This is a genomic window from Streptomyces sp. CLV115 (assembly GCF_038448545.1).
GTDB lineage: Bacteria > Actinomycetota > Actinomycetes > Streptomycetales > Streptomycetaceae > Streptomyces > Streptomyces sanglieri.
In genome coordinates this window covers 1-56,059 of record NZ_JBCEWQ010000040.1, presented here as the reverse complement: position 1 = coordinate 56,059, position 56,059 = coordinate 1, and the positions used below count along the sequence as shown (strand labels likewise).

At 70.9% G+C, this 56,059-nt stretch carries 52 protein-coding genes, 1 tRNA gene, 2 pseudogenes and 1 riboswitch; of the genes and pseudogenes, 20 read left to right on the top strand and 35 right to left on the bottom strand.

Annotated elements, in window-relative coordinates:
* The 7 genes and pseudogenes from AADR41_RS16575 to AADR41_RS16545 form a co-directional block, all read left to right on the top strand.
* Nucleotides 1-438: pseudogene (locus AADR41_RS16575) on the top strand (helix-turn-helix domain-containing protein); the annotation flags it as partial.
* 33 nt (nucleotides 439-471) lie between these two features.
* Nucleotides 472-1,344, top strand: a complete 873-nt coding sequence (locus AADR41_RS16570; RefSeq protein ID WP_342282159.1) for a hypothetical protein — start codon at nucleotides 472-474, stop codon at nucleotides 1,342-1,344.
* Between the two features lie 181 nt (nucleotides 1,345-1,525).
* Nucleotides 1,526-1,717: a hypothetical protein gene (locus AADR41_RS16565; protein ID WP_342282158.1), complete on the top strand. Its 192-nt coding sequence runs from the start codon at nucleotides 1,526-1,528 to the stop codon at nucleotides 1,715-1,717.
* A complete protein-coding gene (locus AADR41_RS16560; protein WP_342282157.1) occupies nucleotides 1,701-2,225 on the top strand; it encodes a DUF6879 family protein in 525 nt (174 codons plus the stop codon). Before AADR41_RS16565 ends, AADR41_RS16560 begins: the two co-directional genes overlap by 17 nt.
* On the top strand, nucleotides 2,222-3,052 hold the full coding sequence (locus AADR41_RS16555; RefSeq protein ID WP_342282156.1) for a helix-turn-helix domain-containing protein: 831 nt from the start codon (nucleotides 2,222-2,224) through the stop codon (nucleotides 3,050-3,052). The genes AADR41_RS16560 and AADR41_RS16555 overlap by 4 nt, the downstream gene beginning before the upstream one ends.
* Before the next feature lie 452 nt (nucleotides 3,053-3,504).
* Entirely contained in the window at nucleotides 3,505-3,729 is a 225-nt protein-coding gene (locus AADR41_RS16550; RefSeq protein ID WP_342282155.1) for a DUF397 domain-containing protein, read from the top strand.
* A 90-nt stretch (nucleotides 3,730-3,819) separates the two neighbouring features.
* Nucleotides 3,820-4,287: a hypothetical protein gene (locus AADR41_RS16545; RefSeq protein WP_342282154.1), complete on the top strand. Its 468-nt coding sequence runs from the start codon at nucleotides 3,820-3,822 to the stop codon at nucleotides 4,285-4,287.
* A 196-nt stretch (nucleotides 4,288-4,483) separates the two neighbouring features.
* Here the strand turns inward: AADR41_RS16545 and AADR41_RS16540 are convergent, their stop codons facing one another.
* Nucleotides 4,484-5,641 (bottom strand): acyl-CoA dehydrogenase, encoded by a 1,158-nt coding sequence (locus AADR41_RS16540; RefSeq protein WP_342282166.1) that lies wholly within the window; start codon nucleotides 5,639-5,641, stop codon nucleotides 4,484-4,486.
* A gap of 209 nt (nucleotides 5,642-5,850) precedes the next feature.
* On the opposite strand from AADR41_RS16540, the gene AADR41_RS16535 reads away from it, so the two are divergent.
* Nucleotides 5,851-7,194, top strand: a complete 1,344-nt coding sequence (locus tag AADR41_RS16535) for a UDP-glucose dehydrogenase family protein (RefSeq protein WP_342282153.1) — start codon at nucleotides 5,851-5,853, stop codon at nucleotides 7,192-7,194.
* Between the two features lie 109 nt (nucleotides 7,195-7,303).
* Here the strand turns inward: AADR41_RS16535 and AADR41_RS16530 are convergent, their stop codons facing one another.
* On the bottom strand, nucleotides 7,304-7,813 hold the full coding sequence (locus AADR41_RS16530; RefSeq protein WP_342282152.1) for a CGNR zinc finger domain-containing protein: 510 nt from the start codon (nucleotides 7,811-7,813) through the stop codon (nucleotides 7,304-7,306).
* A gap of 116 nt (nucleotides 7,814-7,929) precedes the next feature.
* On the opposite strand from AADR41_RS16530, the pseudogene AADR41_RS16525 reads away from it, so the two are divergent.
* Nucleotides 7,930-8,274 (top strand): annotated as a pseudogene (locus AADR41_RS16525) (VOC family protein); the annotation flags it as partial.
* 8 nt (nucleotides 8,275-8,282) lie between these two features.
* Here the strand turns inward: AADR41_RS16525 and AADR41_RS16520 are convergent.
* Genes AADR41_RS16520 through AADR41_RS16510 form a run of 3 tightly spaced genes read right to left on the bottom strand, consistent with a single transcriptional unit; the run spans nucleotide 8,283 to nucleotide 11,188 of the window.
* Nucleotides 8,283-9,494 (bottom strand): dipeptidase, encoded by a 1,212-nt coding sequence (locus tag AADR41_RS16520; protein ID WP_342282151.1) that lies wholly within the window; start codon nucleotides 9,492-9,494, stop codon nucleotides 8,283-8,285.
* A 6-nt stretch (nucleotides 9,495-9,500) separates the two neighbouring features.
* On the bottom strand, nucleotides 9,501-10,040 hold the full coding sequence (gene purE / locus AADR41_RS16515) for a 5-(carboxyamino)imidazole ribonucleotide mutase (protein ID WP_342282150.1): 540 nt from the start codon (nucleotides 10,038-10,040) through the stop codon (nucleotides 9,501-9,503).
* Nucleotides 10,037-11,188, bottom strand: coding sequence for a 5-(carboxyamino)imidazole ribonucleotide synthase (locus tag AADR41_RS16510; RefSeq protein ID WP_342282149.1), 1,152 nt, complete (start codon nucleotides 11,186-11,188; stop codon nucleotides 10,037-10,039). Before AADR41_RS16510 ends, purE begins: the two co-directional genes overlap by 4 nt.
* Before the next feature lie 220 nt (nucleotides 11,189-11,408).
* Here AADR41_RS16510 and AADR41_RS16505 point away from each other — a divergent pair, with 220 nt between their 5' ends.
* Entirely contained in the window at nucleotides 11,409-11,942 is a 534-nt protein-coding gene (locus AADR41_RS16505) for a GtrA family protein (protein WP_342282148.1), read from the top strand.
* A gap of 36 nt (nucleotides 11,943-11,978) precedes the next feature.
* On the opposite strand, the gene AADR41_RS16500 is transcribed toward AADR41_RS16505, so the two are convergent.
* Together AADR41_RS16500 and AADR41_RS16495 are read right to left on the bottom strand one after the other, a co-directional pair.
* Complete coding sequence (locus AADR41_RS16500; protein WP_342282147.1) at nucleotides 11,979-13,244, bottom strand: ATP-binding protein; 1,266 nt, start codon at nucleotides 13,242-13,244, stop codon at nucleotides 11,979-11,981.
* A 51-nt stretch (nucleotides 13,245-13,295) separates the two neighbouring features.
* Nucleotides 13,296-13,973: a response regulator transcription factor gene (locus tag AADR41_RS16495; RefSeq protein WP_072488330.1), complete on the bottom strand. Its 678-nt coding sequence runs from the start codon at nucleotides 13,971-13,973 to the stop codon at nucleotides 13,296-13,298.
* 490 nt (nucleotides 13,974-14,463) lie between these two features.
* Here AADR41_RS16495 and AADR41_RS16490 point away from each other — a divergent pair, with 490 nt between their 5' ends.
* The gene (locus AADR41_RS16490) at nucleotides 14,464-15,954 is read left to right on the top strand and encodes a peptide MFS transporter (protein ID WP_342282146.1); all 1,491 of its coding nucleotides are present in this window, start codon (nucleotides 14,464-14,466) and stop codon (nucleotides 15,952-15,954) included.
* Between the two features lie 86 nt (nucleotides 15,955-16,040).
* On the opposite strand, the gene AADR41_RS16485 is transcribed toward AADR41_RS16490, so the two are convergent.
* The 6 genes from AADR41_RS16485 to AADR41_RS16460 form a co-directional block, all read right to left on the bottom strand.
* On the bottom strand, nucleotides 16,041-17,399 hold the full coding sequence (locus tag AADR41_RS16485) for a hypothetical protein (RefSeq protein ID WP_342282165.1): 1,359 nt from the start codon (nucleotides 17,397-17,399) through the stop codon (nucleotides 16,041-16,043).
* Between the two features lie 38 nt (nucleotides 17,400-17,437).
* Nucleotides 17,438-18,592, bottom strand: coding sequence for a hypothetical protein (locus tag AADR41_RS16480; RefSeq protein WP_446751057.1), 1,155 nt, complete (start codon nucleotides 18,590-18,592; stop codon nucleotides 17,438-17,440).
* Entirely contained in the window at nucleotides 18,589-19,638 is a 1,050-nt protein-coding gene (locus AADR41_RS16475; RefSeq protein WP_342282145.1) for a hypothetical protein, read from the bottom strand. The genes AADR41_RS16480 and AADR41_RS16475 overlap by 4 nt, the downstream gene beginning before the upstream one ends.
* 82 nt (nucleotides 19,639-19,720) lie before the next feature.
* Nucleotides 19,721-20,398: a peptidase gene (locus AADR41_RS16470; RefSeq protein WP_342282163.1), complete on the bottom strand. Its 678-nt coding sequence runs from the start codon at nucleotides 20,396-20,398 to the stop codon at nucleotides 19,721-19,723.
* A gap of 203 nt (nucleotides 20,399-20,601) precedes the next feature.
* Nucleotides 20,602-21,123: an ATP-binding protein gene (locus AADR41_RS16465; RefSeq protein WP_342282144.1), complete on the bottom strand. Its 522-nt coding sequence runs from the start codon at nucleotides 21,121-21,123 to the stop codon at nucleotides 20,602-20,604.
* A gap of 192 nt (nucleotides 21,124-21,315) precedes the next feature.
* Entirely contained in the window at nucleotides 21,316-21,684 is a 369-nt protein-coding gene (locus tag AADR41_RS16460; protein WP_342282143.1) for an STAS domain-containing protein, read from the bottom strand.
* A gap of 283 nt (nucleotides 21,685-21,967) precedes the next feature.
* Between AADR41_RS16460 and AADR41_RS16455 the strand changes: the two genes are divergently transcribed.
* The gene (locus AADR41_RS16455) at nucleotides 21,968-22,975 is read left to right on the top strand and encodes an RNA polymerase sigma factor SigF (RefSeq protein ID WP_342282162.1); all 1,008 of its coding nucleotides are present in this window, start codon (nucleotides 21,968-21,970) and stop codon (nucleotides 22,973-22,975) included.
* Between the two features lie 131 nt (nucleotides 22,976-23,106).
* On the opposite strand, the gene hutI is transcribed toward AADR41_RS16455, so the two are convergent.
* From hutI to hutU, 4 genes are all read right to left on the bottom strand, one after another.
* Nucleotides 23,107-24,279 carry an imidazolonepropionase gene (hutI, locus tag AADR41_RS16450; RefSeq protein ID WP_342282142.1) on the bottom strand — a complete coding sequence of 391 codons (1,173 nt, stop codon included), beginning with the start codon at nucleotides 24,277-24,279 and terminating at the stop codon, nucleotides 23,107-23,109.
* 32 nt (nucleotides 24,280-24,311) lie between these two features.
* Nucleotides 24,312-25,697, bottom strand: a complete 1,386-nt coding sequence (locus tag AADR41_RS16445; RefSeq protein ID WP_342282141.1) for a formimidoylglutamate deiminase — start codon at nucleotides 25,695-25,697, stop codon at nucleotides 24,312-24,314.
* A complete protein-coding gene (locus AADR41_RS16440) occupies nucleotides 25,688-26,896 on the bottom strand; it encodes an allantoate amidohydrolase (protein ID WP_342282161.1) in 1,209 nt (402 codons plus the stop codon). Before AADR41_RS16440 ends, AADR41_RS16445 begins: the two co-directional genes overlap by 10 nt.
* Before the next feature lie 80 nt (nucleotides 26,897-26,976).
* Complete coding sequence (gene hutU / locus AADR41_RS16435; protein ID WP_342282140.1) at nucleotides 26,977-28,638, bottom strand: urocanate hydratase; 1,662 nt, start codon at nucleotides 28,636-28,638, stop codon at nucleotides 26,977-26,979.
* Nucleotides 28,639-29,001: 363 nt separating this feature from the next.
* On the opposite strand from hutU, the gene AADR41_RS16430 reads away from it, so the two are divergent.
* On the top strand, nucleotides 29,002-29,583 hold the full coding sequence (locus AADR41_RS16430) for a roadblock/LC7 domain-containing protein (RefSeq protein ID WP_342282139.1): 582 nt from the start codon (nucleotides 29,002-29,004) through the stop codon (nucleotides 29,581-29,583).
* Between the two features lie 23 nt (nucleotides 29,584-29,606).
* Here AADR41_RS16430 and AADR41_RS16425 read toward each other — a convergent pair whose 3' ends face one another.
* From AADR41_RS16425 to AADR41_RS16405, 5 genes are all read right to left on the bottom strand, one after another.
* On the bottom strand, nucleotides 29,607-30,173 hold the full coding sequence (locus AADR41_RS16425) for a hypothetical protein (protein WP_342282138.1): 567 nt from the start codon (nucleotides 30,171-30,173) through the stop codon (nucleotides 29,607-29,609).
* Nucleotides 30,174-30,341: 168 nt separating this feature from the next.
* Nucleotides 30,342-30,899, bottom strand: coding sequence for a hypothetical protein (locus tag AADR41_RS16420; protein ID WP_342282137.1), 558 nt, complete (start codon nucleotides 30,897-30,899; stop codon nucleotides 30,342-30,344).
* Between the two features lie 105 nt (nucleotides 30,900-31,004).
* On the bottom strand, nucleotides 31,005-31,856 hold the full coding sequence (locus AADR41_RS16415; RefSeq protein ID WP_342282136.1) for a MurR/RpiR family transcriptional regulator: 852 nt from the start codon (nucleotides 31,854-31,856) through the stop codon (nucleotides 31,005-31,007).
* A gap of 168 nt (nucleotides 31,857-32,024) precedes the next feature.
* On the bottom strand, nucleotides 32,025-32,723 hold the full coding sequence (locus AADR41_RS16410) for a hypothetical protein (protein WP_342282135.1): 699 nt from the start codon (nucleotides 32,721-32,723) through the stop codon (nucleotides 32,025-32,027).
* A complete protein-coding gene (locus AADR41_RS16405; RefSeq protein WP_342282134.1) occupies nucleotides 32,716-33,252 on the bottom strand; it encodes a SigE family RNA polymerase sigma factor in 537 nt (178 codons plus the stop codon). The genes AADR41_RS16410 and AADR41_RS16405 overlap by 8 nt, the downstream gene beginning before the upstream one ends.
* A 187-nt stretch (nucleotides 33,253-33,439) precedes the next feature.
* Between AADR41_RS16405 and AADR41_RS16400 the strand changes: the two genes are divergently transcribed.
* Nucleotides 33,440-33,859, top strand: a complete 420-nt coding sequence (locus AADR41_RS16400; RefSeq protein WP_342282133.1) for a hypothetical protein — start codon at nucleotides 33,440-33,442, stop codon at nucleotides 33,857-33,859.
* Nucleotides 33,860-34,016: 157 nt separating this feature from the next.
* Here AADR41_RS16400 and AADR41_RS16395 read toward each other — a convergent pair whose 3' ends face one another.
* Nucleotides 34,017-34,778 (bottom strand): SDR family oxidoreductase, encoded by a 762-nt coding sequence (locus AADR41_RS16395; protein ID WP_342282132.1) that lies wholly within the window; start codon nucleotides 34,776-34,778, stop codon nucleotides 34,017-34,019.
* Nucleotides 34,779-34,927: 149 nt separating this feature from the next.
* On the opposite strand from AADR41_RS16395, the gene AADR41_RS16390 reads away from it, so the two are divergent.
* Nucleotides 34,928-35,764 carry a helix-turn-helix transcriptional regulator gene (locus tag AADR41_RS16390; RefSeq protein WP_342282131.1) on the top strand — a complete coding sequence of 279 codons (837 nt, stop codon included), beginning with the start codon at nucleotides 34,928-34,930 and terminating at the stop codon, nucleotides 35,762-35,764.
* A gap of 302 nt (nucleotides 35,765-36,066) precedes the next feature.
* Here AADR41_RS16390 and AADR41_RS16385 read toward each other — a convergent pair whose 3' ends face one another.
* Entirely contained in the window at nucleotides 36,067-37,473 is a 1,407-nt protein-coding gene (locus AADR41_RS16385) for a cystathionine beta-synthase (protein ID WP_342282130.1), read from the bottom strand.
* Between the two features lie 155 nt (nucleotides 37,474-37,628).
* Between AADR41_RS16385 and AADR41_RS16380 the strand changes: the two genes are divergently transcribed.
* The 3 genes from AADR41_RS16380 (at nucleotide 37,629) to AADR41_RS16370 (ending at nucleotide 41,398) form a co-directional block, all read left to right on the top strand.
* On the top strand, nucleotides 37,629-38,639 hold the full coding sequence (locus AADR41_RS16380; protein WP_342282160.1) for an SGNH/GDSL hydrolase family protein: 1,011 nt from the start codon (nucleotides 37,629-37,631) through the stop codon (nucleotides 38,637-38,639).
* A gap of 177 nt (nucleotides 38,640-38,816) precedes the next feature.
* Nucleotides 38,817-40,037, top strand: a complete 1,221-nt coding sequence (locus tag AADR41_RS16375) for an acetyl-CoA C-acetyltransferase (protein ID WP_342282129.1) — start codon at nucleotides 38,817-38,819, stop codon at nucleotides 40,035-40,037.
* A 530-nt stretch (nucleotides 40,038-40,567) separates the two neighbouring features.
* Entirely contained in the window at nucleotides 40,568-41,398 is an 831-nt protein-coding gene (locus AADR41_RS16370) for a hypothetical protein (protein WP_446751058.1), read from the top strand.
* Nucleotides 41,399-41,472: 74 nt separating this feature from the next.
* On the opposite strand, the gene AADR41_RS16365 is transcribed toward AADR41_RS16370, so the two are convergent.
* The 3 genes from AADR41_RS16365 to AADR41_RS16355 form a co-directional block, all read right to left on the bottom strand.
* Entirely contained in the window at nucleotides 41,473-41,790 is a 318-nt protein-coding gene (locus AADR41_RS16365; protein WP_342282127.1) for a hypothetical protein, read from the bottom strand.
* A 257-nt stretch (nucleotides 41,791-42,047) separates the two neighbouring features.
* Entirely contained in the window at nucleotides 42,048-42,935 is an 888-nt protein-coding gene (locus tag AADR41_RS16360) for a Bax inhibitor-1/YccA family protein (RefSeq protein WP_342282126.1), read from the bottom strand.
* Between the two features lie 186 nt (nucleotides 42,936-43,121).
* Nucleotides 43,122-43,207 (bottom strand) — tRNA-Leu (locus AADR41_RS16355).
* A gap of 491 nt (nucleotides 43,208-43,698) precedes the next feature.
* On the opposite strand from AADR41_RS16355, the gene AADR41_RS16350 reads away from it, so the two are divergent.
* Together AADR41_RS16350 and AADR41_RS16345 are read left to right on the top strand one after the other, a co-directional pair.
* Nucleotides 43,699-44,469: an ABC transporter ATP-binding protein gene (locus AADR41_RS16350; protein ID WP_342282125.1), complete on the top strand. Its 771-nt coding sequence runs from the start codon at nucleotides 43,699-43,701 to the stop codon at nucleotides 44,467-44,469.
* 58 nt (nucleotides 44,470-44,527) lie between these two features.
* Nucleotides 44,528-47,056, top strand: coding sequence for an ABC transporter permease (locus tag AADR41_RS16345; protein WP_342282124.1), 2,529 nt, complete (start codon nucleotides 44,528-44,530; stop codon nucleotides 47,054-47,056).
* A 110-nt stretch (nucleotides 47,057-47,166) separates the two neighbouring features.
* On the opposite strand, the gene AADR41_RS16340 is transcribed toward AADR41_RS16345, so the two are convergent.
* From AADR41_RS16340 to AADR41_RS16305, 8 genes are all read right to left on the bottom strand, one after another.
* A complete protein-coding gene (locus tag AADR41_RS16340) occupies nucleotides 47,167-48,471 on the bottom strand; it encodes a cyclopropane-fatty-acyl-phospholipid synthase family protein (RefSeq protein ID WP_342282123.1) in 1,305 nt (434 codons plus the stop codon).
* A 289-nt stretch (nucleotides 48,472-48,760) separates the two neighbouring features.
* Complete coding sequence (locus tag AADR41_RS16335) at nucleotides 48,761-50,146, bottom strand: NAD(P)/FAD-dependent oxidoreductase (protein WP_342282122.1); 1,386 nt, start codon at nucleotides 50,144-50,146, stop codon at nucleotides 48,761-48,763.
* A 438-nt stretch (nucleotides 50,147-50,584) separates the two neighbouring features.
* The gene (locus tag AADR41_RS16330; RefSeq protein ID WP_342282121.1) at nucleotides 50,585-51,526 is read right to left on the bottom strand and encodes a Ppx/GppA phosphatase family protein; all 942 of its coding nucleotides are present in this window, start codon (nucleotides 51,524-51,526) and stop codon (nucleotides 50,585-50,587) included.
* Nucleotides 51,527-51,704: 178 nt separating this feature from the next.
* Nucleotides 51,705-52,238 (bottom strand): DUF501 domain-containing protein, encoded by a 534-nt coding sequence (locus tag AADR41_RS16325; protein ID WP_342282120.1) that lies wholly within the window; start codon nucleotides 52,236-52,238, stop codon nucleotides 51,705-51,707.
* Between the two features lie 59 nt (nucleotides 52,239-52,297).
* Nucleotides 52,298-52,768 carry an FtsB family cell division protein gene (locus AADR41_RS16320; RefSeq protein ID WP_342282119.1) on the bottom strand — a complete coding sequence of 157 codons (471 nt, stop codon included), beginning with the start codon at nucleotides 52,766-52,768 and terminating at the stop codon, nucleotides 52,298-52,300.
* A gap of 108 nt (nucleotides 52,769-52,876) precedes the next feature.
* Nucleotides 52,877-54,157: a phosphopyruvate hydratase gene (gene eno, locus AADR41_RS16315; RefSeq protein ID WP_342282118.1), complete on the bottom strand. Its 1,281-nt coding sequence runs from the start codon at nucleotides 54,155-54,157 to the stop codon at nucleotides 52,877-52,879.
* A gap of 289 nt (nucleotides 54,158-54,446) precedes the next feature.
* Nucleotides 54,447-55,211 carry a transglycosylase family protein gene (locus AADR41_RS16310; RefSeq protein ID WP_342282117.1) on the bottom strand — a complete coding sequence of 255 codons (765 nt, stop codon included), beginning with the start codon at nucleotides 55,209-55,211 and terminating at the stop codon, nucleotides 54,447-54,449.
* A gap of 3 nt (nucleotides 55,212-55,214) precedes the next feature.
* A riboswitch (cyclic di-AMP (ydaO/yuaA leader) is annotated at nucleotides 55,215-55,386 on the bottom strand.
* A 300-nt stretch (nucleotides 55,387-55,686) separates the two neighbouring features.
* Nucleotides 55,687-56,059 (bottom strand): LysM peptidoglycan-binding domain-containing protein (locus tag AADR41_RS16305; RefSeq protein WP_342282116.1); only part of this gene is annotated, 373 nt, incomplete at its 5' end.

Here is a 56,059-nt window from a genome sequence, read left to right as displayed (position 1 = left end):
CAGACCGCGCGCACAACGCCGCCACCACCGCTCCCCCAGCCCCAGGAACTCACGCCGGAGCTCCAGCGCGTGGCCGCCGCGCTCCTCGCCGACCTGCGCCGCCACGCACCTCAACTGGTCCTCTCCGAGCACGACATCCACGCCCTCGCTCCCGGCGTCGCCACCTGGCTCGAACGCGACGCACACCCCGACACCGTCCGCCACACCCTCACCACCGACCTCCCGAGCCCCCTGAAACACCCCGCCAAGCTCCTGCGCCACCGCATCACCACGCTCCTGCCACCACCGCTCCCGGGAGCGCAGGACGTCGCCGCACTCGCACGCCCCGGCGTCATCGTCATCCCGCTCCAGAACTGCGACGGCTGCGACCGCGCCTTCCGCTCCCGCCACCCCGGCCACTGCCGCGACTGCCTGACAGACCTCCACACAGCCGCCTGACCGGAACATCACCCACGACCCGAACGGACCTCCATGGTCAGCTCGCCACATGAGGCAATGCACCGCATCTTCCAGGAGTACCCGGGGCTCTTCTCCCGCGTATCCGAAGTACTCGGTGTCGACATCCCACCACCCACCTCGGCCACCGCCCTGCCCACCGACCTCACCGAGGCCCGTCCCGTCGAACGCCGGGTGGACACCCTCCTGCGCATCGAGACGGAGCACGACGGACCCTTCGTTCTCGCCATTGAGGCCCAGGGCAAGAAGGACCCGCGCAAGACAGCCAGCTGGCCGTACTACGTCAGCTACCTCCACAACAGGTACGGGTTACCCGTCCTGCTGCTGGTCGTCTGCCAGGATCAGGCCACCGCCGAATGGGCCGCGCGGCCCATCTCCATCGGGGTCCGTCAATGGCAGACACTCACCCTGAACCCCCTCGTCGCGGGGCCGCACAACATGCCGGTCATCACCGACGTGGCCGAGGCCCGCAAGGACCTCGCGCTCGCCACCCTGGCCGCCATCACACACGCTGACAATCCGGACGTCGGTGCCATACTGAAAACCCTGTCCGCCGCACTGCGGGACACACCGGAAGCAATCGCCGACCCCATCGTCGAACTCACCGCACAGGGCCTGGGCAACCGCCCGGCCGCACAACAGTGGAGGAACCTGGTGGCCGTGGATCTCTCTTTCTACAAGTCCCCCCTCTCGGAAGAAATCCGGGACGAAGGCCGGGCGGAGGGCCGGGCAGAAGGACTCTTGCTGGTCCTCGAAGCACGCGGCATCGCCCTTGACGAAGAGACCCGCGAGAAGATCACCGGCTGCGACGACCCCCAGCTCCTGCGCCAGTGGCTCAACCGCGCCGCCACCGCCACCACCGTCGAGGACGTCTTCACCGGGGAGTGACCCAGCCCGGTCTCCCCGCCCCGGGCAGGCGGCGTGCGAGTCGGCTTGGCTCAGGTCGCGCGGTTTCCCGTTCCGTCAACCGCGATTGCTTGACCGATGCTCCCGGCCATCGGGAGCATCAACCCAGATGCCGGGTACCGGCAGCGGCAGCGGCACAGAAGAGGAGAGGAGATCTCAGACCATGAAGGTCACCAAGCTGGTCAGCACGTGTGACATCAAGGACTGCCCGACGATCTACGCGACAGATCGCGGCACCCTCTTGGTGCAGGGCGAGACCCCGGCCGATCACGGACTTCGGCTTCCCGCTCACGAAACCCTCGTCGAGATCCCGATCGAACTGATCCGGAAGGCCATCCGTGACAACCTCGTCTAGGACTCTCGGCGACCTCTTCGACACGTTCAAGCACGAGTCGTTCCGGCTGGAAACCCTGGACGACTACAGCAGGTCGGGAAGCGTCGACGCCTATCACGCGTTCCTGGCCGGGGAGCCGCAGCCGGACAACTACAACGCCGACTGGGTCGAAGAGCTCCGCTCCCACACCGGGAAGGGAAAGCGGGTATACCGGGTGCACATTCTCTCCCGCCCACTCACGGACTATCTCAGGTTCGAACTCGGCTGGGGCTACCAAAAGAATGTGACCGGGGGCGAAGAATTCTTCATCCTCGACATCACCGACAGACCCAACCCCTTGGAGAGCGTTCCGGACTTTTGGCTCTTCGACTCTGAATCCGTGGCCGTCATGAACTACGACGGAAGCGGGGGGTACCTGGGATCCGAATCTCTGCCGCCGGAACGAACGGCAGAATTCACACGCTACCGCGACGCGGCACTCGCGCACGCTGAACCATTCGCCGAATGGTGGGCCAAGCACAGGGCGTGAACAGAGCACAGCTTGGAGCCGCGCTGCGGGCGCTGCGAGTGGCATCCGGGAAGGAAGCCAAAGCAGTGGCACGCAGCGCCCTCATGTCTCCGTCCAAACTGTCCAAGATCGAGAATGCGAAGCTCGCGGCCGGCGCGACGGATGTGGAGCGCATCCTGACAGCCATCGGCGTCTCGGACGAGGTCAAGGCGGAGTACGCAGAGGCCGCCCGCACCTCGGCGACGGAAGCGACGGCATGGCGACTCCTGAAGCGCATCGGAGTCCACAAAGGCCAGCAGGCCGCCAAGGCTCTGGAAGCCCAGATGTCGATGCTGCGGCTGTTCCAACCGGCACTGGTTCCCGGCCTGCTCCAGACGCCGGAGTACATCCGAGCTGTTCTGCGACGTCATCGGCTGAGCGAGGAAGCGCTGGCACGGACGATCAGCGGGAGGCTCGAACGCCAGGCAGTCCTATACGACAGCACGAAGGCACTGCGGTTCGTCATCACGGAACCTGTCCTTCGGTGGCAAATCGTCCCGCCACAGATGATGGCTGCACAGCTCGACCGCATCGTTTCCATTTCACGACTCCCCCATGTGGACATCCGCATAGTTCCCCTGCGGGTTCGGCAGCACGACATCGCAAATCACGCATTCGTCATCCGCGACGGCAGAATGGTCACGATAGAAACCGTCCACGCAGAGGTGGTCGTCACGGACCCCAGAGATGTGGAGCTCTACGTCGATAAGTTTGAAGCATTCGAGCAGGCGGCACTGTCCGGCGGCGAAATGTGGAGCTTGGTCGAGGATATCCGCGACGGATTTTTGCGGGAACAGGAAACAGGCTAGAGCCGCACCTGCGAGCCACCGAAAATGGCTCCATGGAGAGCGAAGAGAGAAATCCCGGCCCTCAGCTTCGGGCAACAGCAGGAACGTACCTGGGCGAACTCCCAAGTGAGCCCCCAGCGGTACCCGGCTGCCCTGACTGCCTGCCTCTGTCCGTTGCCCGCAAGAACGCGCGGTCCACGGGGGACCACAGTGCCGCGTCCGACTGCAACGTCAAGCTGCGTCGGCACCAAGCGGAAGCGCACTGACGGATATGCAGACATGGCGTGGTAGCGGACAGCCCAGGCGCTTCGCATCGCGGCCGAGGCGCGAAGTCTGACGGCCGCCGCCGAGGAATCCGGGTCGTAGCTCCGAGAGCATCGCGCGCTCGCCTCCCTATCTCCCTTGAGCTCCCGTCCGACATGGGCGGCGGCGGCCAGCCGTGGCCGTGATCAGTTGGGCAGGAAGGTGCAGTGATGCTGGACGGAACCGATCTGTACGCACTCGATATCAACGGGGCCTCGTTCGTGAAGGCCTGTGGCGGCCCCTGCACCGAAGGATGCGTGACCCTGGCCCGCATCGGCGACGACGCTTGGGCCGTCGGTGACAGCAAGCGGCCGGACGCGCAGCCGCTGCGCTTCACCACGGAGGAATTGGACGCGGCCGGAATCGACCCGGCGCGGTTCGGCCTGAACGTCTGATTCTCCGCCCTCTCCAACCGGCTCCGGCCACTCTCCGTAAGACCGGAGCCGGTTGGTCCTGCGACCTCCACCCCTGGACGGGAACAACTGGTGCACCATCACGGCTACCTGTGGACCGGCCCCAAAGAGCGCTTTGATCAGGAGGCACTACGACGGCCCCCGTATCCTGAGCCGCCCCCTGCGGAGAGCGGACCAGAACTGATTCAGCGGCACCGCGAGGTAGCCGCAGAGTTTCCTATTTCTGATCTGCCACCGCTGGAAACGGTGTACTGGCTGGTCAAGCCGCGTTCCTTGGTTCGTGGCACGTGGGATGAGGCGAAGGAAGCAGCCTCATGGCTCGGTGAGCGGTTGGCGGAGTACGCCTCTCGGTGCGCGTCGGAGAGGGACCAGGACGCCACGCGTCTGGCCCAGCTGGTGAACGCTGCTGCCGAACAACTGCACTCGGGTGGTGACGTGTCGTACGGCTGCTACCTCGAACGCCCCTCGTATCTGTCCCTGGCAGTAGTGACGTGTTCCCCTAATCGTGCGATTCCTGAACTGGCCTGTCCGATCATGTAGTCGAAGCAACGCAGAGATCGCGGCAGGACTGTCATCGCGACGGCGCCGAAGCCCGGCGTGGACGGCCCCACGCAGGCATCAGAGTTCGCTTGATCGACGTACGAGAACAGCCCCCGGCTCCGTGCCGGGGGCTGCATGGTTCGTCAAAGGTGCCCCTCGAACCTTCGGAACAGCCTCTGAACTGCGAAAGCAACCGCTACGGCAGGTTCCTCGCCATGACGATCCGCTGGACCTGGTTCGTGCCCTCGTAGATCTGGGTGATCTTCGCGTCCCGCATCATCCGCTCCACCGGGTAGTCCCGCGTGTAGCCGTAGCCGCCGAGCAGCTGGACCGCGTCCGTGGTGATCTCCATCGCCACGTCGGAGGCGAAGCACTTGGCCGCTGCGCCGAAGAAGGTGAGGTCGCCGTCGAGGCGTTCGGACTTGGCGGCGGCGGAGTAGGTGAGCTGGCGGGCCGCCTCCAACTTCATGGCCATGTCGGCGAGCATGAACTGGATGCCCTGGAAGTCGGCGATCGGCTTGCCGAACTGCTTGCGCTCCTGGACGTAGCCCTTGGCGTAGTCGAGGGCGCCCTGCGCGATGCCGAGGGCCTGGGCCGCGATGGTGATGCGGGTGTGGTCCAGGGTCTTCATCGCGGTGGCGAAGCCGGTGCCCTCCTCGCCGATCATGCGGTCGGCGGGGATGCGGACGTTGTCGAAGTAGACCTCGCGGGTCGGCGAGCCCTTGATGCCGAGCTTCTTCTCCGGGGCGCCGAAGGAGACGCCCTCGTCCGACTTCTCGACGACGAAGGCCGAGATGCCCTTGGAGCGCTTGGTCGGGTCGGTGACGGCCATGACCGTGTAGTACTCGGAGACGCCCGCGTTGGTGATCCAGCGCTTCACGCCGTTGAGCACCCAGAAGTCGCCGTCACGGACGGCCTTGGTCTTCATGCCGGCCGCGTCGGAACCCGCGTCGGGCTCGGAGAGGCAGTACGAGAACATGCCGTCGCCCTTGGCCAGCGGGCCCAGGTACTTCTTCTTCAGGTCCTCGGAGCCGGAGAGGATCACCGGGAGGGAGCCCAGCTTGTTCACGGCCGGGATGAGGGAGGACGAGGCACAGACGCGGGCCACCTCCTCGATCACGATGACCGTGGCCAGCGCGTCGGCACCCGCGCCGCCGTAGGCCTCGGGCACGTGCACCGCGTGCAGGTCCGCCGCGGTCAGGGCGTCCAGCGCCTCCTGCGGGAAGCGCGCCTCCTCGTCGACCGCCGCCGCGTGCGGGGCGATCTTCGCCTCGGCGAGCGCACGCACCGTCTCCCGGAGCATCTCGTGCTCCTCGGCCGGACGGTACAGGTCGAAATCGGTCGAACCCGCCAAGACGCTCACTCCCCAAGACGCTAACTACCGTTAAGTAACCCAATTTTAGAGCGCTGCGCCCGCGATGGCCTATGCAAAGCCCGCGTGAGCTTCACGACAGGGGGTCGGAAAGCGTGGGCGATGCCGGGCGGACGGCCGGAATCCGGGCCTTCGGGAGCACGACTATGCTCGTTCACCGCACGTCCGTCCGCATCTTCCAGGAGCGTTCCATGGCCCTCAGGATCACTGTGATCGGCACCGGCTACCTCGGCGCCACCCACGCCGCGGCCATGGCGGAACTGGGCTTCGAAGTGCTCGGCCTCGATGTCGTGCCCGAGAAGATCGAGATGCTCGCCGCCGGCAGGGTTCCGATGTACGAGCCGGGGCTGGAAGAGCTGCTGAGCAAGCACGTCGAGGGTATCGAGGGGTCCACCGGACGGCTGCGGTTCACCACCTCCCCCGAGGAGGTGGCGGCCTTCGGCGATGTGCACTTCGTCTGTGTGAACACTCCGCAGAAGCACGGCGAGTACGCCTGTGACATGAGCTACGTGGACACCGCGTTCGAGTCTCTGGCACCGCACCTGACCCGGCCCGCCCTGGTCGTCGGGAAGTCCACCGTCCCGGTGGGCTCGGCGGCCCGGCTCGCGGCGCGGCTGGCGGAGCTGGCGCCGGTGGGCGCCGAGGCGGAGCTGGCCTGGAACCCGGAGTTCCTGCGCGAGGGCTTCGCCGTGAACGACACCCTGCACCCGGATCGGATCGTCGTCGGCGTGGCGAGCGAGCGGGCCGAGAAGCTGCTGCGCGAGGTGTACGCGGTGCCGGTCGCCGAGGGGTCGCCGTTCGTGGTGACGGACTTCCCGACCGCCGAGCTGGTGAAGACCGCGGCCAATTCCTTCCTGGCCACGAAGATCTCGTTCATCAACGCGATGGCGGAGGTCTGCGAGGCCGCCGACGGCGATGTGAAGAAGCTGGCCGAGGCGATCGGGCACGACGAGCGGATCGGTTCGAAGTTCCTGCGGGCCGGGATCGGCTTCGGCGGCGGCTGCCTGCCCAAGGACATCCGGGCCTTCATGGCACGCGCCGGCGAGCTGGGCGCGGACCAGGCGCTGACCTTCCTGCGCGAGGTCGACTCGATCAACATGCGCCGCCGCGGCCACATGGTGGAGCTGGCCCGCGAGGCCGTGGGCGGCGATTCGTTCCTCGGCAAGCGGGTGGCGGTGCTGGGCGCGGCGTTCAAGCCGGACTCGGACGACGTACGGGACTCGCCGGCGCTGAACGTGGCCGGGCAGATCCACCTCCAGGGCGCCCAGGTCACGGTCTTCGACCCGAAGGGCATGGACAACGCCCGGCGGCTCTTCCCGACCCTCGGCTATGCGGACACGGCGCTGGACGCGGTGCGCGGCGCGGATGTGGTGCTGCACCTGACGGAGTGGCGGGAGTTCCGCGAGCTCGACCCGGCGGCGCTCGGCGAGGTCGCGTCCCGCCGGATCATCCTGGACGGCCGCAACGCGCTGGACAGCGAGCTGTGGCGCAAGGCCGGCTGGACGTACCGGGCGATGGGACGCCCGACGGCCTGAGGCTGGGAGAGCGGGGAGCGCGGGGAGCGCGGGGACCAGGGCCGGAGGGCGGCACCGTGGACCAAAGGCCGGTGCCGAAGACCGGGACCGGAGACCGGGAAGTGGAGCCTCAGCCGCGCTTCGCCCTGTAGGTGCGCATCTTGGCGCGGGCGCCGCACACCGACATGGAGCACCAGCGCCGGCGCCCCGCCGGGCTGCGGTCGTAGTACACCCAGCGGCAGTCCTCCGCCTCGCACGCCTTGAGCCGGGCCCAGGTGCCGTCGGCCGCGGCGCCGGCGATGGCCGCGGCGACGCGGGCGGTCAGCCCGGCCGGTTCGGTGGCGGGGCGCAGTGCGGCGGCGCCCGCCGCGTCCACGGTGACGCGCAGCGGCGCCCCGGCGAGCAGCCGGTCGAGCGGGGGCGCGGCATCGCCCGGCGGGCGGTGGCCGGCATGGGCCAGGCAGGCGGTACGGAGCGCCTCGCGCAGCTCCCGGGCCTCGGGGACGTCCCGCTCGGTGAGACCGAAGGCGGCGCGCCCGTCCGCCGTGTCGAGTGTGTCCGCGCCCGTCTCGACGTCCAGGGTGTTGACCAGGGTCTCGATCAGTACGAGTTCCCCGGGCGCGGAATCCTTCTCACTCATGGTGCGACCTCATGGTTGCGACGTTACCTCCTTTGCGGGAGCATGCAGTAACGGTTACCTGCTGAGGGCCTCTACGGGTAACCCGCTGTATTCATTCGTCCGGAGGAGGAATTGTCATGGCTGTCGCCACCCTGGGTGCCGTCGTCCTGGACTGCCCAGACGCCGCCGCGCTCGCGAGCTTCTACGCCGGGCTGCTCGGCGGTGAGATCACGCCCGGTGAGGACGACGGCTGGCTGGAGCTGACCGGGACCGGGGGCACGCTGCTCGCGTTCCAGGACGCTCCCGGCTTCGTACCGCCGCGGTGGCCGAGCGCGGACGCCTCGCAGCAGATCCATCTGGACCTGACCGTGCCGGATCTGGACGCGGCGGAGAAGGAAGTGCTCGCGCTGGGCGCCACGGTGCTGGAGGCGGAGGACCGGGAGCGGAGCTTCCGGGTCTACGCGGACCCGGCGGGCCACCCGTCGACGGCTCAGACGGCCGCGCCGTCCAGCTGCTCGATCGTGGCGTGCGACGGGGCGCGCCGGCTGCGCAGCTCGCGCGCCACGTCCTCGGCGTCGCGCAGCACCCGTACGGCGTTGCGCCAGGTGAGCTTGGCGAGGTCGGCGTCGGACCAGCCGCGGCCGAGGAGCTCCGCGATCAGGTTCGGGTAGCCGGCGACGTCCTGGAGACCGTCGGGCAGGAAGGCCGTTCCGTCGTAGTCGCCGCCGATGCCGATGTGGTCGATGCCGGCGACCTCGCGCATGTGGTCGAGGTGGTCGGCGATGGTCGCCACGGTGGCCATCGGACGCGGGTGGGCCGCCTCGAAGTCGGCGTGCACCCGCATGGCCTGCGAGGTGGTGTCGAGGTGGTGCAGGCCGTGCGCGCGCATGTTCGCGTCCGCGGCCTGCGTCCAGGCGACGGCCGCCGGCAGGACGAACTTCGGCACGAAGGTGGCCATGGCGATGCCGCCGTTGACCCGGAGCCTGCCGAGGACGTCGTCGGGGATGTTGCGCGGGTGGTCGCAGATCGCCCGCGCCGAGGAGTGCGAGAAGATCACCGGCGCCGTGGAGGTGTCGAGCGCGTCGCGCATCGTGCCGGCCGCCACGTGGGAGAGGTCGACCAGCATGCCGGTGCGGTTCATCTCGCGTACGACCTCGTGGCCGAACGGCGAGAGGCCACCGATGCGGGGAGCGTCGGTCGCCGAGTCCGCCCACGCGATGTTGTCGTTGTGGGTGAGCGTCATGTAGCGGACGCCCAGGGTGTGCAGGGCGCGCAGGGTGCCCAGCGAGTTGTTGATGGAGTGGCCGCCCTCGGCGCCCATCAGGGAGGCGATCCGGCCCTCGGCGCGGGCCGCCTCCATGTCGTCGGCGGTGAACGCGCGCCGCAGGTCGGCGGGGTGCCGGACGATCAGCTCGTCGACCACGTCGATCTGCTCCAGCGTGGCGCTGACGGCCTCGTCGCCCGCCATGTCGGTCCGTACGTAGACGGACCAGAACTGGGCGCCGACGCCGCCCGCGCGCAGCCGCGGGATGTCGGTGTGCAGATGGGCGGACTGGTCCTTGGCGATGTCACGGGCGTCCAGGTCGTAGCCGACCTGCTCGCGCAGCGCCCACGGCAGGTCGTTGTGACCGTCGACGACGGGGTACTCGGCGAGGAGCCGCCGTGCCCGCTCCAGCCGGGCCGCCTGCTGTGCCTGCTCCACGGCGGCCTACTTCCCGAAGCCGAAGGAGTCGGCGCCCTGGACCTTGCTCCGGAGCCGCTTGCCCTTCTCCGTCGCCTGGTCGTTCAGCTCCTGCTGGAACTCCCGCATCCGGGCCAGCAGTTCGCCGTCGTGGGCCGCGAGGATCCGGGCGGCGAGCAGACCGGCGTTGCGCGCGCCGCCGACCGACACGGTCGCAACCGGCACACCGGCGGGCATCTGCACGATGGAGAGCAGGCTGTCCATGCCGTCCAGGTACTTCAGCGGGACCGGTACGCCGATGACCGGCAGCGGGGTCACCGAGGCGAGCATGCCGGGGAGGTGGGCGGCACCGCCCGCGCCCGCGATGATCGCCTTCAGACCTCGCCCCGCCGCCTGCTCGCCGTACGCGATCATCTCGTGCGGCATGCGGTGGGCGGAGACGACGTCGACCTCGTGGGGGATCTCGAACTCGTCGAGGGCCTTGGCCGCTGCTTCCATGACGGGCCAGTCGGAGTCCGAGCCCATGACGATGCCGACGACGGGCGCGGCGGTGGCGGGGGAGGTCATTCGGTGATCGTTCCTCGCAGGTAGTCGGCCGCGTGCCGGGCGCGCTCCCGCACGTCCGCCAGATCGTCGCCGTAGGTGTTGACGTGTCCCACCTTGCGGCCGGGCTTCACGTCCTTGCCGTACATGTGGATCTTGAGCTGCGGGTCGCGGGCCATGCAGTGCAGGTACGCCTGGTACATGTCCGGGAAGTCGCCGCCGAGGACGTTGGACATGACTGTCCAGGTGGCGCGCGGGCGCGGGTCGCCGAGCGGCAGGTCGAGCACGGCCCGGACATGGTTGGCGAACTGGGAGGTGATCGCGCCGTCCTGGGTCCAGTGGCCGGAGTTGTGCGGGCGCATCGCCAGCTCGTTGACCAGGATGCCGGGCTTCCCGTCGGGTCCGCGCGTCTCGAAGAGCTCGACGGCGAGGTGGCCCACGACGCCCAGCTCGGCGGCGATCCGCAGCGCGAGCTGCTGGGCCTCGCCGGCCAGGTGCTCGTCCAGCTCCGGCGCCGGGGCGATCACCGTGTCGCAGACGCCGTCGACCTGGATCGACTCGACGACCGGGTAGGCGACGGCCTGGCCGTGCGGCGAGCGGACGATGTTGGCCGCCAGCTCCCGTACGAAGTCGACCTTCTCCTCGGCGAGGACCGCCACGCCGGCCCGGAACGGGTCGGCCGCGTCCGCCTCGGAGCGGACCACCCAGACGCCCTTGCCGTCGTAGCCGCCGCGGACCGTCTTGAGGATCACGGGGAAGCCGCCGACCTCGTCCGCGAAGGCCGCGGCGTCGGCCGGGTCCGTCACGATGCGGTGCCGGGGGCAGGGCGCGCCGATCTCGGTGAGCTTCGCGCGCATCACCCCCTTGTCCTGGGCGTGCACCAGCGCGTCGGGACCGGGGCGCACGGGGATGCCGTCCGCCTCCAGGGCCCGCAGGTGCTCGGTGGGCACGTGCTCGTGATCGAAGGTGATCACGTCACAGCCGCGCGCGAAGGCGCGCAGCGTGTCCAGGTCGCGATAGTCGCCCACGACGACTTCGCTCACCACCTGGGCCGCCGAGTCCTGGGGGGTGTCACTGAGGAGCTTGAACTTGATGCCGAGGGGGATGCCCGCCTCGTGGGTCATACGGGCGAGCTGACCGCCACCGACCATGCCGACTACCGGGAACGTCACTCCTCCAGGGTATCCGCCGCCCCGGGAAGCTCCCGACGACGCCCTCCTGCCTCCCCGGGCCGGGCCGTCGTGTCACAGCATCGCCACACCGCTCACGGCATCCACGGGCGGCCCGTGGACGGGCTGGTTAGCATGACTGGATCCATACAACCGGCGTACACGTGAGCGACATCCACACGACCGGCGTCCACGCGAGCGACAGACGGGCTGAGCGATCACCATGAGCGAACGGGGCTCCCTGCGGACCCGGCTGGAGCTGCTGGCCCGGGAAGTCGCCAAGTTCGGCGTGGTCGGCGGGGTCGGCCTGGTGGTCAACATCGTGGTGTCGAACCTGCTCTGGCGCTACACCGCCATCCCGACGGTACGGGCCGGTCTGCTGGCCACCTTCGTCGCCGTCCTGGGCAACTACATCGGCTTCCGGTACTGGACCTACCGGGACCGCGACAAGAGCGGACGGACCCGCGAGCTGACGCTGTTCCTGGTGTTCAGCGCGGTGGGTGCGGTCATCGAGACCGGTGTGCTCTACACCGCGACGTACGGCTTCGGGTGGGACACCCCGGTCCAGAGCAATGTCTTCAAGATCCTCGGGATCGGCATCGCGACGCTGTTCCGCTTCTGGTCCTACCGGACGTGGGTGTTCAAGGCGCTGCCCGTCGGGGCTGCGAAGGCCGCGCCGGGCGTCGAGGGGGTCGTGAGGCAGGGGCGGACGGAGCGGGTACCGCGGGTCGAGGCGGATTCGGCGGCGCGTCGCTGAGGGGCGGTCCCGCGGCGGATCGCGGCCGCCCGCCGCTCACCGCACCGGGCGTTCCGGCTCCTGCCGCTTCAGGGCCACCCGGCTGAGGAACAGGGCGAAGACCGCGGGCTGCTGCTGGAGCAGTTCCAGGCGGCCGCCGTCCGCCTCCGCGAGGTCCCTGGCCACCGCGAGGCCGATGCCGGTGGAATTGCGTCCGCTGATCGTCCGCTCGAAGATCCGGGCGCCCAGGTCGGGGCGAACCCCCGGACCCTCGTCCGTGACCTCGATCACCGCCTGGTTGCCGGTGACCCGGGTGCGCAGCGCGACCGTGCCGCCGCCGTGCATCAGCGAGTTCTCGATCAGCGCGGCCAGCACCTGGGCCACGGCGCCGGGCGTGCCGACGGCCCGCAGCCCCTGCTTGCCGGAGCGGACGATGGCCCGGCCCGCGCTGCGGTAGGCGGGACGCCACTCCTCGATCTGCTGCTTGACGACCTCGTCGAGGTCGAAGACGACGGCGGAGCCGGTACGCGGATCACGGGCGTTGGTCAGCAGCCGCTCCACCACGTCGGTGAGCCGCTCGACCTGGGTGAGGGCGATGTTCGCCTCCTCCTTCACCGTGTCCGGGTCGTCGGTGACCGAGATCTCCTCGATCCGCATGGAGAGCGCGGTGAGCGGCGTACGGAGCTGGTGCGAGGCGTCGGCGGCCAGCCGGCGTTCCGCGGTCAGCATCCGGGCGATCCGTTCGGCGGAGGAGTCCAGGACATCGGCGACCCGGTCCAGCTCCGGCACCCCGTACCGCTTGTGGCGCGGCCGGGGGTCGCCGGAGCCCAGGCGTTCGGCGGTCTCGGCCAGGTCGGTCAGCGGTGAGGTCAGTTTGTTGGCCTGGCGTACGGCCAGGAGCACGGCGGAGACGATGGCCAGCAGCGCCACCGCGCCGATGATCATCAGGGTGCGGCCGACCTCGCGGGTGACCGCGGAGCTGGACTCCTCGACGGTGACCTTCTCGCCGCGCTCCCCCTCGGCCGTGCTGCTGATCACACTGCCGGTGGGGCGCTTGCCCACTTCGAGCGGGGCCCTGCCGGGGATCTTGACCAGCGCGTAGCGCTTGCTGGTGATCTGCTGGGACAGCAGTACGGGGGTGATCCGCTCGTCCTCCAGCAGCCGGCTCTCGACGACGCTGATCAGCCGCAGCGCATCGGAGTCGACGCTTTCCTGGGCGCTGTTGCTGATGGTGCGGGTCTCGACGATGACGAGGGAGACGCCGAAGACGGCGATCACCACGAGCACCACGGCGAGTGTGGAGTTGATCAGTCTGCGGCGCATGATTGCTTCTGCTCGTCGGCTCTTCCCGGAACGGTGGCCCCCCTCGGAACGTCAGCTCTTCTCGAAGCGGAAGCCGACGCCCCGTACGGTCGCGATGTAGCGGGGGTTGGCGGCGTCGTCGCCGAGCTTCTTGCGGAGCCAGGAGATGTGCATGTCTAGGGTCTTGGTCGACGACCACCAGGTGGTGTCCCAGACCTCGCGCATCAGCTGGTCCCGGGTGACGACCCGGCCGGCGTCCCGGACCAGAACCCGCAGCAGGTCGAACTCCTTGGCGGTGAGCTGGAGTTCCTCCTCGCCCATCCAGGCGCGGTGCGACTCGACGTCGATCCGGACGCCGTGCGTCGCGGGCTGCGGCGCGGGCTCCGTGGCGCCGCGGCGCAGCAGGGCCCGGACCCGGGCGAGGAGTTCGGCGAGGCGGAAGGGCTTGGTGACGTAGTCGTCGGCACCGGCGTCGAGGCCGACGACGGTGTCCACCTCGTCGGCGCGGGCGGTCAGCACCAGGATCGGCACGGTGTGACCCTCGGCACGGAGCCTGCGGGCCACTTCGAGGCCGTCCATCCCGGGCAGCCCCAGGTCGAGCACGACCAGGTCGATTCCGCCCTGGAGGCCGGCGTCGAGTGCGGTCGGACCGTCTTCGCGGACCTCGACCTCGTAACCCTCCCGACGCAGTGCGCGGGCCAGCGGCTCCGAGATGGATGCATCGTCCTCGGCGAGCAGTACACGGGTCATGGAGTGATGGTAGTCCGCGCGGGGCGGCTGCCGTGAGGTGATCCACAAGCCCTGCGGGTCCATGGAACAAACGGATCTTCGCCTTTGAATGTGCGGGCTTGGTTCCATCGATACCTGTGATCCATCTCTCAAGTCCTTTCATATCCGGCTCTGTCGTGGCGTATGGTTGCTCGACGCCTGTTGCACTACTCAAGGACCCTTGGGCAGCTTTTAGCGCCGAGGGTCTCTTTTATGGGCCGACTGGTACCCGCCAGTCGCGAATTCAGTGAATGACCTGTGGCCGGGCCCGGAACGCGAGGATGCGCACCGGGCGTGGATCCCGACACGGTCGGTCCCCGTCTCCTCCAGCCGGCTCCTTCGCGAGCCGGGCGGTCGGGGCGAATCCCTCTCGGGCGTGAGGGGTGGGACGTACCCGTGCCGGTGCCGGCCTCCCCCCACCGGGCGCACCACGCTCACAAGGCGTCGCGTCCCGAGCACACAAGGATCGACCATGGCGTCCAGCCTGACGAAGGACCCGGCCAGTACTCCTGGATCCGCGAAGACCTTCTTCGGCCACCCCCGCGGCCTGGCCACTCTCTTCATGACGGAGATGTGGGAGCGCTTCAGCTTCTACGGCATGCGGGCCCTGCTTCCGCTCTACCTGGTCTCCGGTTCCGGCCTGCACATGAACGCGGCCACGGCCACCGCGATCTACTCCATCTACATGGCGATGGTGTACCTGCTGGCCATGCCCGGCGGCTGGTTCGGCGACCGGGTCTGGGGGCCGCGCAAGACGGTCACCGTCTCGGCCGCGATCATCATGCTGGGCCATCTGACGCTGGCGCTGCCGGGCTCGGGCACCTTCTTCGCGGGACTGGCGCTGGTCGCGCTCGGATCCGGGCTGCTGAAGGCCAACATCTCGACGATGGTCGGCCACCTCTACAACGGTCCGGAGGACGCCCGCCGCGACGGTGGCTTCACCGTCTTCTACATGGGCATCAACCTCGGCGCCTTCGCCGCGCCGCTGATCATCGGCACCATCGGCGAGAAGGTGAACTGGCACCTCGGTTTCGCCATCGCCGCGGCCGGCATGGCGCTGGGTCTGGCCCAGTTCCTGATCGGTACGCGCCACCTCAGCGCGCGCAGCAGCGTCGTCCCGAAGCCGCTGTCGGCCGAGGAGCGCCGCACGACCCTGCGCAAGGGTCTGCTGTGGCTGGCAGTGGCCGTCGTCTTCTACGGCGTCCTCGTCGCCACCGACGTCTACACGCTGAACTGGGCGCTCGTCCCGATCACCGTCGCCGGTCTGATCATCCCGATCGCGGTGCTGGTGCGGATCAAGCGGGACCGGGACCTGTCGAAGACCGAGCAGTCGAAGATGTCCGGCTACATCTGGTTCTTCGTCGCGGCCGCCGTGTTCTGGATGATCTACGACCAGGGCGGCTCCACGCTGTCGCTCTTCGGCGAGTCCTCCACCACCAACAGTGTGTTCGGCCTGGACTTCCCGACCTCCTGGTACCAGTCGGTCAACCCGGTCTTCATCATGGCGCTGGCCCCGGTCGTCGCCTGGATATGGCTGGCGCTGAACCGGCGCGGCAAGGAGCCGAGCACGGTCGTCAAGTTCGGCTCGGGGCTCTTCCTGGTCGGCGTCTCCTTCCTCGTCTTCATGCTGCCGCTGACCATGACGACGGACGGCGACAAGGTCAGCCCGATGTGGCTGGTGTCGATCTACTTCCTGCAGACCGTCGGTGAGCTCTGCCTCTCCCCGGTCGGCCTCTCGGTCACCACGAAGATGGCGCCCGCGAAGTACGGCAGCCAGATGATGGGTGTCTGGTTCCTCGCGGTCACCGCGGGCGACTGCACCACCAGCCTGCTGTCGCTGGCGGGTGTCGACCTGAACAAGACCGGCATGGTGGGCCTGGAGGCGGCGCTCGCGATCGTCGCCGGGTTCGCGATCTGGATGTACCGCAAGAAGGTCAGCCGGCTGATGGGCGGCGTGCGCTGATGCGCTGATCGCTTCCTGCCCGTACGCAAGGGCCTCCGCACCGGTCGACGGTGCGGAGGCCCTTGCGCGTCGTCACGGGAGCCGGCTCACCTGGTGCCGCGCAGCCTGCGCCACGGGGTGAAGGTGAACACGGCGCCGCCCAGCAGGATCGCCGTGCCCGCGACCAGGCCGAGGGCACGCAGGGTGCCGTTGTCCTCGGCCCCGGTAGCGGCCAGTCCGCCCGAGGCGGTGCCACCGGCCGCCGCGGCGCCACCGGTGCTCGTGGAGCCCGAGGTGGCGGAGCCGGAGGCGCCGCCCTCCTGGGCGGTGGTGTCGAGCTCCAGCGACGGGGACACCGCGCCCTTGACCTTGCACGGGATGTTGATCTTCGAGGTGCCCAGCGTGACGTCGATCGTCAGGGTGCCGGGACTGAGCGTGGACCTGCCGGACGCGCCGGGCTTGTACGTGCCGGTCATGTCGGCCAGGTCGACCGGCTTGCCCTGCTCCAGCGGTTCGGCGTTGGCCGGTCCGGTGACCTTCACCGAGCCCTTGTCCGCGCCGCCGACGGTGACGTCCATGGACGGCTTGAGCGCACCGGCCGGCAGCGCGGCCGGGCTGTCCATCACGCCCTTGGCCGTCTTGACCGTGAGGGCGTAGCTCCCGCCGCTCTTCTTGGCGTTGATCGTCACCTTGGAGGCGATGGCGGGCGGTCCCGGGGACGTACAGGTGAAGTCGACCGAGACCTCCTTGCCGGGGAAGTCGGTCTGTCCGCCGCCGCCGCCGGAGCCCGAGGCGGAACCGCCGGAGTCCCCGCCGCCGGACGTCGTGCCACCCGCGGTCGTGCCGGAGGTCGTGCCGCCGGCGGTGGTACCGGAGGTCGTGCCGCCGGCGGTGGTACCGGAAGTGGTACCGCCCGCGGTGGTCGAACCGCTCGTCGTACCGCCCGCGGTGGTGGATCCGCCGCCGTCGGTGACCTTGATGGTCGCGCCCGGCTGCACGGCCTCCTTCGGGGTGCACTTGGTGTCCGTGGAGATCGGCTTGGAGACGTTGATCTTGTACGCGTCCGGCGTCAGCGTGATCTCACCGGCCTTCTCCAGCTTCAGCGTGCCCTTCATGTCGGGCAGCAGCATGGCGCTGTTCTTGGGGATCGGCGGGTTCTGCCGCGGCCCTTCCATCTGCACGGTGCCGGTGGCGGCGCCGCCCAGCTTGAGCGTGCCGGTCGGCTTGACGGTGTCCTTGTCCAGGTCGAGGATGTCGGGGTTCTTGGAGGCGGCCTCGACCGTCTTCCACACCACCTCGACGGTGTCCCCGACCTTGGCCTCGGCGGGCGCGGTCAGCTGCACCTTGGTGGTGCCCTGCACGGCCGGCAGTCCCGAGATGGGCGGCGGGATGCACTCCGTCGCGTACGAGACGTCGGCGGCCTGTGCCGGACTCGCGGCCAGCAGCATGCCCGCGCCGCCGAGCATCATCGCGACTCCCGCCGCGACCGTCCTGCGATGCGTACTCACGAATGTCCCTTCGTCGTCGGTCTGTTCTCTGACGGTGCGGAATCGGGTGTGAACCACGGCAGCGCGGCCGTGGTGGAGGCCGGGCCGTCGGTGGGCGCGGCCGCGGAACCTTCGGCGGGGCCCGGTGCACGGCGCGGCTTCGGGGCCTTCACGGTCGTACCGGCCCGTCGCGGCGGGCGGCGGCGCCGGGGGCGGCCCGGGGCGCGCGAGGAGCGGGGGCGCACCTTGTCGACGGCCGCCATGCCGATCCGGAACACGGCGGCCGGTACGACGAGGCACAGCAGGATCCAGAAGAGCGTGACCCCCCAGGGGCGGCCGACCCCCCAGGGCTGTTCGGCCAGCACCTTGCCGCCGTACCTGAGCGAGACCTGGTAGTCGCCGTGGGCGCCCGCCGTCAGTTCGACCGGGAGGCTGATCTGCGCCCTGCGGCCGGAGGCGATGGTCCCGCGCCACTGCTGCTCCTCCCACTGCGGGGCGAAGACGCCGTGCGCGGTGCCGACCTCGAAGACCGGGTCCTTGACGGGGGTGGAGCCGAGGTTGCCCACGGTGAGGACCAGTTGCCGGGCGGGCGGGGCGCCGAACCAGGTGAGGATCCCGCTCTCGCCCTCCAGCCGGGTGGTGGCGAGCACCGCGAGCCGGCCGTCCCCGGTCTCCTTCGGCAGCGCGGCGAGCGGGTGGCCCGCGACGACGAACACGGCGTCGGCCGCGGCCTGTTCCCCGGTGACGGTGGCGACGTGCACCACGCAGGGGCACGGCACGGGTGGCTCGGCGACCGGCATCTTCTTGCGGAAGGCGCCCTTGCCGTCGGTGGTGACGGCCCGGCCCTCGGCGTTGGCGCAGGAGTTGGTGCCGCCGATCACCCCCCTGTCCGGTGTGGACCGGCCGCAGATCAGCATCATCAGCAGCGCGTTCGGCCGCCACCCGCCGCCCTTCACGGTGATCTCACCGCCCTTGCCCGCCTGCTGCTTGGAGAGGGTGACCACGGGCTTCGCCGCCGCCCTGGTGTCCGCCGCGCCGGCCCCGGGCGCGGAGAGCATCAGCAGGGCGGGCAGCAGGGCCACGAGCAGCGCCGCGAACGACGCGGCGAACGGCCTCGTGGCCCTCCGGTGGCTGCCGCCGCGGAGTGCCGCCGGTCCGGCCTGTCCAGTCACGATTCCGCTCCCGCCTTCGCCAAGTGCCTGCTCCCTGAGTGCTGCCGACCGCCCGGCGACCGTACGGACCGCTCGCCGCCGGCGTCGTCTTCGCCATCGCCATCGCCATCGCCGTCGCTGCCGCCACCGGCGCCGGTACCGCCCTGTTTCTGCCGGCGCGCTCGCCTGCGCCGGTGCGCGTACGTGCCCGCGCCCGCACCGGCCAGGACCAGCAGTGCGCCGGCGGTCAGCGGCGCCCACGGGACGAAGACGGCGCGGGCCGTCGCCTCACCGTGCGCGCCGCCCTCCGCCGTGACGCGCAGCCGTACGGTCGCCGAGTCGAGCGCGGGGACGTCCCGCCACGGCTCGGTGAGCCGGAGGCGCTGTCCGGGCCGCAGCTCCACCGGCAGGGGGCGGGCCCCGCGCCGCACCAGCGTCCCGAACACCCCGTCGGCCCGGACCGCGAGCCGCGGGGCGAGGACCGCGTTGCCCCGGTTGACCAGCGTGTAGTGGATGACCCGCCCGGACACGGTGACGTCCTCGACGGTGAGCGCGGCCAGCGTCGGCCCGCCGACCCGCAGCCGTACCGGCACGCCCACCGTGCGGTCGCCGCCGCGCACGACGATCGCGGCGGGGCGGTCACCGGGCGTCGCGCCCGCGGGCACCGTGACGGTGAACGGCACATCGGCCCGGGTGCGGGCCGGGACGGTCACCTCGGCGGCGACGGTCCGCAGCCAGCGCCCGGCCCCGGTGGCGCCCCTGCCTCCGGAGCCGCCGCTCTTCGCCTCGTACCTGTCGGCGCCGCTCAACCGCACGGTGACCGGGGACCGCCCGGGGTTGGTGACGGAGATCCGGTCCTGGAGAACCGTGCCGGGCGGGCCCTCCAGATAGATGTACGGTCTGCCGCCCGTACCGGAACCGCTCACCGCGGGCTGCGCCGTCCATGAAGCGGCGCCGGTGTGCGACGGCGTCCGTGGCGCGGCACCGGCGGCCGCCGGTGTCATGGCGAGGGCGCACAGCAGTACGGCGAGGGCGAGTCGGGCGGCGTGACCGGTCGGCGACGGCATGGGCGGCTCCCTGATGCGTGACGGCGGCTGGGTCGCCGGACCGGGTCGCTCCGGATCCGGCCCGGTCCGGCAGGAAAGGCCCCTATCGGCCCACGGCCCCCTGCCCGCGCCTGGTCAGCCAGAGCACCCCGGCCGCACCGGTCAGCAGCACCGTGCCGCCCAGCGTGCCGAGCGCCACGGCCGAGTCGAGCGGACCGGTCTTCGGCAGCTGTCCGCCGCCGTCGTCGACCGGGGCGCTCTGCCCGCCGCCGCCCGCGGCCGTCACATCGAGCTGGAGCGACGGTCCCGGCTTGTTGGCGGGGGTGCAGGTCGTGGTCGTACCGAGCGCCTTGATGGTGAGCACTCCGGCGGTGAAGTCGACCTTGCCGCTCTTCTTCGGGGTGTACGTACCCGACAGGTCACTGATCTTGATGGGGGTGTTGGCGGGTATGGCGGCGGAGTTCGGCGCGCCGGAGACCTGGACCTGGCCGGAGTCGGCGCCGCCCACCTCGATGACCGCGCTGGGGCTCATGGCGCCCTTGCCCAGTTCGACGGGGCTGGAGGAGACGCCCTTCTGGAAGGACATGGTGAGCCGGTAGCCACCACCGCTCTTGACGCTCTTGATGTCGATGGGCGACACGGCGCTCTTGTCGCCGATCGGGGTCTTGCACTTGTAGTCGACGTCCACGACCGTGGCGTGGGCGGCGGGCGCGGCCATCAGCACCACCGTGCCCGCCAGCGCGGACGCCAGCGCGAGAGCTGTTCGCTTCTGGTAGGACACCTGAGTTCCCCTCATGCCGGAAGTCGCCGCACGCCGGTTCACACCGACGCATTTTCCTGACGACACATCAGATCGGGCGCTCAAGGTACGCCCGGCGCCTTGTGGAGGGAAGACAAAGAGCGCGCCGATCCGGCGCGCTCCTGGGGGCTGTCGACAAAGGGCCGGCACACCCGCACGGGGCGCACCCCGGCGGGCCTGCCCGCCTATGCGGGGGCGGCCAGCTCCGCCCAGACGGTTTTCCCGGACCGGCCGGGCACCCGAAGGACGCCCCAGTCCAGGCAGAGCCGCTGCACGATGAACATTCCGTGCCCGCCGGGCCGCCCGGCCCGGTGCGGGGTGCGCGGCGCGGGCTGTCCCGCACCCGAGTCGGCGACCTCCACCCGCAGCACCTTCGCCGAGCAGGCGATTCGCATCTCCTCGGGCCCGTCGGCATGCAGGCAGGCGTTGGTGACCAGCTCGGAGACGACCAGCAGGACGTCCTCGGCGGCGGCCCGGCCGTCGGCGCTCGAAGCGGGGAGCCAGCCCCATTCGTGCAGTGCCTGGCGGGCGAAGTCGCGGGCGGTCGGCACGATGCCGCTGACCCCGCGCAGCGACAGGGTGAGCCACTGCCGCTCGGCCGGCTCGGGGGAGGCCGCACCGGCACCCGCGTCCGGGTGCGCCTGAACGCCGACGTCCTCCGGCTCGCGGCCGAGGTCGCCCGGCGGATGCTGCCGGGTGGTGCTCATCAGCGCTTCACCTCACCGATTCACCATGTCGCCATCGAACAATTACAAGTACACATACAGAGTGTGGTGGTCTCCCACGGCTCCGCCGGATGACTTCTGCCCGGCCGAATCGTGACAACACCCACTTCGTCTACGCGGATCGCGTGACACGGGCAACACGAGGGGCGCCCGGGGCCGCGAAACGCGCCGCGATCACGTGTCCAGAGCCGCTTCGAGGGAGTCGTGGACGGTGAAGACCGCCTCGGCCCCGGTGATCTCGAAGACCCTCGCGACCACCGGCTGCATCCCGGCCAAATGGACCCCTCCCCCGGCCGCTTCCGCCTTCAGGCGGGCACCGAGCAGCACATTGAGCCCGGTGGAATCACAGAATTCGAGTCCCGAGCAGTCGACCACCAGGCGTACCCGCCCCTGCTCGACCGCGTGCTCCAGGGGCTCCCGCAACAGATCCGCCGTGTGGTGATCCAGCTCACCCACCGGCGTCACGACCTCGCTGAGCCCTTCGGTCCGGACCTCGACCTGAAGTCGACCCCGGTTCGCGCTGCCGACCGTCCCGCGGTCCATGCCCGTCCCTCTTCGCCGTTCGTCACTGCCTGCGTCTCTGCGTGCGCAGATGCGTATGTGCTGCCTCTGACGTTCTTGAAACAGTACGCGGTCTGTGCGCCACGCGATACCCGAAGACCTCAACAAACCGGACATATAGCGTCAATTGGCGCTTGTAACTGCCTGTCCGAACCGGGTAAGGGTAGGAGGACACCCAAAACACGGCCGGCTTCGGAGGCGCCGCTTCACCGCAGGAACACGTATGGGCATCGGCAGCCATATGCCGAGAACGATGGAGGAGACCATGTCACCCCGGCTCGACGGACCGCGTCCCCACAACGCGACGTCAGCATGTCCTCAGGGACTGACCCACTCAGACTCCCCTGCTGCGAGCGCCGAGCACGGCACCCGCAGCAGCACCGGTACCCGCACAGGTACCGCCGGCAACACCAGCACCATCAGCAGCACCGACCACGCCGACGGCTTCGACCACGGTGTGAGTGACGGTCTCGAAGGACTTCCCGAGATCCCGCCCTATGACGAAGTGGGGCCGCTGGACGCCAGGGCACTGTCGAAGACGCTCTTCGAGCGGCTCGAATCCCTCGAAGAGGGCACCCACGAGTACTCGTACGTCCGCAATACGCTCGTCGAACTGAACCTGGCCCTGGTCAGGTTCGCCGCCTCCCGGTTCCGCTCCCGCAGCGAACCGATGGAGGACATCGTCCAGGTCGGCACCATCGGCCTGATCAAGGCGATCGACCGCTTCGAGCTCAGCCGCGGCGTGGAGTTCCCGACGTTCGCGATGCCGACCATCGTCGGCGAGATAAAGCGTTTCTTCCGCGACACCAGCTGGTCCGTGCGCGTCCCGCGCCGGCTCCAGGAACTCCGGCTCGACCTGGCCAAGGCGGGCGACGAGCTCGCCCAGCGACTGGACCGATCGCCCACCGTGGGCGAGCTCGCCGACCGCCTCGGCATCACCCGCGACGAGGTCGTCGAGGGCATGGCCGCGAGCAACGCGTACACCGCGAGCTCGCTGGACGCCAAGCCCGAGGAGGACGATCACGAGGGCGCGCTGGCGGACCGCATCGGCTACGAGGACCACGGACTCGAAGGCATCGAGTACGTCGAGTCCCTGAAGCCGCTGATCGCCTCGCTGCCACGCCGCGACCGCACGATCCTCTCGCTCCGGTTCGTCGCCAACATGACGCAGTCGGAGATCGGCGAGGAGCTGGGCATCTCGCAGATGCATGTGTCGAGGCTGCTCTCCCGCACCCTGGTCAAGCTGCGCAAGGGGCTGACCCTGGAGGAGTGAGCGGCCACGCCGCACGACCCGCTCGCGGGACCTCGTGAAAGGACCCGCCTCGACACCCGAGGCGGGTCCTTCCGCATGAGCCGGGTCGTTCCGCGCGTCCGACGCCCCGTCACCACCCGGCGGCCGGTGGCTCAGAGGACGCGTTCGCCCCGCTGCCAGACCGCGTGGACCAGCGGGACGCCCGGCCGGTAGGCGAGGTGTACGTGGCTGGGGGCGTCGAGGAGCGTCAGGTCGGCGCGGGCGCCGGGAGCGACGCGGCCGATGTCCGTACGGCGCAGGGCCGCGGCACCGCCCGCGGTGGCGGACCAGAGGGCCTCGTCCGGCGTCATGCCCATGTCGCGTACGGCGAGGGCGATGCAGAAGGGCATGGACGACGTGAACGACGAGCCCGGGTTGCAGTCCGTGGAGAGGGCGACGGTGGCGCCCGCGTCGAGGAGGCGGCGGGCGTCCGGCCAGGTGGCGCGGGTGGAGAACTCGGCGCCGGGGAGCAGCGTGGCGACGGTGCCGCCCTGGGCCAGGGCGTCGACGTCGGCGTCGGTGAGGTGGGTGCAGTGGTCGGCGGAGGCTGCGTCGAGCTCGACGGCCAGCTGGACACCGGGACCGTGGCCGAGCTGGTTGGCGTGGACGCGGGGGTGCAGGCCCTTCGCCGCGCCCGCGGTGAGGATCGCGCGGGCCTGGTCGCCGTCGAAGGCGCCCTTCTCGCAGAAGACGTCGATCCAACGGGCGTACGGGGCACAGGCGTCGAGCATCGGGCCGGTGACCAGGTCGACGTAGCCGGCCGGGTCGTCGGCGTAGTCCGGGGAGACGATGTGGGCGCCGAGGTAGGTGACCTCCTCGGTGTGCCTGGCGGCGATGCGCAGGGCGCGGGCCTCGTCCTCGACGGTGAGGCCGTAGCCGGACTTGGTCTCGAACGTGGTGGTGCCCTGGCGCAGCGCCTCGGCGAGATAGCGGGCGACGTTGGCGTCGAGCTGTTCGTCGGTGGCGGCGCGGGTGGCGGCGACCGTGGTCCGGATGCCGCCCGCGCTGTAGGCGCGGCCGGACATCCGGGCGTTGAACTCCTCGGTGCGGTCGCCCGCGAACACCAGGTGGGAGTGGGAGTCGACGAAGCCGGGGATCATCGCCCGGCCGCCCGCGTCGACGGCGTTGTCAGTGGCGGGTGCTTTGCTGGATTCACCGGTCCAGACGATCCGGTCGCCCTCGATGACGACGGCCGCGTCCCGGATCGTGCCCAGGGGGGAATCCGCGCGCGGGGAGGGGTCGTTGGTGACCAGACTGGCGATGTTGGTGATGGCGGTCGTCGTCATCGGGGTGCTGCTCTCCTTGCGGGGGTCCGGCGTCAGCGGTGCAGGGCGGCGACGGCCGAGGCGAGTGCCGCGGGTACGTCCTCGACGAGTGCGTGCCGTCCGTCGCGCACGATGTGCCGGCCCGCCACGACCGTGTGCCGCACATCGGCCGCGGAGGCGGCGAATACAACTGCTTCGGCAGCCAGCCGGGGCACCGGCCCCGCTGTCCTGACGGAGTCCAGGGCGACGGTCGCCAGGTCCGCGGGGGCACCGGGTTCGATGACGCCCGCCTCCGGCCTGCCGAGCGCCGCGTGTCCGTCGACGGTGGCGGCGCGCAGCAGGGCGGCCGCCGTCCAGTGACCGCGCGCCCGGGTGCGCAGGCGCTCGTCGAGCTCCATCGCGCGGGCCTCCTCGAAGAGGTCGATCACGGCGTGGCTGTCGCTGCCGAGGGAGAGCGGCGAGCCGGCCCGCTGGAGGGCGACGGCGGGGCCGATTCCGTCGGCGAGGTCGCGTTCGGTGGTGGGGCACATGCAGGTGCCGGTCGCCGAGGAGCCGAGCAGTGCGATGTCCTCGGTGGTGAGGTGGGTGTTGTGGATGCCGGTGGTGCGCGGGCCGAGGACGCCGTGGTCGGCGAGGAGCCGGGTGGGGGTGCAGCCGTGGGCGGCGAGGCAGGCGTCGTTCTCCGCGGTCTGCTCGGAGAGGTGGACGTGGAGCGGGGCCTGCCGCTCCTCGGCCCAGGCGGCCACGGTGGCGAGCTGCGCGGCGGGCACGGCGCGCACGGAGTGGACGGCCGCGCCGATCAGGGCGTGGTCGGAGCCCTTGAGGAGGGAGGCGCGTTCGGCCCAGGCGTCCGCGGTGGTGTCGGAGAAGCGCAGCTGGTGCCGGTCGGGCTGCTGGTACTGGGTGGGGCGCCTGCCGAATCCGGCGGAGAGGTAGGCGGTGTCCAGCAGCGTGATCCGGATCCCGGCCTCGCCCGCCGCCGCGATCAGGGCCTCGCCCATCGCGTTCGGGTTGTCGTACGGGGTGCCGCCCGGCGCGTGGTGCAGATAGTGGAATTCGCCGACCGCGGTGATGCCGGCCAGCGCCATCTCGGCGTACACGGCGCGGGCGAGTTCGTAGTACGAGTCGGGGGTGAGCCGGGCGGCGACCTGGTACATGGTCTCGCGCCAGGTCCAGAAGGTGCCGGAGCCCACCTGGACGGTGGAGCGCAGGGCGCGGTGGAAGGCGTGCGAGTGGGTGTTGGCGAGCCCGGGGACGGTGAGCCCGCGCAGTACGGTGGCGCCCGGCGGCGGGGTGGTGACACCGGTGCGCACGCCCGCGATCAGCCCGCCGGAGACGTCCAGGGCGACGCCCGGCTCGACATGGGTGCCGAGCCAGGCGTGGGACAACCAGTACGTCACGGTGGCGGGCCTGCCCGCCGGTTCCGTTGTCAGCTGCACGCGAGACCTTCCAGTACGTCGGCGAGTGCGACCACCCCGGCCACGCAGTCGTCCTCGGCCGCGTGTTCGGCCGGCGAGTGCGAGATCCCGGTGGGGTTCCGTACGAACAGCATGGCGGTCGGTACCGAAGCGGACAAAATACCCGCGTCGTGTCCGGCGCCGGTCCCGAGGACGGGCACGGTCCGGCCGGCGTCGCCCCGGCCCGCGAGGATCTTGCCGAGCTCGTCGCGCAGGGCGTGCTCGAACTCCACGACGGGGGTGAAGGACTCGCGTACGACGTCGAGGTCGATCCCGGCCCGCTCGGCGTGTTCCCGGGCGGCCCGCTCGATGCCGGTGACCACGGCGTCCAGGCGGTCCTGGTCGGCGGCGCGCGAGTCGAGCCAGCCCCGTACGAGGGAGGGGATGGCGTTGACCCCGTTGGGCTCGACGGCGATCTTGCCGAAGGTGGCCAGGGCGCCGGCGAGTTCCGCCTCGCGGCGGGCGGCGAGCACGGTCTCGGCGTAGGTGAGCATCGGATCGCGCCGGTCGGCCAGTCGGGTGGTGCCCGCGTGGTTGGCCTCGCCCCGGAAGTCGAACCGCCAGCGGCCGTGCGGCCAGATGGCCGAGGCGATGCCGACCGGGTCGCCGCCGAGGTCGAGGGCGCGCCCCTGCTCGACGTGGAGCTCGACGAACGCGCCGATGCGGGCGAGCCGTTCGGGGTCCGGGCCGATGGTGTCGGGGTCGTACCCGGCCGCCTCCATGGCCTGCGGCAGCGTGATCCCGTCGCCGTCGCGGAGCCGGTGCGCCGCTTCGACGGTCAGCTGTCCGGCGGCGAGCCGGGAGCCGACGCAGGCGAGCCCGAAGCGGGCCCCCTCCTCGTCACCGAAGTTGCCGATGGCCAGCGGCCGGATGAACTCCACTCCCCTGTGGCGGAGTTCGTCGAGCGCTGCGAAGGAGGAGACCACGCCGAGCGGCCCGTCGAAGGCGCCGCCGTCCGGTACGGAGTCGAGATGGGATCCGGTGACGACGGCGTCCCCGGCCAGGGGATCGCCGAGCCAGGCCCACTGGTTGCCGTTGCGGTCCACCTCGTAGGCGAGCCCGCGCGCCTCGGCCTGCGTCCGGAACCAGGCGCGGCAGTCGACGTCGGCGCCGGTCCAGGCGTAGCGCCGGTAGCCACCGCTGCCCCGGTGCCGGCCGATGGGCAGCAGCTCGCGCCACATGGACAGGAACGAGGACGAGCCGCCGCGGCCGGGGTCGGCGCCGCCGCCCCCGGGGTTCGTCGTGCCCCCGGAAGGAAGGCTCACCGGGCGTCCTCGGTCATCGGCACGCGTACGCCCTTGTCCTCGGCGACGGACTCCGCGATGTCGTACCCGGCGTCGACGTGCCGGATGACGCCCATGCCCGGGTCGTTGGTGAGCACCCGGCGGATCTTCTCGCCCGCCAGCTTCGTGCCGTCGGCGACGGTCACCTGTCCGGCGTGGATGGACCGGCCCATGCCCACGCCGCCGCCGTGGTGGATGGAGACCCAGGAGGCGCCGGACGCCACGTTGACCATGGCGTTCAGCAGCGGCCAGTCGGCGATCGCGTCGGACCCGTCGAGCATGGCCTCGGTCTCCCGGTACGGGGAGGCCACGGAGCCGCAGTCCAGGTGGTCGCGCCCGATGGCCAGCGGGGCGGCCAGCTCGCCGCTCGCCACCATGTCGTTGAACCGTTCGCCGGCCCGGTCGCGCTCGCCGTAGCCGAGCCAGCAGATCCGGGCGGGCAGCCCCTGGAAGTGGACGCGCTCGCCGGCCATCTTGATCCAGCGGTGCAGCGACTCGTTCTCCGGGAAGAGCTCCAGCATCGCCTTGTCGGTCTTGTGGATGTCGGAGGCCTCGCCCGACAGTGCCGCCCAGCGGAACGGGCCCCTGCCCTCGCAGAACAGCGGCCGGATGTACGCGGGGACGAAGCCCGGGAAGTCGAATGCCCGCTCGTAGCCCGCGAGTTGTGCCTCGCCGCGGATGGAGTTGCCGTAGTCGAAGACCTCGGCCCCGGCGTCCATGAAACCGACCATCGCCTCGACGTGCTTGGCCATCGACTCCCGTGCGCGCTGCGTGAAGTCGGCGGGCTTCTCGGCGGCATACGAGGCCATGTCGTCGAAGTCGACCCCGAGCGGCAGGTACGCCAGCGGGTCGTGCGCGCTGGTCTGGTCGGTGACGATGTCGATCGGGGCGCCCTCGGCGAGCATCCGGGGCAGCAGCTCCGCCGCGTTGCCGAGCAGGCCGATGGAGAGCGGGCGGCGGGCGTCCCGCGCCTCGGTGGCGAGCTGGAGCGCGTGCTCCAGGGAGTCGGCGCGCACGTCCAGGTAACGGTGCTCGATCCGGCGCTCGATGGCGCGCGGGTCGCAGTCGATGCAGATCGCGACGCCGTCGTTCATGGTCACGGCGAGCGGCTGGGCGCCGCCCATGCCGCCGAGTCCGGCGGTCAGGGTGATCGTCCCGGCGAGGGTGCCGCCGAACTTCTTGGCCGCCACCGCCGCGAAGGTCTCGTACGTGCCCTGGAGGATGCCCTGGGTGCCGATGTAGATCCACGATCCGGCGGTCATCTGGCCGTACATGGTGAGCCCGAGCGCCTCCAGGCGCCGGAACTCCTCCCAGTTCGCCCAGTCGCCGACCAGGTTGGAGTTGGCGATCAGGACGCGCGGCGCCCACTCGTGCGTCTGCATGACACCGACCGGGCGCCCGGACTGGACGAGCATCGTCTCGTCCTGCTTGAGCGTCCGCAGGGTGCGCACCATCGCGTCGAAGGAGCGCCAGTCGCGGGCCGCCTTGCCGGTGCCGCCGTAGACGACGAGCTTGTCGGGGTGCTCGGCGACCTCGGGGTCGAGGTTGTTCTGGAGCATGCGCAGGGCGGCCTCCTGCTGCCATCCCAGGGCGCTCAGTTCCGTACCGCGCGGTGCCCGTACGGGGCGGGGTCCTGACATGGCAATGCCTCCTCGCGACTGTAAGCCTTCTATTCACATCCTGGAGTCCTGAATACTCGTAGTCAACAGTCCCGCACCGTCGCAAGGGGACGGACGACCCGCGCACGGGTCGCCCGGTGCTCCCGACACGCGCCCTCCCCGCGCCTCCGTACGCCCGGGGCATGTGCCGGTGGAAAATGCCCCAACCCCTGCCCGGCGAAAGCACGTTGCGTAGCCTCGTGGTCACACTCGCACACCGAGCCGGGCGGGGTGTCCGCATGCCCGCGGCCGCACCGCCGCACTGGCTCGAAGACGCACCCGAGAGACATCTGGGAGGTCCCTGTGATCCGAGCACTCAGACTGCGCGCAGGTACGAAGCCGCCGATGGCGCCCGAGGTCGGCGCGGAGGACGTGCTGGCCGAAATCCAGCGATTACGGGCCGAGGTCCCGCTCCTGTCCGGCGCCCTGGTCGCCGGCATCGACGGGCTCGTCCTGGCCCACGACACCCCGGACGTGGCGCCGGAGCGCGTCGCCGCGCTGACCGCGGCCGCGATCGGCGTCGCGACGCGGATGACGGAGGCGACCGGCCGGGGCGGTTTCGACGAACTTCTCGTACGGGGCGAGTCCGGCTGCATCGCGTCGTACGCCGCAGGGCCCTCGGCCGTACTCACACTGCTGGCCGAGGACGGCGTCGATGCCGCCGCCCTCCACCTCGAAGGCCGCCGTGCGGGCGACCGTATCGGCGAGCTGATCGACGCCGCCCGGCGTCGCGCCGCCCGGACCGTGCCCCCGGCCCTCGTTCCCGGGCAGCAAGCCCGGTCACAGCCTCCGCAGCCGTCCTGGCAGCAGCCCTCGCCGTCCCCACGGTCCCAGCAGCCCCCGCAGTCCCCACGGTCCCAGCAGCCCTCGCCGTCCCCACGGTCCCAGCAGCCCCCGCAGTCCGACCCGTTGCCGCCCCGCCCCTGACGGCCGAGGTCCGGCGGGCGGATTCAGCGCCGGCGCCGCGCTCCGCCGGGCGCGGCGTCCCCCGCCATCGGCCCGGTGGTCCGGTACCCCTTGACCTGCCTGCCCGCGGGCCGGCCGCGCTCCACCCAGTCGGTGCGCACCCAGTACAGGGCGTCGTCCCGCTGTTCGCGCCGCCCGATCCGGGCGGCCTTGAGCCAGAGCCCGGCGCCCGCCCCGGCGAGCACCATCCCGCCGGCCCCGGGCAGCACGAACGCGCTCGCCACGGCGACCGGGAACGCCCCGAGCAGCCACCACCGGCGCCCGCGCCGCCAGTTGCGTACGGTCACGGCCCGGTCCTGGAGGAAGTCGGACCGCCCGGCCCGGGTGGCGCCGCCGGCCAGTTCCGCGTACCGGCGGCCGCGCGCGAGCGCCACCACCGCCGCGGTGATCAGGAACAGCGCGGCCCCGGACAGCAGGCCGATCCGGCGCCCGGTGAGCCCCGGCACCAGCGCGCCGATCGCCGCGGCCAGCAGCCCCGGCCACCACAGCGGTGCGGCTCCGGCCCGTACGATCACGGCCACCCTCGCCAACGACTGCGCTCCGCGCCCCACGTCCGTACCCCTCTCCGCGGCTCCTGGTGGGCCGTCGTCTCCTGATGAGTCCGTCAGCTCCTGGCGAGCCTTCCGGCCCGGAGATTAGTGGCCGTAGATGAGCGCGGCCTGAGAAAGCGGTGCCCGAGAATCCGCGAGCTCGCGGCAGCCGCCCCGCCGCGTGCGCCCTCAGCGCATGATCCCCACCATTCCGTCGCCGCCCCCGGCGCAGTGGAAGCGGCCGGCGCAGCAGCGCGCCCAGCCGTCGGACTCCGGGTCGGTCAGGGCCAGTCGCCGCCACCTGTCGCCGGTCGGCGCGCCGGCCGCCAGCCGCAGCCCGAGCGCGGGCACGACCACATCGGTGGCGGGTTCCGGCAGCCGCACCGCCTCCGGGAGCACCGGGAGCACCTCCTGCGCCGGGTGCCCGAACAGATCGACGCCGTCCCACACCACGGCGGCCCCGGCCGTCCCCGACGGCCCGGGCTCGTGCCACACCTCGATGCGTGCGAGCCCGTCCGCCGCGTCCGGACCGCCACCGGCCAGGGTCAGCCGGAACCCGTCGAAGACGGCGACGGTGTTCCAGCCGGGCTGGAAGAGGTGGCCGCCGAGCCATGCGTCGTGGGCATGGCGGAGTTCGGAGTAGTCCTCGATGGTCAGGGATCCGCACCGCATCCCCAGGTGGACCCGGTCCGCGGACGCGGTCAGCAGGTCGCCGGCGGCATCGGCGCTCGTTCTGAACCTCAGCACCCCGGCCCCGCCCGGCAGCGCCACACCGGTACCCGGCAGCAGTTCCAGCTCGTGCCATTTTCCCCGGCCCGGGTGGCGGCCCCGGACGCCGGCCCCGGGTGGCGGTCACTCCACGAACAGTCCCCGCACCGCCGCCCTCGTGTCGAACTCCTCCAGCCGCGCCTGCGCGTCGGGCAGGTCGTCGCACATCGCCTCCAGCAGCACCCGGCCCAGCAGCATCGGCGCGCATGCCGTGTCGAAGGCGAGACCGGTGCCGACGGCGGCCGGGATCAGCAGATCGCTGTGCTTGGCGACGGGCGCGAACGCGGAGTCCGCCACCGACACGACGGTGATCCCCTGCTCCTGCGCGTACGCGAGCGCGTCCACGACCTCCCGCGGGTGCCGGGGCAGCGCGAAGCAGATCAGCGCGGAGGCGCCCGCCCGGCGCGCGGCGTCGATCCGGTCGCGCAGCATGCTGCCGCCCTCGTCCAGCACCCGGACATCGGGGTGGACCTTGGCCGCGAAGTACCCGAAACCGCGCGCCTGCGAGGAGGCGGCCCGCAGCCCGAGCACCGGCAGCGGCCGGGAGGCCGCCAGCAGCCTGCCCGCCCGCTCCACGGGCGCCGGGTCGGCGAGCAGCTCGGCCAGGTGCCGCAGGTTCTCGATCTCGCCGAGCACCGCCTGCTGGTACTCGTTGTACGCGTCGTCCCCGGCCCCGTCCCCGGCCACCGGCTCGGTGGGCGCGACCTCCCGCAGGTGCTTGCGGAGCGCCGGGTAGCCGTCGAAGCCGAGCGCCACGGCGAAGCGGGTGACGGACGGCTGGCTGACTCCGGCCAGCTCGGCCAGCTCCACGCTCGACAGGAACGGGACGTCACCGGCCCTGCGCACCATCGAGTGCGCGATGCGGCGCTGGGTGGGTGTGAGCCGGCGCCCCTCGAAGAGCTGCTGCAACCGCGTGGCCGGGCTGCTCCCGCTCATGTTGTCCCCTCGGTAGATTCCGGCGTACCGCGATCCGGCGCCGACAAATCCATTCAGCCAGCAAGGCGTCTGCATGTCCATATGCAGCCAGGAGCGCGGGCCGGGGCGCACGCCTGCGGCGGGCCGGGGCGCGGGCCGTGTCCCCGGGCGCCGCCCCGGGCCCGCTACTCAGGGCTTGTCCGTGCCGTCCAGGATCTCGACGACCGAGACCCAGGACTCCCATCGCCGCGTGTACACCCGCAGCGTGTGGCCGCCCGGCGCGGGCCCGGCCCAGGCGGCGGTCGCGCCCCGGTCGCCCCGCGCACCGTCCGGCGTGCTCCCCGGTGTGCGTCGCAGGCCCTCCGCCGCCAGTCCGGTGTGCACCGTCCCCAGCTGTTCCCCGGCCGTCGCCGCGTCGTCGTACTCGACGAGGCACTGCCGGGCCACGGCGTCGTGCCCGCCCCGGTACTCCCGGCTGTAGCCGACCCGGTCGGGCGCGCCCGGCTGCGGGGACGCGACCGAGCAGAAGGCACCGAGACCCGCCCGGTTCAGGAGTTCGCCGCGTGCGTCGGAGTCGACCGGCCGCCCCTCGTTCTCCTTCCAGCGCCACGTGCCGTACAGGGGCACCTCCTCCGCGGGCAGGGTCCGGACCATGCCGTTCTCTCGGAACGGATTGTCCGGCGCGGTGGCCACCACGCCCCCCTCGTGCGGCCGGTCCGTTCCGGCCGGCAGCAGGATCCATGCCCCGGCGGCCATCAGTACGCCCGCGCACAGCGCCGCCGTACCCGCCCTGCGCCGCGCCCGGCGTCGCTGCCCCCTGCGCCGGATCTCCTCGGCGGCGGGCAGCCGCACCACGACACCGTCCAGCAGCTCCTCCACCTCAGCCATGGCTGGCCCCCCTCACACGCCCGGCGGTGGCAAGAGGATCGGCCAGCCGCTCACCGAGCACCTTGCGGGCCCGGTGGAGCCGGGTCCGTACCGCACCGTTCGACACTCCCGTCTCGCGCGCCACTTCTTCTACCGGCAGGTCCAGCAGATGGTGCAGGACCACGGCCCGGCGTTGCTCGGCACTCAGCTCGCCGAGCGCGTCCAGCAATGCCACCCGGTCCGCCGAGAGGCCGGGCACGTCCGAGGGCGGCCCGTGACGGAAGTGCGCGCGCACCCGGTTGCGCGTCCTGCGCCAGGTGCTGATCGCCAACCGGATCGCCACCGTCCGCACCCAGGGGAGCGGGTCGCCCTCGCGCACCAGCCGGTCCCAGCGCTGCCACGCCCGCACGTACGCCTCCCGCACCGCGTCCTCCGCCTCCGCCAGATCACCCGTCGTCGCGTAGACGGCAGCGACCAGCCGCTTGGCCGTGGCCGTGTAGAACGCGTCGAAATCCTCGGCCCCCGTCAGCATCGTCCTCCGTCCGTTCATCGCCCAGGAACTGTTCTCACCGGATACACGCACCGGCGGGGCCGGATGTTACGGACGGCTTTCCGGTCTCCCGCCGGTTCCCCATGAGGCGCTCCTCCATGAGGCGTTCCCCGTGAGGCGCTCCCCCGGGGAAAGAGGGGGGACAGCCCCACTGCGCGCGAGGCCGCCGGTTCCTAGTGTGAAGGGCATGAAATCCGGAGACCCGGAGCTCAAGAGCGAGCTCGATGCCGCCCTGCACGCCCGAAGTGAGCTGGGTTCGGAGTACGAGCCCGCGCTCGTCGAGTCTTTTCTGGAGAAGGTCGAGCAGCGTCTCGACAGCACGCTCGACCGCCGGGTCCGGCGCCATCTCGCCGAACAGCGTGTGGCCACCGCCCGGGGTGAGCGCACGCCGCAGCCGCTGGGGGATTTCGGCGAGCGCTACGGCTTCGGGATCGTCTCGTTGATCCTGGCCGTCCCGCTCTCCGCGATCGGCGCCTCGACCGCCGGCACCGGGGGCCTGATCGTCGCCTGGCTCGGGATCGTCGCGGTCAACGCCGTGCACGCCGTCCGCAACTGGCCGTGGTTCTCGCACCGCCCGGTACGTACGGGCTCCGACTGGGAGGACTGACGGCCGGGGCCGCGCAGCCGTTCCAGAAGCACAGCCGTTGCCGTTCCAGAAGCACAGCCGTCCCGGAACCCGGCCGCCCGGAACCCAGCCGCCCCCGAAGCGCAGCCGTCCCGGAACCCAGCCGCCCGGAACCCAGCCGCCCCCGAAGCGCACGGCTCTACGCCTGGCGGGTGGGCTGCACGATCAGCTGGCGCAGGTTGATGTGGCGCGCCCGGCTGGTGGTGTAGGCGATCAGGTCGGCGATCTCGTCGCTGGAGAGCCCGCCGAGCGCGTCGAACATGCCGTCCAGCTGCCCGCTCAGCTCGGCGTTGTCCACGTGGCCGGCCAGCTCCGTGTCGGTGAGGCCCGGTTCGATGTTCGTGACCCGGACGTCACGCGGTCCGAACTCGGTGCGCAGCGACGTGGACAGGTACGTCAGCGCGGCTTTCGTCGCCCCGTACACCGCGTAGTTGGGGAACATGATGTGCGCGCCGATGGACGAGATGTTGACCAGGTCCGCGGTGCGGCCCTCGGCCGCCGCCGCCACCAGGTCGGCCGTGAAGGCCCGGATGATCCGCAGGGCGCCCGTCACATTGGTGTCGATCATCCGCTGCCACTCGTCGGTCCGGCCCTCGTCGACCGGGTTCGGCAGCATCACACCGGCCGCGTTCACCACCAGGTCGACCCGGCCGAACCTCTGGTGCACCAGCTCGGCCGCCGCGTCGACGGACGCCTGGTCGGTGACGTCGGTGGCGACCGCGAGCGCCTCGCCGCCCGCCTCCCCGATCGCGGCGGCCAGTTCCTCCAGCCGCTCCGCCCGCCGGGCGAGCAGCGCAACCCGTACGCCCTGGGCGGCGAGCAGCCGGGCGGTCGCGCTGCCCATGCCGCTGGCGGCTCCGGTGATGACGGCGGTGCGGCCCGCGAGAGTCCGGTACGACATGTCGTGCTCCTTGTTCGTCTCCGGGACCGGGGCGTTTCCCCGGGCCCGGTCCCACTCTGCGGGGCGGCCACCGGGTTACCCAGGGCGACGCTGTTCCTGGGTCCGGCAGTACCAGGATGGGCGCCCGCGCTTCTTCTACGATCGGCGTCATGGACGCTGACCCAGGTGATTTCCTCCGCTCGTGCCGTGCCCGTATCCAGCCCGAGGACGTGGGGCTCCAGGCGTACGGCCGGCGGCGCGTGCCCGGACTGCGGCGCGAGGAGGTGGCGCAGCTCGCGGGGGTGAGCGTCGACTACTACATCCGGCTGGAGCAGGGGCGCGGCCCGAGCGTCTCGGACGCGGTGCTCGACGCGATAGCCAGGGTGCTGCGGCTGGACGAGACGGAGCACGCGTATCTGCGTACGGTGGCGCGCCCCAGGGCGGGCGCATCGGTTCCGGCCGCCTCCCAGCGGGTACGTCCGGGGCTGCGCCTGGTGCTGGACTCGCTGGCCGGTGCCCCGGCGTTCGTCCTGGGGCGCCGGATGGACGTACTGGCCTGGAACGCGCTGGGGGACGCCGTCGTCGGCTTCTCCCGGATGCCCGCCGCCGAGCGCAACATGCCGCGCCAGGTGTTCCTGGAACCGGCGGCGCGGGAGCTGTACCCGGAGTGGGCGGCGGTGGCGGCGGAGACGGTCGCGTTCTTGCGGCTGGACGCGGGACTGCACCCCGATGACCGTCAACTGGCGACGCTGGTGGGCGAGTTGTCACTGAAGAGCGAGGACTTCCGCCGGTTGTGGGCGGACCATCGGGTGAAGTCGAAGACCCGCGGCGTCAAGCGCGTCAACCACGCGGTCGCGGGCGAGCTGGTTCTCCCGTACGAGACGCTCGGCGCGGCTGGCGATCCCGGTCAGTCCCTGGTGGTCTACACCCCGGAGCCCGGCAGCGAGACCGCCGAACGCATAGCGCTGCTGGCGAGCCGGGCGGCCGCACCGGAACCGGCCGGCTGACACACGTCCACGGGCCGCGCGCACGGACGGGCGGATGTGTCGCGGGGACCGCCGCACCCCCGGTCACCCAGGGGGCGGGACGACGGCGGTCCCCGCGAGGGACACGGTCCGGGTCGATTCCGGTCACCGCGTCCTGGCGACGGTGGAGGTCCGGGAGCCGCTCCGTAGTCCGTGTCGCCGTATCGGGTGCCGGCGGGTCTCCCTGCCGACACCCGTCAATCTGCCGGACTCGTGTTAAGCCGGTGCTGCGCGAACGTGTCGCGCTCGTACCGTTTTCGCGAAGCGGAGCCCTGCGGGGCTCCCTACGCCTTGCCGGCCGTCGCGTCCTTGGCGAGGAACGCCAGCAGGTCCTGGCGGCTGACCACGCCCTTCGGCTTGCCCTCGACCAGCACGATCGCCGCGTCCGCGGTGTTCGTGCCGCCGAGCACGGCCATCAGGTCCTCGACCGGCTCGCCGGAGCCGACCTGCGGCAGCGGCGGCGACATGTGCTTCTCCAGCGGGTCGGAGAGCGAGGCGCGCTGGGCGAACAGCGCGTTCAGCAGCTCCCGCTCCACCACCGAACCGATGACCTCGGCGGCCATCACGTCCGGGTGGCCGGCGCCCGGCTTCACGATCGGCATCTGCGAGACGCCGTACTCGCGCAGCACGTCGATCGCCTCGCCGACGGTCTCCTCCGGGTGCATGTGCACGAGGGTCGGGATCGGGCCGTCCTTGTGGTCGAGCACATCGGCGACGCGCGCGGACGGACCGGTGTCCTCCAGGAAGCCGTAGTCGGCCATCCACTCGTCGTTGAAGATCTTGCTCAGGTAGCCGCGCCCGCTGTCGGGCAGCAGGACGACGACCACGTCGTCCGGGCCCAGCCGCTCGGCGACCTCCAGGGCGGCGACCACCGCCATGCCGCAGGAGCCGCCGACCAGCAGACCCTCCTCCTTGGCGAGGCGGCGGGTCATCTGGAAGGAGTCCTTGTCGGACACGGCGACGATCTCGTCGGTGACCGTGCGGTCGTAGGCACTCGGCCAGAAGTCCTCGCCGACGCCCTCGACGAGGTAGGGGCGCCCGGAGCCGCCGGAGTAGACCGAACCCTCCGGGTCCGCGCCGACCACCTGCACCGATCCGCCGCTGATCTCCTTCAGATAGCGGCCGGTGCCGCTGATCGTGCCGCCGGTGCCGACACCCGCGACGAAGTGGGTGATCCTCCCGTCCGTCTGCTCCCACAGCTCGGGACCGGTGGTCTCGTAGTGGGAACGCGGATTGTTGGGGTTGGAGTACTGGTCCGGCTTCCAGGCCCCCGGCGTCTCACGGACCAGGCGGTCCGAGACGTTGTAGTACGAGTCCGGGTGCTCGGGGTCGACGGCCGTCGGGCAGACGACGACCTCGGCACCGTAGGCGCGCAACACATTGATCTTGTCCAGGGACACCTTGTCCGGGCAGACGAAGATGCACTTGTACCCCTTCTGCTGGGCGACGATCGCCAGGCCGACGCCGGTGTTGCCACTGGTCGGCTCGACGATCGTGCCGCCGGGCTGGAGCTCGCCGCTCTGCTCGGCGGCCTCGATCATCCGCAGGGCGATGCGGTCCTTGACCGAACCGCCGGGGTTGAAGTACTCGACCTTGGCCAGGACCGTCGCCTGGATGCCGGCCGTCACACTGCGCAGCCTCACCAGCGGGGTATTGCCTACGAGACTGATCATCGAATCGTGGAATTGCACCGTGTACTCCGGGGTCTCCGAGATGGTGCGGCAAGGGTATGCGTACGGGGACGGGATTGGGCGATGCGATTGAGCGACGGTCACTGCGGGGCAGTTAGCTGTATGTACGGCGGTACGGCGACGAGGAGGTGGACCGGACTGTGTCAAGGGCAAGGGTGGCACGGCGGATCGCGGCGGGCGCGGCCTACGGCGGCGGCAGCATCGGATTGATCGGTGCGGCGGCGGTGGGCGTCCTGCTGGCGGAGGTCCAGCTGGCGAAACGGCAGGTGGGCGGCGGGATCGCACCGGTTCCGCCGAGCGCGGACGGGCGGTACGGGGTGGCGTTCGCCGGTCCCGCGGACCCGTTGCGGCTGGGGTTGCTGGGTGACTCGACGGCGGCCGGGCAGGGGGTGCGCCGGGCCGGGCAGACCCCGGGGGCGCTGCTCGCCTCGGGGCTGGCGGCGGTCTCGGAACGGCCGGTGGATCTGCGCAATGTGGCGCAGCCTGGTGCCCGGTCGGACGATCTGGAGCGGCAGGTCTCGCTGCTGCTGGCCGACGCCTCCCGGCCGCCCGACGTCTGCGTGATCATGATCGGTGCGAACGATGTGACGCACCGGATGCCGGCCACCCAGTCGGTGCGCTGTCTGACCACCGCCGTGCGCAGGCTGCGTACGGCGGGCGCGGAGGTCGTGGTCGGCACCTGCCCGGATCTGGGCACCATCGAGCCGGTCTACCAGCCGCTGCGCTGGATGGCCCGGCGGGTGAGCCGGCAGCTGGCCGCCGCCCAGACGATCGGCTCGGTGGAGCAGGGCGGGCGCACGGTGTCGCTGGGCGATCTGCTCGGGCCGGAGTTCGAGGCGAATCCGCGCGAGCTGTTCGGCCCGGACAACTACCATCCGTCGGCCGAGGGGTACGCCACGGCGGCGATGGCGGTGCTGCCCACGCTCTGCGCGGCGCTGGGCCTGTGGCCGGAGTCCGAGCGGCTGGAAGGGGCCCGGCGCGCGGACATGCTGCCGGTGGCCAAGGCGGCCTCCCAGGCGGCCAAGGAGGCCGGTACGGAGGTCACCGGGGCGCGGGCGCCGTGGGCGCTCCTCAAGCAGCGCAGGCGGCGGCGTCTGCCCGCGGCCACGGAGCCCCACCCGCACCCCGAGCCGCACGGGGAACCACGCGATCTTCCGGCGAACTGACCGGCCCGCCGGGGTCGTGCCGCCCCGCCCGCGCACGGCCCCGCCCATCGACTGAGCGGTCGCTTAGAAAAGAGGTCGGCGTCACATGCGCTGCCCGGTGACCCAGCGTCTACGTACAGGTAACTTCCAAGTCAGTACGTGCCCGAACCCGCCTTCCAGCCCTCATGGAGCCGCGTGATGCCCGAAGCCGTGATCGTCTCTGCAGCCCGTTCCCCCATCGGCCGGGCCTTCAAGGGTTCGCTGAAGGACCTGCGCGCGGACGACCTGACCGCCACGATCATCCAGACCGCGCTGGCCAAGGTTCCCGAGCTGGACCCGAAGGACATCGACGACCTGATGCTCGGCTGCGGTCTGCCGGGCGGCGAGCAGGGCAACAACCTGGGCCGCATCATCGCCGTGCAGATGGGCATGGACCACCTTCCCGGCTGCACGGTCACCCGCTACTGCTCCTCCTCGCTCCAGACCAGCCGGATGGCGCTGCACGCCATCAAGGCCGGTGAGGGCGACGTCTTCGTCTCGGCCGGTGTCGAGATGGTGTCCCGCTTCTCGAAGGGCAACTCCGACAGCTGGCCGGACACCCACAACCCGCTGTTCGCCGACGCCGAGGCCCGCACCGCGGCCCGCGCGGAGCGGGGCGGCGACGACTGGCACGACCCGCGCGAGGACGGCGTCGTCCCGGACGCGTACATCGCGATGGGGCAGACCGCGGAGAACCTGGCCCGGCTCAAGGGCGTCACCCGCCAGGACATGGACGAGTTCGGCGTCCGCTCGCAGAACCTTGCCGAGGAAGCCATCAAGAACGGCTTCTGGGAGCGCGAGATCACCCCGGTCACCACCCCGGACGGCACGGTGGTCTCGAAGGACGACGGCCCGCGCGCGGGCGTCACCCTGGAGGGCGTGCAGGGCCTGAAGCCGGTCTTCCGCCCCGACGGCCTGGTCACCGCGGGCAACTGCTGCCCGCTCAACGACGGCGCCGCCGCGCTCGTGATCATGTCCGACACCAAGGCCCGCGAGCTGGGTCTGACCCCGCTGGCCCGGATCGTGTCGACCGGGGTCTCCGGCCTCTCCCCCGAGATCATGGGATACGGGCCGGTGGAGGCGAGCAGGCAGGCGCTGAAGCGGGCCGGGCTGACCGTCGACGACATCGACCTGGCCGAGATCAACGAGGCGTTCGCCGCCCAGGTGATCCCCTCCTACCGCGACCTCGGTCTGCCCCTGGAGAAGGTCAACGTCAACGGCGGCGCGATCGCCGTCGGCCACCCCTTCGGCATGACGGGCGCCCGGATCACCGGCACGCTGATCAACAGCCTGCAGTTCCACGACAAGCAGTTCGGCCTGGAGACCATGTGCGTGGGCGGCGGCCAGGGCATGGCGATGGTCATCGAGCGGCTGAGCTGAGGCGCAGCGGAGGGCAGGGGTCGTCCGAGGTACGAGGACGGCACCTGCCCGCAGCGCAGACGAGGCGAACGCGACCGACAAACACGAGCGGCTGAGCTGAGGCGCAGCGGAGGGTAGGGGTCGTCCGAGGCACGAGGACGGCACCTGCCCGCAGCGCAGACGAAGCGAACGCGACCCACAAACAGAAGCGAACGCGACCCACAAGCACGGGCGGCTGAGCCGAGGCGGGCTTGGCCGGGCCGGGCCGGGCCGGATCTGACATAGCCGTCAGCGGGCCCCCGCCCCGTACGGTGGCCGGTTCCGAGCCCCGACCGTGACCGAATCTCCCCCAGGATGTGACCTATCTCCTGGGGGAGAGCCATATCCGCAGGTCACACCCACATCAGGGTTAAACCCCGGGCCCAAAGACCTGTCCAATTCGTGACGTAATGCACTGACACAGGGCGCAGGTAGGGGACAAGCTGATGTAGGAAGTCGGGGGATCGATTGAAACCGGGAGTATGTCAGTGAGCGCCATGTCTCTTGCCCTGTTGCTGACCACCGCCGCCGCCACGGCCGTGGGCGCCGCTGCTCTGCACGCTGCTCACGGGCTGCGCAAGCAGGTCACGGCCCTTCGTACCGAGCTTTCCGACGCCCGTGCACAGGGCATCACCGTGCCCGCACAGAGCCGCAGCACCGCCACCCCCGTCGCCGAGATACGCGCGGCCGTCGCCGAGGCGCTGGCCGAGGAACGCGAGCGCGAGCTCGCCGAGGCCCGCGCCTTCTGGGCCACCCAGGAGGCCCGCGACGCCGCCGACGCCCCGTCCCTGCTCGGCGGTCCGACCGGGATGGGAGACGACGCCCCCTTCTTCATGCCCCGCCAGTCCGACTTCGCGGGCCTCGAAGCCATGGACCTCGACGCCACCGAGGCCCTCGACGAGCTGGTCGAACTGACGGAGCTGGCCGACATGACCGAGCTGCCCGGACCTGCGGAGTTCGCCGAGGACTCCCCCGAGCTGGCCGCCGCCCGCCGCCGGCACCCCTCGCACCCCGACTTCGTACCGGTGCAGACCCCCGTCGTCACCGACCACGAGCGCACCGTGAACCGTCTCGAAGAGCTGGCCGACAGCCGCACCGAGCTCGCCGATGTGCGCCCCGGCCCGCTCGGCACCCTGGACGTCTACGTCTTCGCCGACGGCACCACGCTCTGCATGACCCCCGGGCACCGCGAGACGGCCGAGCGCCTGGCCGGTTCGCTGCGCGCGGGCGAGCACCCGGTGCTGCTGGGCGGCTCCGGTGTCTCCGGCGCGTACGCCCTGACCTTCTCCTGCGGCAAGGAGAACGTCTACATCCTCGCCGACCGGGTCATCGCCTCGTTCTGACACCGCTCCTCCGGGCACAGCGGCTCTCGCCGGCCGCCGCCCCCCGGCCGGTCCGCCCGGCCCCGCCACCGCCGCTACGCGAACGCGCGCGCAGCGGCCTCGTTCACGAATTGCACGGCCTCGTCGAGCTCGGCCGACGGGGCCGTTTCCAGTGCCACCGCCAGATCGCGCCCCGCCACGGCGAGCTGGTCGCCGATGGAGAAGATCCCGGCGTCCGGCATGGGGTGCGGCTCCCGGCCCGGCGCCTCGATCCGCTGGGCGCGCAGCGCCAGTTCCCGGGCCGCGGCCAGTCCCTCGGCAGCGGCTCCGCGCTGCAGACGGCTCTGCGGGGCGGCGCGCAGCCGGTCGGCGAATCGGTCCACGGCGGTGATCAGCGGGGTCGTATCGAGCACTCCGCGACCCTACGCGCCCCGGCAGGACGGTTGCCAACGGGCCGTTGCTCGGGCGCGGTGCCGGGCAAGGTGGCGCGGTGCCGGGCGGGTGGCGCGGTGCCGGGCAAGGTCCGGCGACGCGCGATGCGTCGGGGGCGCCGACGTCCCAGGTCTTCGCCGCAGAGACCTGTCGGAAAACCGGAGAGACCCGTCGGAAAAGGGGAACGGCCCGCAGGCACAGTGCCTGCGGGCCGTTCCCGTCGTGCGGGTGCGTGCGATCAGTCGTCGCCGCTGAGGATGGCGAAGAGACGCAGCATCTCCAGGTAGATCCACACCAGGGTCATGGTGAGGCCGAAGGCCGCCAGCCAGGACTCCTCGCGGGGGGCGCCGTAGGCGATGCCGTCCTCGACCTGCTTGAAGTCCAGGGCCAGGAAGCACGCGCCGAGGATGATCCCGATGACACCGAAGAGGATGCCGAGGCCACCGCTGCGGAAGCCCAGGCCGTCACCGCCGCCGAAGACGGCGAACAGCAGGTTGACCACCATCAGGAGCATGAAGCCCACGGCGGCGGCCATCACGAAGCCGTAGAAGCGGCGGGTGACACGGATCCAGCGCATCTTGTACGCGAGAAGCACACCGGCGAAGACACACATGGTGCCCATCACCGCCTGCATCACGACGCCGGGTCCGATGTACGTGCTGACCGCGCTGGAGATCACTCCGAGGAAGACACCCTCGAAGGCCGCGTACGAGACGATCAGCGCCGGCACCGGCCTGCGCTTGAAGGACTGGACGAGCGACAGGACGAACGCCACCAGGGCGGCGCCGATCGCGATGCCGTACGACTTGCCGAGGTTCGCCTCGTCGACCGGCAGCAGCGCCCAGGCGAGCGCGGCGCCGAGCACCACGGTGCCCAGCGTGATCGCCGTGCGCGTGACGACGTCGTCGATCGACATCGCACCGGAACGGACCGGTGCCTGCGGGGCGCCGTACTGGGCGTCCGGCTGGGCGTAGGGGTTGGTGGCGTACGGGTTGGCGGCGGCGCCCTGCGCGTACGGGTTGGCACCCGCTGCGGGGGCCCCGGCCTGCGGCGCCGCGTTGAAGCCCGCGTATCCGTTGTCGCGGCTGAAGCCCCGTCGCGAGAAGACCGGGTTGCTGCTCCTCATCTCACTCCTCCATGGCCACCCTGCGTGGCCTTCCCACAAGAGTAATGGCTAGGCAAAAGAATCAGACTAGTGCTTGGGGAGGATCTTTGCGGGAACCTGTCCGGAGCCGGCCCGGAAACCTGTCGGAAAACCGATCCGGATCACCGGTGGGCGGGCCTGCCGCCGGCTCGGCCGCCAAGAGAGAAGTGGTGCCTGGAACCGGACTCGAACCGGTACGCCCCCGAGGGGCAGCGAGGTTTAAGCTCGCCGTGTCTGCATTCCACCATCCAGGCCTGGCGCGCGGCTCCGCGTTGGCACATGACCCTATCCGGGGACTTCCCCCGAACAGCGGATCAGTGACGCGATGTTGTCTTATTTTATTGACCGCTTGAGGGGTCGTCAGCACTCGCGAAAGGGCATCGCCACATGCCTGGGCGGGGTAGCGGGTACGGCGGCCGGCAATCCGGATTGACGTAAAGTCGCCGCACTCGGACGGCGCATTCACCGGGCGCGCCCGGTGATCTCCCCGGGCGCGTCACCGGGCGGGGCGCGGGGCCGGACACCGGAGCCGGGCGCACCCGCCGGGCGGGTGGCCCCCCGGAGCGGCGACTCAGGGTCGGTGTCATACCGCAGGATGACCCGGGGCTCTCCCGGTGCGACTCAAGGCTGCCCCCGGAACGGGCATGCGGAGGGACGACCGGCGGCGGAACGGCGGTGACGATTGAGGGGTACCGATCAAACCCCGGACGAGCCCTCGGCCGGAGCCCCGAAACAGGAGATTCCCGTGACCACCATTTCCACCGCACCCCGCGTCGCCACGGTGGCCGCCCGCGCCACGGATCTGTCGAAGGTCTACGGGGAGGGCGAGACCCGGGTGACCGCTCTGGACCAGGTCAGCGTGGACTTCCCGCAGGGCGAGTTCACCGCGATCATGGGCCCGTCCGGCTCCGGCAAGTCCACGCTGATGCACTGCGTGGCCGGTCTCGACAGCTTCAGCAGCGGTTCGGTGCGGATCGGTGACACGGAGCTCGGCACCCTCAAGGACAAGCAGCTCACCCAGCTCCGCCGGGACAAGATCGGCTTCATCTTCCAGGCGTTCAACCTGCTGCCGACGCTGACGGCGTACGAGAACATCACGCTCCCCATGGACATCGCGGGCCGCAAGCCCGACGCCGAGTGGGTGCGCCAGGTCATCGACATGGTGGGCCTCTCCGACCGGCTGAGCCACCGGCCGACCGAGCTCTCCGGCGGCCAGCAGCAGCGCGTCGCGGTGGCCCGCGCCCTGGCCTCCCGGCCGGAGATCATCTTCGGTGACGAGCCGACCGGGAACCTGGACTCCCGCTCCGGCGCCGAGGTCCTCGGCTTCCTGCGCAACTCGGTGCGCGAGCTGGGACAGACCGTGGTGATCGTCACCCACGACCCGGCGGCCGCCTCCTACGCGGACCGGGTCATCTTCCTCGCGGACGGCCGGATCGTCGACCAGATGATGAACCCCACCGCCGACCGGGTCCTGGACCGGATGAAGGCGTTCGACGCCAAGGGCCGCACCAGCTGAGCCCCGTCCCGCCCCGCGCCCCTTCCCGGACACCCTCCCCATCCCAGGACTGACAGACATGTTCCGTACCGCCCTGCGCAATGTGCTCGCGCACAAGGCCAGGCTGCTGATGACCGTCCTCGCCGTGATGCTCGGCGTGGCCTTCGTCTCCGGCACGCTGGTCTTCACCGACACCCTCGGCAACGCTCTTCGCAACCAGTCGGCCAAGAGCTACGACGACGTGGCCGTCGCCGTCACCACCTACGCCGACCAGCGCGACGAGAAGACCTCCGGCATCACCGCCGCCACCCTGGAGAAGATCCAGGGCCTGGACGGCGTCTCCACCGCCACCGGCCGGGTCTCCGGCTTCGCCGGGGTCGCCGACCCCGACGGCAGGCTGATCGGCAACGGCTGGTCGAACACCGGCGGGAACTACTTCCCCGGCAAGAACGGCAAGGACTCCGCGTACACCTTCGTCGACGGTACGGGCCCGGCCGCGGCCGACCGGATCGCGCTCGACAAGGAGACCGCGAAGAAGGGCGAGTACCACGTCGGTGACCGGGTCCGGGTCGCCACGAACGGGCCGGTGAAGGAGTACGTCCTGTCCGGCGTCTTCACCACCGAGGACGGCGCGGTCAACGCGGGCGGCAGCCTGGTCCTCTTCGACACCGAGGTCGCCCAGAAGCTCTACCTCAAGCCCGGCGTGTTCCAGGACGCCAATGTGTCCGCCGCGCCCGGCGCCTCCGCCGAGAAGCTGCTGGCCGACGTGAAGCCGCTGCTGCCCAAGGACGCCGAGGCCAAGACCGGCAAGGCGCTCGCGGACCAGCAGGCCAAGGACATCGAGGCCGGTCTGAGCGGTCTCAACGGGATGCTGCTCGCCTTCGCCGGCATCGCCCTGTTCGTCGGTGTCTTCCTGATCGCCAACACCTTCACCATGCTGGTCGCCCAGCGCACCAAGGAACTGGCGCTGATGCGCGCCGTCGGCGCCTCGCGCCGCCAGGTCAAGCGCTCGGTGCTCCTCGAAGCGGCCGTCGTCGGCCTGGTCGCCTCGGTCATCGGCTTCGCCATCGGGCTGGCCCTCGCCATCGGGCTGCGCTCCGCGATGAGCCTGTTCGGCGGGAAGATCCCGGCCGGACCGCTGATCGTCTCGCCCACCGCGGTCCTCGCCGCGTTCGGCGTCGGCGTCCTGATCACCGTGCTGGCCGCCTGGCTGCCCGCCCGCCGGGCCGCCAAGATCCCGCCGGTCGCGGCGATGAGCAGCGTGCACGCGACGGCCACGGTCAAGTCCCTGGTGGTGCGCAACTCGATCGGCGCGGTGCTCACCCTGCTGGGCGGCGCGGCGATCGTGGCGGGCGCGTCCAAGAGCGGATCGTCCGGCCGGACGGTCATCGCCGTGGGTGCCTTCCTCACCCTGATCGGTGTCATCGTGCTGATCCCGCTGCTGTCGCGGCCGGTGATCGCACTGGTCCGCCCGACGCTGAAGCGGCTGTTCGGGGTCTCCGGCAAGCTGGCCGCGCAGAACGCGGTCCGCAACCCGCGCCGTACCGGCGCCACCGCCTCCGCGCTGGCGATCGGCCTCACCCTGGTCACCGGCATCTCGGTCCTCGGCGTCACCCTCGGCCAGGCGGTCGACCGGATGACCACGGACAACATCAAGGCCGACTACCTGGTGACGATGGCGAGCGGCGGTCCGCTCGACGAGTCGGCGCTCACCGCACTGCAGAAGGCCGACGGGGTCTCGGCCATCTCGCCGCAGCAGGCCACCTCGCTGGAGGTCAAGGGCGAGTACCACTCCGCGTCCGCCGTCAGCCCCGCCGACGTCCAGCAGCTCTTCACGCTGCCGGCCGTCTCCGGCTCGCTCGACGCGCTGGGCAAGGGCGAGATCGCCGTCGACAAGAAGACGGCCAAGTCCAACGGCTGGAAGACCGGCGACACCCTCCGGGTGAAGTTCGACGACGACAAGAAGGGCGAGCTGAAGGTCGGGGCGGTCTTCGAGGGCAACGAGATGCTCTCCCCGATCCTGGTCCCGAAGAACGTCGCAGACGCGCACGGCGGCATGTCGTACATCCGCGAGATCTGGCTGAAGACGGACGGCGGCGCGACCGAGGCCAACGAGCAGGCCCTGGTGAAGGCCCTGGGTGACAACCCGGGGATGAGCATCATGGACCGTCAGGACATCCGCGACATGTTCGGCGGCTCGGTCAACCTCGCGATGAACATCATGTACGGGCTGCTGGCGATGGCCCTGGTCATCGCGGTGCTCGGGGTCGTCAACACCCTGGCGATGTCGGTCTTCGAGCGCCAGCAGGAGATCGGCATGCTGCGGGCGATCGGCCTGGACCGGGGCCGGGTGAAGCGCATGATCCGGCTGGAGGCCGTGGTCATCTCGCTCTTCGGCGCGGTGGTCGGTGTCGCGCTCGGCATGTTCCTCGGCTGGGCGATCGGGAACACCCTGTCGTCGGAGATCCCGGAGTACGCGCTGGTCATCCCGTGGGACCGGATCGCGGTCTTCCTGGTGCTGGCGGCGGTCGTGGGTGTGCTGGCCTCCCTCTGGCCGGCCCGCAGCGCCGCGAAGCTGAACATGCTGACGGCGATCAAGACCGAGTAGTACGACCCGGCGGGCCCCTGGGCCCGCCGGACGGACCCGAGGGCCGGTACCCGCAGCTCCTTCGCTGCGGGTACCGGCCCTCGGCCGTTCCGTGGCGTCCCGTCCCGGTGTCAGCCGGTCGCGGAAGCCGTCCAGTCGCGGGCCCGCAGCGGCAGCCCGGCGACCCCGCCCTCCGCCGGGCGCACCGCGAGGATCTGGTTGACGCCGATCTTGTTGTGCTCGAAGGAGAGGGCGGAGGCGGCCATGTAGAGCCGCCAGACCCTGGCCCGTCCGGGCGAGGTCGTCCGGACCGCCCGGTCCCAGTGCTCCTCCAGGTTGGCGACCCAGCGGCGCAGGGTCAGCGCGTAGTGCTCGCGCAGCGCCTCGACGTCGCGGGCCTCGAACCCGGCCTCTTCGAGGGTGGCCACGGTCCGGCCCACCGGGGCCAGTTCGCCGTCGGGGAAGACATAGGCGTCGATGAACTCGTCCACGTGGTACGCGGACTCGTCCTTCTCGGGCCGGCGGGCGATCTGGTGGTTGAGGAGCCGGCCGCCGGGCTTGAGGAGTGCGTAGAGGTCGTCGGCGTACTCGCGGAACCGGACCGAGCCGACGTGTTCCGCCATGCCGATGGACGAGATGGCGTCGTAGGGGCCGTCCCTGACGTCCCGGTAGTCCTGGACCCGGATCTCGATCCGGTCCGTCAGGCCCTCCTGGGCGATGCGCTTCCTGGCGAAGGCGGCCTGTTCGACGGAGAGGGTCACTCCGGTGACCCGGGCGCCGTACTCGCGGGCGGCGTGGACGGCCATGGAGCCCCAGCCGCAGCCGACGTCGAGGAGGCGGTCGCCCTCCTTCAGCGCGAGCTTGCGGCAGACCAGGTCGAGCTTGTCGCGCTGGGCTTCCTCAAGCGTTCCGCCGTTCTCCCAGTAGGCGCAGGAGTAGACCATGGACGGGCCGAGGACCAGTTCGTAGAAGTCGTTGCCCACGTCGTAGTGGTGGCTGATGGCCTGCTTGTCCCGGCGCTTGGTGTGGAGGGTGCCGGTACGGCGGCGGACCTCCTCGGGCGGCGGGGGCGGCGGGGGCAGCGGGCCGGCCAGTTGCAGCAGCCCCTTGGCGAAGGCCCGCACCTTGGGGTCGCGGACCGGGTGGACGCGGTCCCCGGTGTCGGGACCGCGGTCCCAGATGAGCGAGGCCATCAGGTCCAGGGCCTCGTAGAGATCGCCTTCGATGTCGAGTTCGCCCGCCACCCAGGCGCGGGCCAGGCCCAGTTCGCCCGGCTTCCAGAGCAGCCGGCGCAGCGCACGGCGGTTCCGGATCACAAGTACGGGGGCACCGGGCGGTCCGGATTCGCTGCCGTCCCAGGCCCGGATACGGACCGGCAGCTTTTCTCCCAGCAACTCCTCGGCGAGAGCGGTCAGCCGCAGCGCGGCGTCTGCCATGGCGCACACCTCCGTGATGGTGTTCCCAATGTGCCCAAACATGGTCGAACATGCCTGCAACCACGCCGGGCACTCGTGTGCCACGACGAGGTACGTACGCGTCAACAGTCCGCGAAGCGCCCGCCATCCCGCTACAGCGCAATGGAACGGCAAAATAGCTGTACACCGCACACACTTGGCCGCGGACACGTCGAAGGGGCCGCCCGCACCACGGATGGCGGACGGCCCCTTCGGGCGTCGTACAGGTACTGCCGCGCGGGCGAGTGGGCCCGCGCGCGGACTAGGCGGACTAGGAGGCCTTGGCCTTCTCGCCCTCGGCCTTGGCGGCGGCCGGTGCCGGGGCCGGCTTGGCGGCCTCGTAGAACTCCTCGCGCGGCGTCTCCATGGCGCCGAGCGAGACGACCTCGCGCTTGAGGAACATCGCAAGGGTCCAGTCGGCGAAGATCCGGATCTTGCGGTTCCAGGTCGGCATCGCCATGCCGTGGTAGCCACGGTGCATGTACCAGGCGAGGCGTCCCTTGAGCTTGATCTTCATCTTGCCCATGACGATCATCGCGACGCCCTTGTGCAGCCCCAGACCGGCGACGGCACCCTTGTTGGCGTGGCTGTACTCCTTCTGCGGGAAGCCCCGCATGCCGGAGATGACGTTGTCGCCGAGGACCTTGGCCTGCCGCAGCGCGTGCTGGGCGTTGGGCGGGCACCAGGCGTTCGGGTTGCCGGCCTTGCGGCCGACCATGTCCGGAACCTGGGCGTTGTCGCCCGCGGCCCAGATGTAGTCGGTGCCCTGCACCTGGAGCTTCTCGGAGGTGTCCACGTGACCGCGCGGACCGAGCGGCAGGCCGAAGCGGGCCAGCGCCGGGTTCGGCTTCACGCCGGCCGTCCACACGATGGTGTTGGAGTCGACCTCAAGGCCGTTCTTCAGCACGACGTGACCGTCGACGCAGGAGTCCATGGAGGTCGAGAGGAAGACCTCGACGCCACGGGACTCCAGGTGCTCCCGGCCCCAGGTGCCCAGCTTCGGGCCGACCTCGGGAAGGATCTTGTCGGCGGCGTCGACGAGGATGAAGCGCATGTCCTCGCGCTTCACGTTCGTGTAGTACTTCGCCGCGTCGCGGGCCATGTCCTCGACCTCGCCGATGGTCTCCGCACCGGCGAACCCGCCGCCCACGAAGACGAAGGTGAGGGCCCGGCGGCGGACGTCCTCGTCGGTCGTCGAGTCGGCCTTGTCCAGCTGCTCAAGGACGTGGTTGCGCAGGCCGATGGCCTCCTCGATGCCCTTCATGCCGATGCCCTGCTCGGCGAGGCCGGGGATCGGGAAGGTGCGGGAGACCGCGCCCATCGCGATGACCAGGTAGTCGAAGGGCAGCTCGTAGGCCTCGCCGACGAGCGGCGCGACCGTGGCGACCTTGCGGTCCTGGTCGATGGTGGTGACCCGGCCGGTGAGGACCTCGGCCTTGGGCAGGACGCGTCGCAGCGGGACGACGACATGCCGGGGCGAGATGCTGCCGGCAGCAGCTTCGGGGAGGAAGGGCTGGTAGGTCATGTACGACCGGGGGTCGACGACCGTGACGGTCGCCTCGCCGTAGCGCATCTTCTTGAGGATGCGCCGAGCTGCGTACAGGCCTACGTACCCACCGCCTACTACGAGGATCCTGGGACGCTCCGTGGTGCTCATGCCATCGAGTATCCACCCCCCTCCGAGGGCATGCTCGTGAGCCCCTTCACAAGGTTGGGGCCCCCTTCTGCTACACTTCGCCGCCCACGTGACCCAGGTCATGGCGCCACAGGGGAACCACGGCGTGACGGCGAACGTTGTTCACCGCTTGTGAGCTGGCCCTTGGCCCTCCGGACAGGGTGAACCACCATCCCGGTACATCTGCCGGCAACACGTCCGGAACACTTCCGCGCGTCCTCTCAACGACCTTGCGAGCGGCTCCGGATGCCCATCCGGAGCAGAACTTCCCTCCACAGGGCCGAATTCCTTGTGAAGAAGTTCACGAACTTCGTCGCGCCGTGCCCCGCGAACCACCGTCCGGACGGTCCAGAAGAGCTCAAAGGTGCAGGCCAAGGTACGCGTGAGCGCCCCGTCCGGGAGGGTCCGCACGCGGTCGCCCTAGGCGATCGACCAGCCGATTCCGTCGAGGATGTCGTGCTCGCTGACGACGACCTCGCGGGCCCCGGTCCGCTCCATCACGGCGAGCAGGATCAGCGCCCCGGACGTGATCACATCGACCCGCCCCGGGTGCATCGCGCCGATCGCGGCCCGTTCGGCGTGGGTGGAGCCGAGCAGCCGTCCGGTGATCTCCCGGACCTGCTCGACGGAGATCCGGGAGTGGTGGATCGCCTCGGAGTCGTACGCCTCCAGCCCCAGGGCGATCGCGGCGATCGTGGTGACCGTCCCGGCCAGCCCGACGAGGGTGGCGGCCCCGGCGAGCGGGACGCTCTCCTCGGCGAGGTCGAGGGCGGCGTCGATGTCGGCCCGGATCGCGGCGATCTGCCCGTCGTCCGGCGGGTCGGTCACGACGCCGTCGCGCACGAGGTGCCGCTCGGTCATCCGTACGCAGCCGATGTCCACGGAGCGTGCGGCCCGCACGTGGTCGTCGCCGACGACGAACTCGGTGGAGCCGCCGCCGATGTCCACGACGAGATACGGCTTCGCCAGGTGATCGCGGCCCGCGAGCTCCTTGGTGGCTCCGGTGAAGGAGAACTCGGCCTCCTGGTCCCCGCTGATCACCTCGGGCTCGACGCCCAGGATCTCCAGCACCCCGCGGACGAAGTCGTCCCGGTTCTCCGCGTCGCGGGAGGCGGAGGTGGCGACGAAACGGATCCGCTGCGCCCCGTGCTCCTTGATCACCGCCGCGTACTGCCGGCAGGCCGCGAACGTCCGCTCCAGCGCCTCGGGGGCGAGCCGGCCGGTACGGTCGACGCCCTGCCCGAGCCGGACGATCTCCATCCGCCGGTCGAGCTCGACGAACTCGCCGGTGGACGGATCCGCGTCGGCGACGAGCAGACGGATGGAGTTGGTACCGCAGTCGATGGCGGCCACGCGGGTCATGAACGCTCCAGAGTCGTGGGCAGAGCCCACATCAGGCCCCTGCGACGGACGAGGGGCAGATCAAGCCCCTGCGACGGACGAGGAGCAAACCAAGCCCCTTCGGCGGACGAGGAGCAAAACCAAGCCCCTCCGGCGATTGAGGAGCGGGGGTCCGGGGGCAGAGCCCCCGTGCGAACGGTCAGCCCTCCTCAGGCGCGCCGCACGGCGAAACGCACGGCCCCTTGCGCCACCACTCCGGCAGCATCGCGATCGCCTCGTCCCCCAGCGGGTTCACCCCCGGCCCCGCGGCCAGCGAGTGCCCCACCAGGACGTGCAGGCACTTCACCCGGTCCGGCATGCCTCCCGCGCTCGGAAAGCCCTCCAGCACCTCGATCGCGTCGCGCCGGGCGATGTAGTCCTCGTGCGCGGCCCGGTACGCGGCGGCCAGCTCGGGGTCCGTACCGAGGCGCTCGGTCATCTCCTTCATGACCCCGTTCGCCTCCAGCGTGCCGATCGCGGACGCGGCACGCGGGCACGTCAGGTAGTACGTCGTCGGGAACGGCGTACCGTCCTCCAGCCGGGGCTGCGTCTCGACCACGTCCGGGTTGCCGCACGGGCAGCGGTGCGCGATCGCGCGCAGACCGCGCGGCGGACGGCCCAGCTGCTGCTGGAACGCGGCGATGTCCGCCTCGGTGGGCGCGGTGGACTCGGTCTGGGGAGGGGGCGTTTCCATGCCTGCCTAGGTTCTGATCGGGCTGCTCGAACTGCGGTTCTGCAGATGGATGAAGAGATTCAGTCGCGGTCGGCGCTGTCCACGCCGTCCCAGAGGTTGGAGTGCCACGGCCGGCCGGACTCGTCCGTCCTGCCCTCGCGCTCCTTGACCGCGTCGGGGTCGATCACCGTGTAACCGGTCTCCCCGGGAAGAAGGTAGTGCAGGTGCGTGCGGGCCAGCTGCCGGATGTACGCATCGTCCTGGAGGCGCGCCTTCTCGTCGCGCAGCTCCTCGGTACGGGCCTTGGCGTCCTGCGCCAGCCGCTCCTGGTCGGCGATCTCGTCCTGCTGCGAGACGTACTGCCGCATCGGATACGCCAGCGCGACCACCAGCGAGCAGACGACCAGCGCGAGGAAGGCCGCCCGGCCGGTGAGCCGTGAGCGGCGGGCCTGGCGACGGTTCTGGGACCGGTAGACACGGGCCGCGGTCTGCTCGCCGAGCAGTCGCAGCCGGGTCGCGGTGGAGAACCGGTCCCGGGCCTTCGCGGCCATGTCTCCGCCTCCCCACTACGCACGTCCGTCCCCGCACACGGTACGGGACCGAGTGCGGGGACGGACGGAGGCCGGGGCCTTCGGCCCCTGACGGGCCGAATGGGATGATCAGCCCTTGAACCGCGGGAACGCCGAGCGGCCCGCGTACACCGCGGCGTCGTCGAGGATCTCCTCGATGCGCAGCAGCTGGTTGTACTTGGCGACGCGGTCCGAGCGGGCCGGGGCACCGGTCTTGATCTGGCCGCAGTTCACCGCGACGGCGAGGTCGGCGATGGTGACGTCCTCGGTCTCGCCCGAGCGGTGCGACATCATGCACTTGAAGCCGTTGCGCTGGGCCAGCTCGACGGCGTCCAGGGTCTCGGTCAGCGAGCCGATCTGGTTGACCTTGACGAGCAGGGCGTTGGCGGAGCCCTCCTCGATGCCGCGGGCCAGGCGCTCCGGGTTGGTGACGAAGAGGTCGTCGCCGACGATCTGCACCTTGGCGCCGAGCTTGTCGGTGATGACCTTCCAGCCGGCCCAGTCGTCCTCGTACAGCGGGTCCTCGATGGAGACCAGCGGGTATGCGGAGACGAGCTCCTCGTAGTACTCGGTCATCTCGGCGGCCGAGCGGGACTTGCCCTCGAACTCGTACTTGCCGTCCTTGTAGAACTCGGACGCGGCGACGTCGAGCGCGAGCGCGATGTCCTTGCCCGGGACGTAGCCGGCTTCCTTGACGGCCTCGACGATGAGGTCCAGGGCGGCGCGGTTCGACTCCAGGTTCGGCGCGAAGCCGCCCTCGTCGCCGAGACCGGTCGACAGGCCCTTGGTCTTCAGGACCTTCTTCAGCGTGTGGTAGACCTCGGCACCCCAGCGCAGCGCCTCGGAGAAGGACTCCGCGCCGATCGGCGCGATCATGAACTCCTGGATGTCCACGTTGGAGTCGGCGTGCGAGCCGCCGTTGAGGATGTTCATCATCGGAACGGGCAGCAGGTGCGCGTTCGGGCCGCCGAGGTAGCGGAACAGCGGCAGGTCCGAGGCCTCGGAGGCGGCGTGGGCGACGGCCAGCGAGACGCCGAGGATGGCGTTGGCGCCGAGCGAGCCCTTGTTCTCGGTGGCGTCCAGGTCGAACATCGCCTGGTCGATCAGCCGCTGCTCGGTGGCGTCGTAGCCGACGAGCTCCGGGCCGATCTGCTCGATCACGGCGAGGACGGCCTTCTCGACGCCCTTGCCCTGGTAGCGGTTGGGGTCACCGTCGCGAAGCTCAATGGCCTCGAAAGCGCCGGTGGAGGCGCCGGACGGAACAGCAGCACGGCCCGTGCTGCCGTCGTCGAGGCCGACCTCTACCTCGACCGTGGGGTTTCCGCGGGAGTCGAGGATTTCCCGGGCTACGACGACGTCGATGGACGGCACGAGGCATCTCCTTCTGGGATATGACGCTGGTTGTGCAGGGTCGCTTTGGCCTTGCGACAAGAGCCTAACCGGCCCGGCCCGATCAGTCGGCCGACCGCCCGACCCCTGGGACGAAAAAGGACCCGAGGGCGCACATTGCCGGGCAAACAGCCAGAAATTTACTGGTCGGTAACTACAACACTTGAACGATCCGGCGCTCCCCCGAGCGCGAACGGCAGTGCCCCGGTCCGGCACGCACGGGGAAACGCGCGCCGGACCGGGGCGGTGCTCGGGGAGGAGAGAGCCGCGACTACTTCGTCAGGTGCAGCTGCTGACCCGGGTAGATCAGGTCGGCGTCCTTGACGATGTCCTTGTTCAGCTCGAACAGGTGCTGCCAGCCGCCCTCGACCTTGTTGTCGGCGGCGATCTTGCTCAGCGAGTCGCCGGAGACGACCTTGTACTCGCCGTCGCCCTTCTTGACCTTCTCGCCGGTCGGGGTGGTGACGGTCTTCTTCGACTCGGCCTGCGGGGCGGCGGAGCGGTCCGAGCGGGAGGCGGCGGGGGCCTCGGTGCGCTCGGCCGGCTTCGGCTGGGCCTGCTGGGCCGGCTGCGACTGCTGCTTCGGGGCGCTCTGCTGCTCGGAGGCGCCGGAGCTCGCGGTGGAGTTCGAGGAGCCGGTGTTGACACCCGGGTCGACGCCGTCGTTGGTCAGGTTGCCGGCGCCGGCGCAGCCCCAGGCGCCCGGGCCCTGCATGTCGAGGAGCTTCTCGGCGGTGGCGATCTGCTGGGCCTTGGTGGCCAGGTCGGCACGGGCGGCGTACTGGGTACCGCCGGCGGCGGCCCAGCTGGACTGCGAGAACTGCAGGCCGCCGTAGTAGCCGTTGCCGGTGTTGATGGACCAGTTGCCACCGGACTCGCACTGGGCGACGGCGTCCCAGGTGGCGACGGAGGCGGCGGAGGCGCCGGTCGCGCCCATCAGGGGCACGGCGACTGCGGCACCGGCGACACCGGCGAGCGTGGCGATACGGACGGCCTTGGACGGGCGGCGGTGCTTGCCCTTGCTGGAAAGCAGCATGGAACTTCTCCTCACCGACGCCTACGAGGTGAGCTGTCGGGTTCGGGCCAAGTGAGTTGCCCGGTCGCACGTCCTAGCACGCGACTTCACCCCAAGCCGGTCCTGATGCGTCTTTCGACGATCGGGCCCGGCGCTTACCTGGGTCCCCCGCTCCTGCCTACGGCGCTTTACGCGTCTGTTCCCTTCGACCGACGGCAGGATTCGGCGTGACGGTCGACGGGGCCCGCGGTGCGAGCGGTTCCGACCGTAAACATACGCAACCCCCACTTTCAAAGATGGACACATCAGACAATCAGCCCGTACTTGCATCTGAAGAACCGTCGTTTTCGCAGGTCGGGCGTGATGTGGAAGGGCTCCCCGGGCGCGACACGCCAGTTGACGCAAAGAGACCCATGTCTCACTTACGCATAAGCGGACATAGATCCCTGAACTACCCCGGATTCGGGGGCGTTTTTAGTCGATTATCAGACTGCCCTCACTTGGCCTTCACATCGAGATCGAGGCTCTGGCCAGGGAGGATGAGGTCCGGGTCGGCGCCGACAGCAGCCTTGTTGGCCTCGTAGAGCGCGGGCCAGCCACCGGGGATGTTCTGTGCATCAGCAATCGACCAGAGGCTGTCGCCGGAGTGAACGGTGTACGTGCCGCCGACGGGCGTGTCGGCCGTTTCGCGCGCTTCGCCGCCGCCGCGCGAGGCATGACGGCCCGCCTCGCGGCCGCCGCCGTCCGTGCCGCCGCCCTTCTCCGCGGCCGGCGCGCCGCGGTGCTTGCCGCCCGTGCCGCTTGACGCGTCGGGCGAGCCGGAGGGGGCGGGCGCCCTGGAGGGGGTGCCGGCGGACGCGTCCGGGGCT

Coding starts and splice junctions, on each gene's coding strand:
- AADR41_RS16570 (WP_342282159.1), top strand. CDS start 472: ATGGTCAGCTCGCCACATGAGGCAATGCACCGCATCTTCCAGGAGTAC.
- AADR41_RS16565 (WP_342282158.1), top strand. CDS start 1,526: ATGAAGGTCACCAAGCTGGTCAGCACGTGTGACATCAAGGACTGCCCG.
- AADR41_RS16550 (WP_342282155.1), top strand. CDS start 3,505: ATGCTGGACGGAACCGATCTGTACGCACTCGATATCAACGGGGCCTCG.
- AADR41_RS16535 (WP_342282153.1), top strand. CDS start 5,851: ATGGCCCTCAGGATCACTGTGATCGGCACCGGCTACCTCGGCGCCACC.
- AADR41_RS16530 (WP_342282152.1), bottom strand. CDS start 7,813: ATGAGTGAGAAGGATTCCGCGCCCGGGGAACTCGTACTGATCGAGACC.
- purE (WP_342282150.1), bottom strand. CDS start 10,040: ATGACCTCCCCCGCCACCGCCGCGCCCGTCGTCGGCATCGTCATGGGC.
- AADR41_RS16505 (WP_342282148.1), top strand. CDS start 11,409: ATGAGCGAACGGGGCTCCCTGCGGACCCGGCTGGAGCTGCTGGCCCGG.
- AADR41_RS16500 (WP_342282147.1), bottom strand. CDS start 13,244: ATGCGCCGCAGACTGATCAACTCCACACTCGCCGTGGTGCTCGTGGTG.
- AADR41_RS16495 (WP_072488330.1), bottom strand. CDS start 13,973: ATGACCCGTGTACTGCTCGCCGAGGACGATGCATCCATCTCGGAGCCG.
- AADR41_RS16490 (WP_342282146.1), top strand. CDS start 14,464: ATGGCGTCCAGCCTGACGAAGGACCCGGCCAGTACTCCTGGATCCGCG.
- AADR41_RS16485 (WP_342282165.1), bottom strand. CDS start 17,399: ATGCTCGGCGGCGCGGGCATGCTGCTGGCCGCGAGTCCGGCACAGGCC.
- AADR41_RS16475 (WP_342282145.1), bottom strand. CDS start 19,638: ATGCCGTCGCCGACCGGTCACGCCGCCCGACTCGCCCTCGCCGTACTG.
- AADR41_RS16465 (WP_342282144.1), bottom strand. CDS start 21,123: ATGAGCACCACCCGGCAGCATCCGCCGGGCGACCTCGGCCGCGAGCCG.
- AADR41_RS16460 (WP_342282143.1), bottom strand. CDS start 21,684: ATGGACCGCGGGACGGTCGGCAGCGCGAACCGGGGTCGACTTCAGGTC.
- AADR41_RS16455 (WP_342282162.1), top strand. CDS start 21,968: ATGTCACCCCGGCTCGACGGACCGCGTCCCCACAACGCGACGTCAGCA.
- hutI (WP_342282142.1), bottom strand. CDS start 24,279: ATGACGACGACCGCCATCACCAACATCGCCAGTCTGGTCACCAACGAC.
- AADR41_RS16440 (WP_342282161.1), bottom strand. CDS start 26,896: ATGTGGCGCGAGCTGCTGCCCATCGGCCGGCACCGGGGCAGCGGTGGC.
- hutU (WP_342282140.1), bottom strand. CDS start 28,638: ATGTCAGGACCCCGCCCCGTACGGGCACCGCGCGGTACGGAACTGAGC.
- AADR41_RS16430 (WP_342282139.1), top strand. CDS start 29,002: ATGGCGCCCGAGGTCGGCGCGGAGGACGTGCTGGCCGAAATCCAGCGA.
- AADR41_RS16415 (WP_342282136.1), bottom strand. CDS start 31,856: ATGAGCGGGAGCAGCCCGGCCACGCGGTTGCAGCAGCTCTTCGAGGGG.
- AADR41_RS16410 (WP_342282135.1), bottom strand. CDS start 32,723: ATGGCTGAGGTGGAGGAGCTGCTGGACGGTGTCGTGGTGCGGCTGCCC.
- AADR41_RS16405 (WP_342282134.1), bottom strand. CDS start 33,252: ATGAACGGACGGAGGACGATGCTGACGGGGGCCGAGGATTTCGACGCG.
- AADR41_RS16400 (WP_342282133.1), top strand. CDS start 33,440: ATGAAATCCGGAGACCCGGAGCTCAAGAGCGAGCTCGATGCCGCCCTG.
- AADR41_RS16395 (WP_342282132.1), bottom strand. CDS start 34,778: ATGTCGTACCGGACTCTCGCGGGCCGCACCGCCGTCATCACCGGAGCC.
- AADR41_RS16390 (WP_342282131.1), top strand. CDS start 34,928: ATGGACGCTGACCCAGGTGATTTCCTCCGCTCGTGCCGTGCCCGTATC.
- AADR41_RS16375 (WP_342282129.1), top strand. CDS start 38,817: ATGCCCGAAGCCGTGATCGTCTCTGCAGCCCGTTCCCCCATCGGCCGG.
- AADR41_RS16360 (WP_342282126.1), bottom strand. CDS start 42,935: ATGAGGAGCAGCAACCCGGTCTTCTCGCGACGGGGCTTCAGCCGCGAC.
- AADR41_RS16345 (WP_342282124.1), top strand. CDS start 44,528: ATGTTCCGTACCGCCCTGCGCAATGTGCTCGCGCACAAGGCCAGGCTG.
- AADR41_RS16340 (WP_342282123.1), bottom strand. CDS start 48,471: ATGGCAGACGCCGCGCTGCGGCTGACCGCTCTCGCCGAGGAGTTGCTG.
- AADR41_RS16335 (WP_342282122.1), bottom strand. CDS start 50,146: ATGAGCACCACGGAGCGTCCCAGGATCCTCGTAGTAGGCGGTGGGTAC.
- AADR41_RS16330 (WP_342282121.1), bottom strand. CDS start 51,526: ATGACCCGCGTGGCCGCCATCGACTGCGGTACCAACTCCATCCGTCTG.
- AADR41_RS16325 (WP_342282120.1), bottom strand. CDS start 52,238: ATGGAAACGCCCCCTCCCCAGACCGAGTCCACCGCGCCCACCGAGGCG.
- AADR41_RS16320 (WP_342282119.1), bottom strand. CDS start 52,768: ATGGCCGCGAAGGCCCGGGACCGGTTCTCCACCGCGACCCGGCTGCGA.
- AADR41_RS16310 (WP_342282117.1), bottom strand. CDS start 55,211: ATGCTGCTTTCCAGCAAGGGCAAGCACCGCCGCCCGTCCAAGGCCGTC.